Annotated in this window: 51 protein-coding genes (2 of these 51 only partly in view); 24 read left to right on the top strand and 27 right to left on the bottom strand. The window is 71.5% G+C overall.

Annotation, left to right across the window (positions count from 1 at the left end; genetic code table 11):
- Positions 1-1,716: the 5' portion of a beta-galactosidase gene (locus HTV45_RS10345; RefSeq protein ID WP_215205383.1), read on the bottom strand. The gene continues 1,047 nt to the left of window position 1, outside the view; only the first 1,716 of its 2,763 coding nucleotides appear in the window; it begins with the start codon at positions 1,714-1,716; its stop codon lies beyond the left edge, outside the window.
- 299 nt (positions 1,717-2,015) lie between these two features.
- Between HTV45_RS10345 and HTV45_RS10350 the strand changes: the two genes are divergently transcribed.
- Positions 2,016-2,666, top strand: a complete 651-nt coding sequence (locus tag HTV45_RS10350; RefSeq protein ID WP_215205384.1) for a DUF4360 domain-containing protein — start codon at positions 2,016-2,018, stop codon at positions 2,664-2,666.
- A 72-nt stretch (positions 2,667-2,738) separates the two neighbouring features.
- Here HTV45_RS10350 and HTV45_RS10355 read toward each other — a convergent pair whose 3' ends face one another.
- The 4 genes from HTV45_RS10355 to HTV45_RS10370 form a co-directional block, all read right to left on the bottom strand.
- Positions 2,739-3,950 carry a helix-turn-helix domain-containing protein gene (locus tag HTV45_RS10355; protein WP_215205385.1) on the bottom strand — a complete coding sequence of 404 codons (1,212 nt, stop codon included), beginning with the start codon at positions 3,948-3,950 and terminating at the stop codon, positions 2,739-2,741.
- Positions 3,951-4,188: 238 nt separating this feature from the next.
- Positions 4,189-5,130, bottom strand: coding sequence for a hypothetical protein (locus tag HTV45_RS10360; RefSeq protein WP_215205386.1), 942 nt, complete (start codon positions 5,128-5,130; stop codon positions 4,189-4,191).
- Positions 5,131-5,200: 70 nt separating this feature from the next.
- Positions 5,201-6,763, bottom strand: a complete 1,563-nt coding sequence (locus tag HTV45_RS10365; protein WP_368860816.1) for a DUF6801 domain-containing protein — start codon at positions 6,761-6,763, stop codon at positions 5,201-5,203.
- A 161-nt stretch (positions 6,764-6,924) separates the two neighbouring features.
- Entirely contained in the window at positions 6,925-7,557 is a 633-nt protein-coding gene (locus tag HTV45_RS10370; protein ID WP_215205388.1) for a hypothetical protein, read from the bottom strand.
- Between the two features lie 719 nt (positions 7,558-8,276).
- Here HTV45_RS10370 and HTV45_RS10375 point away from each other — a divergent pair.
- The 14 genes from HTV45_RS10375 (at position 8,277) to HTV45_RS10440 (ending at position 22,063) form a co-directional block, all read left to right on the top strand.
- Positions 8,277-9,281 carry an ABC transporter ATP-binding protein gene (locus HTV45_RS10375; protein ID WP_215205389.1) on the top strand — a complete coding sequence of 335 codons (1,005 nt, stop codon included), beginning with the start codon at positions 8,277-8,279 and terminating at the stop codon, positions 9,279-9,281.
- The gene (locus HTV45_RS10380; protein ID WP_215205390.1) at positions 9,278-10,042 is read left to right on the top strand and encodes an ABC transporter permease; all 765 of its coding nucleotides are present in this window, start codon (positions 9,278-9,280) and stop codon (positions 10,040-10,042) included. Before HTV45_RS10375 ends, HTV45_RS10380 begins: the two co-directional genes overlap by 4 nt.
- 6 nt (positions 10,043-10,048) lie before the next feature.
- Positions 10,049-10,855, top strand: coding sequence for an ABC transporter permease (locus tag HTV45_RS10385; protein ID WP_215205391.1), 807 nt, complete (start codon positions 10,049-10,051; stop codon positions 10,853-10,855).
- A gap of 1 nt (position 10,856) precedes the next feature.
- Positions 10,857-12,122 carry an MCE family protein gene (locus HTV45_RS10390; RefSeq protein ID WP_215205392.1) on the top strand — a complete coding sequence of 422 codons (1,266 nt, stop codon included), beginning with the start codon at positions 10,857-10,859 and terminating at the stop codon, positions 12,120-12,122.
- Positions 12,119-13,180: an MCE family protein gene (locus HTV45_RS10395; protein WP_215205393.1), complete on the top strand. Its 1,062-nt coding sequence runs from the start codon at positions 12,119-12,121 to the stop codon at positions 13,178-13,180. The genes HTV45_RS10390 and HTV45_RS10395 overlap by 4 nt, the downstream gene beginning before the upstream one ends.
- Positions 13,177-14,217, top strand: coding sequence for an MCE family protein (locus HTV45_RS10400; protein ID WP_215205394.1), 1,041 nt, complete (start codon positions 13,177-13,179; stop codon positions 14,215-14,217). Before HTV45_RS10395 ends, HTV45_RS10400 begins: the two co-directional genes overlap by 4 nt.
- Positions 14,217-15,242 (top strand): MCE family protein, encoded by a 1,026-nt coding sequence (locus HTV45_RS10405; protein ID WP_215205395.1) that lies wholly within the window; start codon positions 14,217-14,219, stop codon positions 15,240-15,242. Before HTV45_RS10400 ends, HTV45_RS10405 begins: the two co-directional genes overlap by 1 nt.
- The gene (locus HTV45_RS10410; protein WP_215205396.1) at positions 15,239-16,606 is read left to right on the top strand and encodes an MCE family protein; all 1,368 of its coding nucleotides are present in this window, start codon (positions 15,239-15,241) and stop codon (positions 16,604-16,606) included. The genes HTV45_RS10405 and HTV45_RS10410 overlap by 4 nt, the downstream gene beginning before the upstream one ends.
- Positions 16,603-17,880 (top strand): MCE family protein, encoded by a 1,278-nt coding sequence (locus HTV45_RS10415; protein WP_215205397.1) that lies wholly within the window; start codon positions 16,603-16,605, stop codon positions 17,878-17,880. Before HTV45_RS10410 ends, HTV45_RS10415 begins: the two co-directional genes overlap by 4 nt.
- Positions 17,877-18,392, top strand: coding sequence for a hypothetical protein (locus HTV45_RS10420; RefSeq protein WP_215205398.1), 516 nt, complete (start codon positions 17,877-17,879; stop codon positions 18,390-18,392). The genes HTV45_RS10415 and HTV45_RS10420 overlap by 4 nt, the downstream gene beginning before the upstream one ends.
- A complete protein-coding gene (locus tag HTV45_RS10425; protein WP_215205399.1) occupies positions 18,389-19,147 on the top strand; it encodes a nuclear transport factor 2 family protein in 759 nt (252 codons plus the stop codon). The genes HTV45_RS10420 and HTV45_RS10425 overlap by 4 nt, the downstream gene beginning before the upstream one ends.
- 26 nt (positions 19,148-19,173) lie before the next feature.
- The gene (locus tag HTV45_RS10430; RefSeq protein ID WP_215205400.1) at positions 19,174-19,722 is read left to right on the top strand and encodes a hypothetical protein; all 549 of its coding nucleotides are present in this window, start codon (positions 19,174-19,176) and stop codon (positions 19,720-19,722) included.
- A gap of 48 nt (positions 19,723-19,770) precedes the next feature.
- Positions 19,771-20,514 carry a hypothetical protein gene (locus HTV45_RS10435; protein WP_215205401.1) on the top strand — a complete coding sequence of 248 codons (744 nt, stop codon included), beginning with the start codon at positions 19,771-19,773 and terminating at the stop codon, positions 20,512-20,514.
- A gap of 277 nt (positions 20,515-20,791) precedes the next feature.
- Entirely contained in the window at positions 20,792-22,063 is a 1,272-nt protein-coding gene (locus HTV45_RS10440) for a lytic transglycosylase domain-containing protein (RefSeq protein WP_215205402.1), read from the top strand.
- Positions 22,064-22,142: 79 nt separating this feature from the next.
- Here HTV45_RS10440 and HTV45_RS10445 read toward each other — a convergent pair whose 3' ends face one another.
- From HTV45_RS10445 to HTV45_RS10480, 8 genes are all read right to left on the bottom strand, one after another.
- Positions 22,143-24,020 carry a histidinol-phosphate transaminase gene (locus tag HTV45_RS10445; RefSeq protein WP_215205403.1) on the bottom strand — a complete coding sequence of 626 codons (1,878 nt, stop codon included), beginning with the start codon at positions 24,018-24,020 and terminating at the stop codon, positions 22,143-22,145.
- A 155-nt stretch (positions 24,021-24,175) separates the two neighbouring features.
- Positions 24,176-25,336 carry an aldose epimerase family protein gene (locus HTV45_RS10450; protein ID WP_215205404.1) on the bottom strand — a complete coding sequence of 387 codons (1,161 nt, stop codon included), beginning with the start codon at positions 25,334-25,336 and terminating at the stop codon, positions 24,176-24,178.
- Positions 25,337-25,389: 53 nt separating this feature from the next.
- Entirely contained in the window at positions 25,390-26,631 is a 1,242-nt protein-coding gene (mmsB, locus tag HTV45_RS10455; RefSeq protein WP_215205405.1) for a multiple monosaccharide ABC transporter permease, read from the bottom strand.
- Positions 26,628-28,178 (bottom strand): multiple monosaccharide ABC transporter ATP-binding protein, encoded by a 1,551-nt coding sequence (gene mmsA / locus HTV45_RS10460; protein ID WP_215205406.1) that lies wholly within the window; start codon positions 28,176-28,178, stop codon positions 26,628-26,630. Before mmsA ends, mmsB begins: the two co-directional genes overlap by 4 nt.
- 32 nt (positions 28,179-28,210) lie before the next feature.
- Positions 28,211-29,323, bottom strand: a complete 1,113-nt coding sequence (gene chvE, locus HTV45_RS10465) for a multiple monosaccharide ABC transporter substrate-binding protein (RefSeq protein WP_215205407.1) — start codon at positions 29,321-29,323, stop codon at positions 28,211-28,213.
- 149 nt (positions 29,324-29,472) lie between these two features.
- Positions 29,473-30,441, bottom strand: a complete 969-nt coding sequence (locus HTV45_RS10470; protein WP_215205408.1) for a hypothetical protein — start codon at positions 30,439-30,441, stop codon at positions 29,473-29,475.
- A 177-nt stretch (positions 30,442-30,618) separates the two neighbouring features.
- Positions 30,619-31,665 (bottom strand): alcohol dehydrogenase catalytic domain-containing protein, encoded by a 1,047-nt coding sequence (locus HTV45_RS10475; protein WP_215205409.1) that lies wholly within the window; start codon positions 31,663-31,665, stop codon positions 30,619-30,621.
- Positions 31,662-32,825, bottom strand: coding sequence for a mandelate racemase/muconate lactonizing enzyme family protein (locus HTV45_RS10480; RefSeq protein ID WP_215205410.1), 1,164 nt, complete (start codon positions 32,823-32,825; stop codon positions 31,662-31,664). The genes HTV45_RS10475 and HTV45_RS10480 overlap by 4 nt, the downstream gene beginning before the upstream one ends.
- A gap of 241 nt (positions 32,826-33,066) precedes the next feature.
- On the opposite strand from HTV45_RS10480, the gene HTV45_RS10485 reads away from it, so the two are divergent.
- On the top strand, positions 33,067-33,960 hold the full coding sequence (locus HTV45_RS10485) for a hypothetical protein (RefSeq protein WP_215205411.1): 894 nt from the start codon (positions 33,067-33,069) through the stop codon (positions 33,958-33,960).
- Positions 33,961-34,177: 217 nt separating this feature from the next.
- Here the strand turns inward: HTV45_RS10485 and HTV45_RS10490 are convergent, their stop codons facing one another.
- Complete coding sequence (locus HTV45_RS10490) at positions 34,178-34,621, bottom strand: MarR family winged helix-turn-helix transcriptional regulator (protein ID WP_215205412.1); 444 nt, start codon at positions 34,619-34,621, stop codon at positions 34,178-34,180.
- Positions 34,622-34,713: 92 nt separating this feature from the next.
- On the opposite strand from HTV45_RS10490, the gene HTV45_RS10495 reads away from it, so the two are divergent.
- From HTV45_RS10495 to HTV45_RS10505, 3 genes are all read left to right on the top strand, one after another.
- Entirely contained in the window at positions 34,714-35,736 is a 1,023-nt protein-coding gene (locus HTV45_RS10495; RefSeq protein WP_215205413.1) for an NADP-dependent oxidoreductase, read from the top strand.
- A gap of 304 nt (positions 35,737-36,040) precedes the next feature.
- Positions 36,041-36,868, top strand: coding sequence for an EI24 domain-containing protein (locus HTV45_RS10500; protein WP_215205414.1), 828 nt, complete (start codon positions 36,041-36,043; stop codon positions 36,866-36,868).
- Positions 36,865-37,479, top strand: a complete 615-nt coding sequence (locus HTV45_RS10505) for a LysE family transporter (protein ID WP_215205415.1) — start codon at positions 36,865-36,867, stop codon at positions 37,477-37,479. The genes HTV45_RS10500 and HTV45_RS10505 overlap by 4 nt, the downstream gene beginning before the upstream one ends.
- Here HTV45_RS10505 and HTV45_RS10510 read toward each other — a convergent pair.
- The 3 genes from HTV45_RS10510 to HTV45_RS10520 all read right to left on the bottom strand — a co-directional run bounded on the left by HTV45_RS10510 (position 37,451) and on the right by HTV45_RS10520 (position 41,061).
- Positions 37,451-38,701: a pyroglutamyl peptidase gene (locus tag HTV45_RS10510; protein WP_215205416.1), complete on the bottom strand. Its 1,251-nt coding sequence runs from the start codon at positions 38,699-38,701 to the stop codon at positions 37,451-37,453. The genes HTV45_RS10505 and HTV45_RS10510 overlap by 29 nt on opposite strands.
- Before the next feature lie 455 nt (positions 38,702-39,156).
- Entirely contained in the window at positions 39,157-40,134 is a 978-nt protein-coding gene (locus HTV45_RS10515) for an aldose epimerase family protein (RefSeq protein WP_215205417.1), read from the bottom strand.
- Positions 40,135-40,149: 15 nt separating this feature from the next.
- A complete protein-coding gene (locus HTV45_RS10520) occupies positions 40,150-41,061 on the bottom strand; it encodes an SGNH/GDSL hydrolase family protein (RefSeq protein WP_215205418.1) in 912 nt (303 codons plus the stop codon).
- A gap of 281 nt (positions 41,062-41,342) precedes the next feature.
- On the opposite strand from HTV45_RS10520, the gene HTV45_RS10525 reads away from it, so the two are divergent.
- Positions 41,343-41,837 (top strand): DUF3145 domain-containing protein, encoded by a 495-nt coding sequence (locus HTV45_RS10525; RefSeq protein ID WP_215205419.1) that lies wholly within the window; start codon positions 41,343-41,345, stop codon positions 41,835-41,837.
- A 207-nt stretch (positions 41,838-42,044) separates the two neighbouring features.
- Here the strand turns inward: HTV45_RS10525 and fabF are convergent, their stop codons facing one another.
- From fabF to fasR, 5 genes are all read right to left on the bottom strand, one after another.
- A complete protein-coding gene (gene fabF, locus HTV45_RS10530) occupies positions 42,045-43,316 on the bottom strand; it encodes a beta-ketoacyl-ACP synthase II (RefSeq protein WP_215205420.1) in 1,272 nt (423 codons plus the stop codon).
- A gap of 123 nt (positions 43,317-43,439) precedes the next feature.
- Positions 43,440-43,688: an acyl carrier protein gene (locus HTV45_RS10535; protein WP_037937343.1), complete on the bottom strand. Its 249-nt coding sequence runs from the start codon at positions 43,686-43,688 to the stop codon at positions 43,440-43,442.
- Between the two features lie 79 nt (positions 43,689-43,767).
- Positions 43,768-44,799 carry a ketoacyl-ACP synthase III gene (locus HTV45_RS10540; RefSeq protein WP_215205421.1) on the bottom strand — a complete coding sequence of 344 codons (1,032 nt, stop codon included), beginning with the start codon at positions 44,797-44,799 and terminating at the stop codon, positions 43,768-43,770.
- Positions 44,800-44,821: 22 nt separating this feature from the next.
- The gene (locus tag HTV45_RS10545; protein ID WP_215205455.1) at positions 44,822-45,736 is read right to left on the bottom strand and encodes an ACP S-malonyltransferase; all 915 of its coding nucleotides are present in this window, start codon (positions 45,734-45,736) and stop codon (positions 44,822-44,824) included.
- A gap of 89 nt (positions 45,737-45,825) precedes the next feature.
- Entirely contained in the window at positions 45,826-47,031 is a 1,206-nt protein-coding gene (fasR, locus tag HTV45_RS10550; protein ID WP_215205422.1) for a fatty acid biosynthesis transcriptional regulator FasR, read from the bottom strand.
- A 62-nt stretch (positions 47,032-47,093) separates the two neighbouring features.
- Here fasR and HTV45_RS10555 point away from each other — a divergent pair, with 62 nt between their 5' ends.
- The gene (locus tag HTV45_RS10555) at positions 47,094-47,753 is read left to right on the top strand and encodes a pirin family protein (protein ID WP_215205423.1); all 660 of its coding nucleotides are present in this window, start codon (positions 47,094-47,096) and stop codon (positions 47,751-47,753) included.
- A gap of 70 nt (positions 47,754-47,823) precedes the next feature.
- Entirely contained in the window at positions 47,824-48,351 is a 528-nt protein-coding gene (locus HTV45_RS10560; protein WP_215205424.1) for a hypothetical protein, read from the top strand.
- Between the two features lie 166 nt (positions 48,352-48,517).
- Here HTV45_RS10560 and HTV45_RS10565 read toward each other — a convergent pair whose 3' ends face one another.
- Together HTV45_RS10565 and HTV45_RS10570 are read right to left on the bottom strand one after the other, a co-directional pair.
- Positions 48,518-48,715 carry a DUF397 domain-containing protein gene (locus tag HTV45_RS10565; protein WP_215205425.1) on the bottom strand — a complete coding sequence of 66 codons (198 nt, stop codon included), beginning with the start codon at positions 48,713-48,715 and terminating at the stop codon, positions 48,518-48,520.
- On the bottom strand, positions 48,690-49,523 hold the full coding sequence (locus HTV45_RS10570; RefSeq protein WP_215205426.1) for a helix-turn-helix transcriptional regulator: 834 nt from the start codon (positions 49,521-49,523) through the stop codon (positions 48,690-48,692). The genes HTV45_RS10565 and HTV45_RS10570 overlap by 26 nt, the downstream gene beginning before the upstream one ends.
- Before the next feature lie 80 nt (positions 49,524-49,603).
- Between HTV45_RS10570 and HTV45_RS10575 the strand changes: the two genes are divergently transcribed.
- Positions 49,604-50,023: an ATP-binding protein gene (locus tag HTV45_RS10575; RefSeq protein ID WP_308309407.1), complete on the top strand. Its 420-nt coding sequence runs from the start codon at positions 49,604-49,606 to the stop codon at positions 50,021-50,023.
- Between the two features lie 74 nt (positions 50,024-50,097).
- On the opposite strand, the gene HTV45_RS10580 is transcribed toward HTV45_RS10575, so the two are convergent.
- Positions 50,098-51,672, bottom strand: a complete 1,575-nt coding sequence (locus tag HTV45_RS10580) for a S8 family peptidase (RefSeq protein ID WP_215205427.1) — start codon at positions 51,670-51,672, stop codon at positions 50,098-50,100.
- A 488-nt stretch (positions 51,673-52,160) separates the two neighbouring features.
- Here HTV45_RS10580 and HTV45_RS10585 point away from each other — a divergent pair, with 488 nt between their 5' ends.
- Complete coding sequence (locus tag HTV45_RS10585; protein ID WP_215205428.1) at positions 52,161-52,403, top strand: hypothetical protein; 243 nt, start codon at positions 52,161-52,163, stop codon at positions 52,401-52,403.
- 218 nt (positions 52,404-52,621) lie between these two features.
- Here HTV45_RS10585 and HTV45_RS10590 read toward each other — a convergent pair whose 3' ends face one another.
- Both HTV45_RS10590 and HTV45_RS10595 read right to left on the bottom strand, forming a co-directional pair.
- Positions 52,622-55,627: a hypothetical protein gene (locus HTV45_RS10590; protein WP_215205429.1), complete on the bottom strand. Its 3,006-nt coding sequence runs from the start codon at positions 55,625-55,627 to the stop codon at positions 52,622-52,624.
- 2 nt (positions 55,628-55,629) lie between these two features.
- Positions 55,630-56,522, bottom strand: the 3' portion of a protein-coding gene (locus HTV45_RS10595) for an HSP90 family protein (RefSeq protein ID WP_308309408.1). The gene runs 904 nt beyond the window's last position; the window shows 893 of its 1,797 coding nt (coding positions 905-1,797); its start codon lies beyond the right edge, outside the window; its stop codon occupies positions 55,630-55,632.

The raw sequence follows: 56,522 nt of genomic DNA on the forward strand, positions 1-56,522 counted from the left end.
GCTCCGGGCCCGGCCGAGGTAGGTGCGCACCGGCTCCCCGTTCCAGGTCACCTCGGTGATCCCGCGCGGTCCCCAGACCTCCACCCCGGTGTCCTGTTCGACGTCACCGACGAGGTGGACGGTGGAGCCGCGCAGGGTCGCGGAGCGCAGCATCGCCGGGCCGAAGACCAGCAGGGAGCCGGACGGGGTCTCGTACGGCCACAGGCGCAGCGCGGTCGCGTCGTCGGCGAACAGCAGCACCATGGGTGTGTCGGAGTCCCCCTTCTTGACGAGGACCCGGCTCAGCCCGCCCACGCCCAGCGGCACGACGACGTTCAGCCTGCCCCGCCCGTAGGTCCAGGCGGGCTCGTCGTCGGCCCGGTCGACGTTCGGCTGGCGGTCACAGTCCAGCGCGACCTGGGCCGTCTCGCCCTCGCGGCCGACGAACACGGCGACGTCCACCCGCCCGGCGGCCATGCTCAGCATGGGCTGCGCGGTGGTGTACGCGAGTTTCCGCCGGCCCAGGTCCAGCCCGGAGACGAGCAGCTTGGCGTCGTTGGGTGCCACACTGACCGGCACCTCGATCCCGGTGTCCGGCAGCATCGAGTCGACCCGTTCGCCGGTGTCGTTGCGCAGGACGTACACCTGGGCGCCGGTGTCGGGGTTGGTCAGGTGGTCCACGGTCAGGCGCCGGTCGGCCGCCCGCACCGCCTCCGCCGGGACCAGCCGGGCGAGGTCGGGCACCGTCCGCACCAGGTGCCCGAACTGCTGGAGCGGGGCCAGCCGGGGTGTGGGCCGGCGTCCCTCGTCGATCGGTGTGCCCGGACCGGAGGAGACGTGGCCGTCCGAGCCGGGCAGCCAGCCCCACGAGGTGCCGCCGAACACCGGACGGACGTGCTGCGCGGTGATCCCCCGGGCCAGGTCGCCCAGGTGGCCGCTCCGCTCGTACCCGGCGCCGACACGGAACCCGGGCGTCGGCCTGCCGTTCCCGTGGGGCACGAACACCCCGTCGCCGTGGAACAGCGGTACGTCGATGCGGTCGGCGCGTGCCTTCGCGTACTGACGTGCCGTCAGGGCGTGTCCGGCCGGGTCGGCGGGCCCCCCGGCCGGGTCCTCGAGCCGGTACAGCAGTACGGTGCCGCCGCCCGCGGTGTACAGGTGCCGGACGGCGATGGAGTGGACGGCGCTCAGCCAGGCGTCGGCGTGCCGCAGATACTCCGGGTCGTCGCTCCGCGCGGTGGCCCCGACGGTGGTCAGCCATCCGGGGAGGCCCCCGGCGTCCACATCGGGGCCGAGGCGGGGACCCGGGCGCAGGACGACGTACAGCCGCTCCTCGGCGGCCGTGTCCAGGAACAGGTTCAGATCCCGGACCCCGGTGAAGTCGTGCTTCCCGGGCGCGGGGGAGTGGTAGTTCCACGGCACGGGGACCTGGACGGCGTTGTGCCCGTGGGCGCGCAGCTTCTGCAGCACGTCCCGCCACAGGGACGGGCTCGGCAGCCGGAAGGGGTGCAGCTCGGCCGACCACAGCATCAGGCGCCGGCCGTCGACCAGCAGGGAGTGCCGGTCGAAGCCGACCCGGTGCCGTCTGCCGTCGGCGCTCGGCAAGGGGGGCGGCGGTCCGGTCGGTACGACGCGCGGGCCCTGCGGTCCGCTCACCGCTCCGCCGCTGCCGGCCAGCGCGACGCCGAGCGCCGCCGTGCCGGCCAGGGCGGTGAAGGTTCGCCTGCTGAGCTCCAAGGGAGCGCCCTCCTGTGGTCCTGCCGCGCGTGGTGCTGGTGGGCCATTGTCCACGAACGGGAACGTTCTGTTCACACGCACCTCCCGGTACGCCCCTTGTGTCCTGACGGGTCATGGCAGAAGTGAATGGCCAAAGTTCGCGCTGTCCGGCGGCCGCGGGGTTCGTACGATGCGAGCACTCCCGGTCTTCACCGCACCTTCATGCCTCCTTCACGAAAGCCGGGAGCGCGTGCCGCTGTACTTGGCATGTGCATGACGCTTCAACCAAAACCGCACCCCCCACTCGAGGATGGAGAATCATGGCTGGTGGCATGCTCATGAGCGCGGCGGTGGCCGCGCTCCTCACCGCCGCGATACCCGCGCACAACCCGTCGACCGGTTTCGAGGACCCGCCGCCGGACAAGATCGTCATCAAGGTCGCCACAGTGAACGGATCGGGATGCCCCCAGGGCACGGCGGCCGTCGCCGTCTCGGCCGACAACACCGCCTTCACCGTGACCTACAGTGACTACCTCGCCCAGGCCGGCGGGAACTCCGACCCCACGGCGTCGCGCAAGAACTGCCAGCTCAGCCTGCTGGTCCACGTCCCCCAGGGCTTCACCTACGCCATCGCCAGCGCGGACTACCGGGGCTTCGCCTCGCTCCAGCCCGGCGCGAAGGGCACGCAGAGAGCGTCGTACTACTTCCAGGGCTCCCCGAACACGGAGTACCGCACCCACGCCTTCGCGGGCCCGCACGACGACAACTGGCAGGCCACGGACGAGACCGACTGGGCGCAGCTGGTCTACGCGCCCTGCGGAGTCCAGCGCAACTTCAACATCAACACGGAGCTGCGCGTGAGCGCCGGGACCTCGTCGCCCGACCGGGTCAGCTTCATGACCATGGACTCCACGGACGGCGACATCAGCACGACGTACCACATGGCGTGGATGGAGTGCCCGGACGACTGAACCGTCCCCGGGGGGCGGGCGGGCCGGCGCGCTCGCGCACGGTCCCGCCCGCTCCGCCGCCTGCCGCGGGGGTCATTCCGCGCTGTCGTGGCTCCGCAGGTGCAGCGCGCGCAGCGCGACCTCCAGGGCGAAGCGGTGGTCGGGGTCGGCGAGCCGGTCGCCCAGATAGGTGTCCAGGGTCCGCAGGCGGTAGCGGACCGTCTGGGCGTGCACGCCCAGCATTTCGCCCACCTGCTCCGCGGGCGCCCGGGTGGAGACGTGGACCCGGAGGGTCTCGACGAGCCGGTCGCGCCGCCTGGCGGTCAGCTTGTCGAGCGGGGCCAGCTCCCGTGCCGCGACCCGGTCGACGAGGGCGGAGTCGGAGAGCAGCCACAGGGTCGTCAGATGATCCTCGCAGCGGACGAGCGGGGCGTCGGGCACGGCCTCGTCGTCGACCAGCTGGAGCGTCCGGCGGGCCCAGCGGACGGAATCGGCGGCCTGCGCGACCGGCACGGTCAGACCCACCGCGGCGCGGGTGCCGGCCAGGGCGGTGCGGAGCATGTCGAGCCGTTCGGGGGTGAGGTCCCCGGGGACGAGCAGATGCGGCTGCGGTATGTCCAGGTCGGCCAGGACGTCCCGGTCGAGCCCCGCCTGGATGTGTTCCGGCACCGGAGGGCGCAGGGCGACCAGGAAACACGACGTGGGCAGCTCCCAGGCGGCGGCCTTGCACAGTTCCGAGACGGCCGGCCGGGGGAGGGGCGAGGAGGACAGGAGGACGTGCAGTAACTGTCTTCGTAACGCCGACTCCTCGGTGGCCGCTCTCTCCCGTACCTCCGCGAACCCCTCGCGGGTGACCGCCTCCAGTTCCTCGACATACGCGAACAGGGCGTCGGCGAAACCGAGGATGAGCGTGGGGGAGAGGCTGTACTGCCGCCCCAGCGTTCTCGCCCGGCGCAGCGCGATACGGGCGCCCAGCCGGTAGGCGCCCTGCAGGACCTCCAGGTCGCGGCCCTCGTAGGCCTCCACCCGGCCGAATCTGCGCAGCAGTTCGTCCCGCAGTTCGGAGCTGCTGGACGGATCGGCGACCCGGTCCACGAAGGCGGTCAGCGCCTGCTCGACGCCCTGGCGGATCGCGTCGCCGTCCGGGCCGTTGAGCAGCCTGCCGTACACCGGATAGGCACGGGTGACCTCGGTCCGTATCTCGTTCAGCAGTCCCGGGAGCTGCGGCCGCATGAAGGCCGCGAACTGCTTGGGGAGGGGGTCGAGTGGTTCACCGAGCACCGAAGGACGCGCACTTGAGGGCATGAGTGTTCCCTTGCTCTCCGACATGTCCGGTGGCGGGGGCGGCCGGGTCCCGCCCGCGTCGGGCAGTACCCGGACCGTTCCTCTGGGTGGTCACCGGTCTGGACAGCTGACGGTAAATCAACTTGGTTGGGTTGTACATGTCCTGGTGAGAAAGCGGTGTCGGTCGTGCGCGTCCGTGGGTGGTTGTGGACGGGCGGTGGCGGGGGCGGCCGTGGGGGAGCCGGCCCCGCGGGTCCTGTTATCCGACGGCGGAGTGCCAGTTCTCCGCCAGGATCCGGCCGGCGTCCGGGGCGGCGGTCCCGGGCGCGTTGAGGCCGGTGAGGTGGGTCTGGGTGTTCTCGAGGGTGAGACTGTTGTGCCCGGCGGCCGAGGGCAGGCCGGTCTTGGCGTTCACCGCGGCGTTGATCAGGCCGACGTTCAGGCCGCAGCCGGTGGCGGCGGGGACCGCGAAGGTGCTGTCGTTCTGCGGGGCGCCGGTGAGGTCGATCCGGCTCATCTCACCGGCCGGGTCCGGGGTGCCGTCGCCCTGGAAGAAGCTCATGCCGAACGCCGGGTAGTCGCGGTTCTCGGGGCGCAGCACGATCGGGTCGGCGGCCGTCCCGATGTAGCACTTGCTGCCGAGGAGCGGGTTCTCCAGGTGGATGCGGACCGGCAGGGCGACGATGGGCAGGTCCGTGAGGGCGCCCGCGGTCTGGTCGAAGGCGTAGGGTGCGCCGACGGACTCCATGGTCGCGGTGATCTTGTTGAGGCTGGAGTTCTCCAGTGACTTGCAGATGCCCGTGATCACGAAGATGTCGCTCGGGCACATCAGGCCGAGCAGCCCGCCGGGCACGGTGGCGGGCTCGGCGACCAGCGCGCCGGAGTCGGGTGCCACCACGGTGCTGGTGCCGTCACCGTTCTGCACGACGCCCATCTGGAGGCTGGTCCTCCCCGTGACCACGGTGGTGTCGCCCAGTTTGATGGAGCCTCTGGCCGAGGTGGAGACCACGCACTGGGGGGTCCTGTCGAAGCCGTCGGCGGTCAGCATCGCCGGGTGGTCCACGGGGCAGCGGGTGAAGGGGGCCCATTCGCCGTTCAGCGTGGGCTCGGCCGCGGTCGCGGTACCCAGGGAGGCGAGGGCGCCGAGCGCGGTCAGCGCGGAGACGGTGGCGAGTCGGGTGCGGGTGGAGAGCCGGGGCATGGGGATGACCTTTCGTGGGTCCGTGGGTCCGTGGATTCGTGGGTTCGTGAAGGTGGGAGGGCGGGACGGTTCAGCGTTCGGCGACCGGAATCTGGTAGGGCTGGAGGTCCTGCGTGCACTGGCCCCGGGTCTCCGGGGTCTCGAAGACCGGGACGAGGGGTGTGCACGTCTGGCCCTGGACCTGCTTGATGTAGTTGCCGGGACCGGAGACGGAGGCGGTGAGCAGACGGTCGAGGTCCTCGCCGTCGGTGCCGCAGCCGGTGAAGGCCGGGATGGTCACCTCGCCGGACAGCGGTCCGCCGGTGAGGATCGTGTAGCCGGTGGAGTCCTCGCCGAAGACCTGTTCGGCCTTGCCGTACAGCACCACATGGTCACCGGGATGCTTCGCCGGGTCCGGGTCGGCGGAGGTGAGGGACTTCTCGGTCCGGCAACCGGAACCGACGTCCAGGGGCACCCCGTTGACCTCGAGAGCGGTGACCTGGGCGATCAGGGGAACCCGTACGTGGCTCACCGTGGTGATGAAGAAGTCGGAGAAGCGCATCTTCATCCGCGCGTCGATCCGCAGGGGACCCGTCTGCTTCAGGACCATGGTGGCCTTCACCGGGGCGAAGTCGAAGGAGAGGAAGGTGCTGTCGTAGGGCGGCGTCTCCTTGCGTCCCTGGTAATCGAACTGGCCGTACGCCGTCATCTCCATGACCAGGTGTTCCGGGTCGAAGGGCTCGTCGGGCGGGGGCTGGAACTCTCCCCCTTCGACCAGCACGCAGGACGGCGGAAGGTACGAAGCGCCCTTCTGCTTCTTCACGTTGGCGTAGCCCGTGACGTAGGCGTTGAGTGACTGCGGCGTGGGCGGGTGCTGTTCGTCGTAGCGGCACGGCGGCACGTCACGGTCCGCGGCGGTGCCCGGTGAGTTCTCCAGCGCGCTCGGCGACCGGTCGCCCTGCTGGTCCTGGGGTTCGCTCCCCGGTGGCAGGGACGCGCCGTCGGACGCCGGTGCGGACGGTGAGCCGCCGGACCCCGGTGCGTGAGGACCGACCGGCACGACTGCCAGCAGCCCGTTGTCCGGCGCGTCCTCGGCGAGGGCGCAGTCGAGGGTGAGCGAGCCGGTTCCCGAGCTGCTTCCGGTGCCGTCCGCGGTGCTGTCCGCTGTGCCGTCCGCCGTGCCGAGCGTCAGGTCGAGCGTCAGGTCGAGCGCCAGGCCCCCGGCGGTGAAGGTCAGGTCGCCGTCGCTGCGGCCCGCCACCGAGGGGACGTCGCCCTTCATGGTCAGCGTCAGGGGCCCGGACGCCGGCAGGGCGACGGGCTCGGAGCTTCCCCGCCAGGTCGCCGCCGCCGAGGCCGAGTCCTGGGCCACACCGACGGCGAGCCGGGTCTCGGGGCGCACCTCGGCCGCGTCGCGCGCGGCGAGGTCCGCCACCGCCTGGGCCGGGAGCTCCACGGTGGTCGTGACGTCGGTGGGTGAGAACGCCTCGCCCGCCTTCACCCGTTGCGGGAAGTCCGCCGAGATCCGTACCGTCGCGGGCGACTCCCCCGAGGGGAGCGCGCAGACGTAGGGGAGTTCGGCGTCGACCTCCTGGGTGCCCGTGGCCGAGGCAGCGGTCGGGACCAGGGCGGCGAGCACGACGAACGCGGCCATCGAGGTGAGCTTGGCGCGCGCTCGGCGTGGCCGCGGGACGGCAGCACGTGGGGCTCTCATACAACTCCGCTCGGCGGAAGGGACGGTGTCGGCGGGATCCGGCGCGGAGCCCGCGAACGCCCGGCCGGGGTGCCGGCCGGGCGGGGTGAGCGGGTGGCGGCCTACGGGTTGGAACCGACGATGGTCGGGATGGTGTTCGTGCCGGCCACCTTGACGGCGTAGTTGCCCTTGAAGGTGGGCTTGGTGTTGACCGTGACGATGGCGCCGCAGTTGACGGGGTTGCTGACCGTCAGTTCACCGGCGACGCTGTTGACCGCCAGGATGCCGGTGCCGTTGGTGTAGGTGGCCGAGGCCTGGCCCGCCACCGTGAACTTGCAGATGCCGGCGCTCACGTTGGCCTTGACGTTGCCGACGTAGCCCTTGGTGACGCCGGTCGCGGCGTTGTAGTCCACCGCGACGACATCCCAGGGGGTGACGGCCACGGTGGTGACGTTGCCCAGGATGCTGGTGCACGGAGCGCCGGACGAACCGAAGTTCATGGTGCTGATGTCGGCGACGTCCCCCGGGTTGCCGGTGGTGCTCGCCATCGTCCCGCTCGCGTTCGACGCCGTGCAGGTCATCGGGATGGTGGCGGTCAGCACGATGTTGCCGACGTTCACGGCCTGGAAGGCGGCCGGCGAGGGGCTGACGGTCCACACCGTGGAGGGCACCGCGGAGGCGGTACCGGCGGTGAGGGCCAGTGCGGCCGCGGCCGCACCCGCCGCGACTGCTGATCTTTTCAGATAGGTCTTCATGGCTCGGTTGTCTCCTTGAGGGTTGACCGGCGAAGACGGGCCGTCACCGAAGTGGGAGAGGGAGCGGAAGTACGGCCCGCGGCTGGACGTCGACCGTCCATGAGCCATGACGTTACCGGCGGTAAACTTAGCCGAACAATGCGACGGTCCATGATTCTTTTGAAAAGGGAACAAGATGTTTCCCGGGTGAGTGGTCGGCCCCTCACCTTAGTCACCTGATGCCAAATCGGTAAAGAGCGGCCGGTGCGGTGTGAACGGCGCCGGGGCGCCGACCGCACCGGTCCCTCATGCTCACCGGACGACAAGTTACCGACGCGTTTTTGTGCCCGCGATGACAGGTTTCGCATGGCTGAAGTAGGTATCCCGGAAAACTCGGATTCCGGTGTTGCCCGGCGAGGTTACTCGGCCGTAACGTGCCGGTGCAGTGCTCGGTTCCAGGTCGGTGGCCCCCGCCGGCCGGAGCTCTGACGGACGGTTTCCGGCCCGCCCTCCCGCGGGTCCGGGCGTTCGTCGGCGGGGTCTCGCGCATCCACACCCCCCGGAGACGCGGGACCCCGCCCTGTCTCCCCGGAGACAAGTACGGGACCGGTGAGTTGTCTGCGCGGTGACAAGTTCGCACGAGCCGGAGGTGATCCGTGCCGCACCCGTTGTCGGCGTGCTCCGCGACGACCTAACGTGCGCCCGCAGCGCCTATTCGATGAACGTCCGCTGGAGGTGATATGGGAATCGAAGTAGTGGTCGAGGGTCTGACCAAGTCCTTCGGTAAGCAGAGCATCTGGCGGGACGTGTCACTCACTCTTCCGGCCGGAGAGGTCAGCGTGATGCTGGGCCCGTCCGGCACCGGGAAGACCGTGTTCCTGAAGTCGCTCATAGGTCTGCTGAAACCCGAGAAAGGCCGTGTCCTCATCGACGGAGTGGACATGGTGAACAGTCCCGAAAGGGATATCTACGAGACCCGTAAATTGTTCGGTCTCATGTTTCAGGACGGTGCCCTCTTCGGTTCCATGTCCCTTTTCGACAACATCGCCTTTCCGCTGCGCGAGCACACCCGCAAGAAGGAGTCCGAGATCCGCCGCACCGTCATGGAGCGGATCGAGGTCGTCGGGCTGCTGGGCGCGGAGGGCAAGCTCCCGGGCGAGATCAGCGGAGGCATGCGCAAGCGGGCCGGTCTGGCCCGCGCGCTCGTCCTGGACCCGCAGATCATCCTCTGCGACGAACCGGACTCCGGACTCGACCCGGTGCGCACCGCCTATCTCTCCCAGCTGCTCATCGACCTGAACGCGCAGATCGACGCGACGATGCTGATCGTCACCCACAACCTCGACATCGCCGCCACCGTGCCCGACAACATGGGGATGCTCTTCCGGCGCGAGCTGGTCACCTTCGGCCCGCGCGAGGTGCTGCTCACCAGCGAGGAGCCGGTCGTCTCCCAGTTCCTCGGCGGCCGGCGCGAGGGGCCCATCGGGATGTCCGAGGAGAAGGACGCGGCCACCCTCGCCGCGGAGGCCGGCGCCGCCCGCCCCGCCGGGCCCCGGGTGATCGTCCCGCAGCTCGAACCGTCGCCCGGCCTCCCGGCGCGACGGGCCGTCGCCCGCCGGCGCGAGCGAGTCATGGGCATGATCGATTCGTTGCCGCCCGCCGCACGCTCCGCCATCCGGGACACCTACGCGGCGAACGCCGGGGCGGCCACCCTGACGATGCCCGCCGCCGGGAGCGGCGCATGATCACCGGTGCGCTGCGGCAGACCGGCCGGCTCTTCGCGCTCGCCGCCGAGGTCAGCCGCGCCGTCTTCCGAAGACCCTTCCAGTTCCGCGAGTTCGTCGAGCAGTTCTGGTTCCTCGCGAGCGTGACCATCCTGCCCGCCGCCCTCGTCTCGATCCCCTTCGGCGCCGTCATCGCCCTCCAGGTCGGCTCCCTGACCCAGCAGCTGGGAGCCCAGTCGTTCACCGGCGGCGCCAGCGTCCTCGCCGTCGTCCAGCAGGCGAGCCCGCTCATCGTCGCCCTGCTGATCGCCGGCGCCGGCGGCTCGGCCATCTGCGCCGACCTCGGCTCACGCAAGATCCGCGAGGAACTCGACGCGATGGAGGTCATGGGCGTCTCGCCGGTGCAGCGGCTGGTCGTCCCCCGGGTCCTGGCCGCGATGGGCGTCGCCGTGCTGCTCAACGGACTGGTCTCCGTCGTCGGCATCCTCGGCGGCTACTTCTTCAACGTCGTCATGCAGGGCGGCACCCCCGGCGCCTACCTCTCCAGCTTCTCCGCCCTCGCCCAGCTGCCCGACCTGTACATCAGCGAACTCAAGGCGCTGATCTTCGGGTTCATCGCGGGCATCGTCGCCTCCTACCGGGGCCTCAACCCGCGCGGCGGCCCCAAGGGTGTCGGCGACGCCGTCAACCAGTCCGTCGTCATCACCTTCCTCCTGCTCTTCTTCGTCAACATGGTGATGACGGCCGTCTACCTCCAGATCGTCCCGCCGAAGGGAGGCTGAGGTCCGATGGCCTCCCCGCTCGCCCTGCTCGACCGCTCCGGCGACCAACTGCTCTTCTACGCGAAGGCACTGCTGTGGATCCCGCGGACCCTGCGCCGCTACCTCAAGGAGGTGCAGCGCCTCCTCGCCGAGGTGGCCTTCGGCTCCGGCGGCCTCGGCGTCATCGGCGGCACCATCGGCGTGATGATCGCGATGACGCTGTTCACCGGGACCGTCGTCGGACTCCAGGGCTACGCGGCCCTCGACCAGATCGGCACGGCCGCGTTCACCGGATTCGTCTCCGCCTACTTCAACACCCGCGAGATCGCCCCCCTCGTCGCCGGACTCGCCCTCTCCGCCACCGTCGGCGCCGGCTTCACCGCCCAGCTCGGCGCCATGCGCATCAACGAGGAGGTCGACGCACTCGAGGGCATGGGCATCCGCTCCATGCCCTACCTGGTCACCACCCGCATCATCGCCGGCGTCGTCGCCATCGTCCCGCTCTACGCGATCGGGCTGCTCTCCTCCTACCTCGCCTCCCGCTACGTGACCGTCCTGTTCAACGGGCAGTCCCGGGGGACGTACGACCACTACTTCAACCTCTTCCTCTCCCCGACGGACGTGCTGCTCTCCGTACTGAAGGTGCTGATCTTCAGCGTGATGGTGATCCTCGCCCACTGCTACTACGGATTCCGCGCCTCGGGCGGCCCGGCCGGTGTCGGTGTCGCCGTCGGCCGGTCGGTGCGCAACGCCATCGTGCTGATCAGCGTCACCGACTTCTTCCTGTCGCTGGCCCTGTGGGGCGCGACCACGACCGTGAAGGTGGCGGGGTGACATGAGCGGACCCCGCCGATCCCGAGGACAGACGCTGCGCCACCGGCTCGCCGGAGTGGTCTTCGTGCTGGTGCCCGCCCTGCTGATCTGGCTGGCCGTCGCCGTCTACGACAAGAGGTTCACCGACTCCGACCGGGTGGTCGTCGAGACCGGCAGCGCCGGCAACCAGATGCACCCGGGCGCCGAGGTGAAACTCCGCGGCGTCGTCGTCGGCGAGGTCCGCGCCATCGACGCCACCGGCGGCGGGGCCCGTCTCACCCTCGCCATGAAGCCCGGCACCCTGGACGACGTACCGTCCGACGTACGCGCGCAGATGCTGCCGACCACGCTGTTCGGCGAGCGGTTCGTGGCCCTCGTACCGCCCCGGAACCCCTCGTCCGAGCCGCTGGCAGCCGGAGCCGTCGTCCCCCAGGACCGCTCCGCGAACGCCATCGAACTCCAGCAGGTGCTCGACAACGTCCTGCCGATGCTCACCGCCGTCCAGCCGCAGAAGCTCTCAGCGACCCTGTCGGCCGTCTCACAGGCCCTGGAAGGACGCGGCGGCAGACTCGGCGAGACCCTGAGCCTGCTGGACGAGCACCTGGCGGAGTTCAACCCGCACCTGCCCGCCCTCAACCGTGACCTCAGGGAACTCGTGAAGGTCAGCCACGTCTACGCGGACGCCGCGCCCGACATCATCACGGCGCTCACCGACTTCACCACCACCAGCGGCACCCTCGCCGAGAAGGAGACCGAACTCGCCGCCACCCTCGGTGCCACGACCCGGACGGCCGAGGACGTGACGGACTTCCTGCGCAAGAACGAGCGCAACCTCATCCGGCTCGGCGCCGCGAGCCGGCCCACCCTGGAGCTGCTCGCCGAGTACTCCTCGTCCTTCCCCTGCACCCTGCGCACCCTCGCCGAGTTCGTGCCGGCCATGGACAGGGCGCTCGGCAAGGGCACCGACCGGCCCGGCATCCACGTCGACGTCACCCCGGTCACCGCCCGCGGCGCCTACCGGCCGGGCCGGGACACCCCGGTGTACGACGCGGGCGGCGGGCCCCGCTGCCCCTCCGTGCCCTACGCCGGCTCCCTGCCCCGGCCCACCGCGCGGACCGCCACCGCCGCGTCCGGCCAGGACCTCGGGCCGGCCAACTCCCCGGCGGAGAACGACCTCGTCAACGAACTGCTCGCCCCCGCCGCCGGTGAGAGCCCCGCCGACCTGCCCGACTGGAGCAGCCTGCTCGTCGGCCCCGTCTACCGCGGTGCGGAGGTGACCCTCGGATGACCGGAACCGACCACGCGCACACCCGGCGCCGCCCGCTGACCGGGCCGCTGCTCAAGTCACTCGTCTTCGTGGTGGTCACCGCCCTCGCCACCACCGTGCTCGGCCTCGGCGTCGCCGGCAGCGGTGCCGGCACCGGGGGCGGCCGCACCTACAAGGCCCTGTTCACCGACGTCACCGGCCTCATGGCCGGCGACAGCGTACGGATCTCCGGGGTGGCGGTGGGCGAGGTGACCGGCGTACGCGTCGTCCAACGGCGCATCGCGGAGGTCACCTTCACGGTGCGCGACGACCGCGGGCTGCCCCATTCGACCACCGCAGCCGTGAAGTACCTCAACATGGTCGGCCAGCGCTACGTCTCCCTCGGCCGCGGCAGCGGCGACCTCACCGGCACCCTCGAGGAGGGCGGCACCGTGCCGCTGGAGCGCACCACCCCCGCGCTCGACCTGACCCTGCTCTTCAACGGCTTCAAACCGCTGTTCGAAGGGCTCTCCCCGAAGGACGTCAACGCCCTCGCCGGCTCGATCGTGCAGGTCCTCCAGGGCGAGGGAGCCACCGTCGACAGCCTGATCCGCCACATCGGCTCGCTCAGCACGACCGTCGCCGCCAAGGACAAGGTCATCGGCCAGGTCGTCGAGAACCTCACCACCGTCCTGGACACCCTCAACGACCGTGAGGACAGCTTCGACGACCTCGTCGTCACCCTGCAGGAACTCGTCACCGGGTTCGACAAGGACCGCAAACCCCTCGGCAAGGCCGTCGCGGCCATGGGCGACCTGACCACCGTCACCGCCGATCTCCTCGAGGACGGACGCGCACCCCTCAAGCGGGACATCCGGGAACTGGGCCGGCTCTCCGAGAACCTCGGCGCACACACCCCGCAGATCGAGGACTTCCTGAGACGCACCCCCGCCAAGATGACCGCCCTGGCCCGCCTGTCCTCCTACGGATCGTGGTTCAACCTCTACCTCTGCGAGGCACGCGTGAGCGGAGTGACCACCTCCGACGACTCCGAACCGCCGACCGGCATCGCGATCACCGAATCGAGGTGCGGCGGATGACGCGCCCGCGCTTCACACCCGTCAGGGAACGCAACCCCGTCGCCGTCGGCGTCGCCGGCCTGCTCGCTCTCACCCTGCTGGGCGGCCTCGCCTACAGCGCGGACCGGCTCCCGTTCACCGGCGGCACCGCCTACAGCGCCGACTTCTCCGAGTCGGCGGGCCTGGACGAGGGCGACGAGGTGCGCATCGCCGGCGTCAAGGTCGGCAAGGTCACCGGCGTCGCGCTGGACGGTGCCAGGGTGAAGGTCTCCTTCGAGGTCGAGGAGGCCTGGCTCGGCAACCGCACGACCGCCGCCATCGCCATCAAGACCGTCCTCGGCGACAAGTACCTGGCGCTCGACCCGCTCGGCTCCGGCCGGCAGGACCCCGGCGACCGCATCCCGCTGGCCCGCACCACCTCCCCCTACGACGTGACGCAGGCCTTCCAGGACCTCAGCGGCACCGTCGACGACATCGACACCCGGCGGCTCGCGGAGAGCTTCGCGACCATCTCCGACACCTTCGAGGACTCCCCGCCCCATGTGAGCAAGGCCGCCACCGGACTGTCCGACCTGTCCCGGTCCGTCTCCGAGCGGGACGCCGAGCTCTCCCGGCTCCTCAAGGGCAGCGCCCGGTTCACCAAGACGCTGGAGAACAGGAAGTCCAGCTTCGAGACCCTCATCGAGGACGGCGGCTCCCTGCTCGGCGAGCTGCGCAACCGGCGCACCGCCATCCGCGCCCTGCTCAAGGGCAGCCGGGATCTGGGCACCGAACTGGGCGGCCTGGTCAAGGACAACGAGAAGCAGCTCGGTCCCACTCTGAAGGCCCTCGGCCGGGTGACCGGCGTCCTGGAGAAGAACAACACCCAGCTCGGCAAGACCCTCGCACTGGTCGGCCCGTACTACCGCCTGATGGGCAACACCCTCGGCAGCGGCCGCTGGTTCGACAACTATCTCTGCGGTGTCGTGCCCCGCGACTACCTGCCCGAGACCTCCCAGCCCGAGACCGGATGCCTGCCGCCGAAACAGCAGGCGGCGGCCGAGGGGAGCGGTGAGTGATGAGCCGACGCAGAAAGATCCTCACCGGTGCGCTCGCCCTCGTGGTGCTCGCCGCGGGCGGACTGGTCGCCGCATCGGCCCTCGCCTCCGACGGCGTCCGCGTCACCGCCTACTTCGACCGCGCCGTCGGCGTCTACGCCGGGTCCGACCTGCGCGTCCTCGGGGTACGGGTCGGCGAGGTCGAGTCGGTGCGGCCCGAGGGCACCACCGTCCGCGTGGAACTCCGCCTGGACGAGGGGGTGAAGGTCCCCGAGGACGCGCGGGCCGTCGTCGTCGCGCCCAGCGTCGTCGCCGACCGCTATGTGCAGCTCACCCCCGCCCACAGCACGGGCCCCGCCCTCGCCGACGGCGCCGTACTGCCCGCCTCGCGCAACCGCGTCCCCGTCGAGATCGACCAGATCTACGACTCGATCACCGACCTCGGCAAGGCGCTCGGCCCGGACGGCGCCAACGCCGAGGGCGCCCTGTCCGAACTCCTGCGCACCGGCGCCGCCAACCTCGACGGCAACGGCGAGGCCATCGGGGACAGCGTCGAGGAGTTCGGCAAGGCGGCGAAGACCCTCGACGGCGGCAGCGGCGACCTGTTCAAGGCGCTCGGCAGCCTCCAGACCTTCACCACCATGCTCAAGAACAAGGACGGCGACGTACGCACCGCGCAGGAACGCCTGGACGAGGTCGTCGGCTTCTTCGCCGACAACAAGGACGATCTCACCGGCGCGCTCGAGGAACTCGGCAAGGCCCTCGGCCAGGTCAAGACCTTCATCGAGGACAACCGGGGCGAGCTGAAGAAGAACGTCGACCGGCTCGTCCCCCTCACCCGGACCCTGGTCGAGCAACGCGCCTCGCTGGCCGAGGCGCTGGACGTGGCACCGCTGGCCGCGGGCAACGTCGTGAACGCCTACAACCCCGACACCCGCACCCTCGACGGCCGCGCCAACCTCAACGAGATCAGCATGGGCGGCCCGCTGCTGCCGCTGCCCGCCACGGGCGCCTCGCCGGCGGCCAGGGGCGAGGGGGAGAGATGAAGCGCGGCACACACGGCGCCGGCCGGTCCGCCACGACGTTCGGACGCGGCGTGTTCACCACGGGCCGGGCCGCCGGCCTCACCGCGGGAGCGCTGATCGCCCTCGGACTCGGCTTCACCCTGGCCGTCGGCGGGGTCGCCGCCGTACCGCGAGGCTTCGACGGCGTCGGGGACCTCCCACTGCCCGGCGGCGCCGACCTCGGCGACCGCCCCTACACCGTCACCGCGGAACTCGGCGACGTACTCAGTCTGGTCCCGCACTCCGCGGTACGGGTCAACGACGTGGCCGTCGGCCGGATCACCGGCATCGAACTCGGGGACGACGACGACTGGACGGCCCGCGTCACCATGGAGATCAACGGCGACGTCGCGCTGCCCGCCGACGCGAGTGCCCGGCTCGAACAGTCCAGTCTGCTGGGCGAGAAGTACATCCAGCTCATCGCGCCCGACGAGGACAGCGGCGGCGGCAGGCTGGCCGACGGAAGCGTCATCCCGCTCTCCCGCACCAGCCGCAACACCGAGGTGGAGGAGGTGTTCGGCGCGCTGTCCCTGCTCCTCAACGGCGGCGGCGTCAACCAGCTCAAGACCATCACCCGGGAACTCAACACGGCGCTCGGCGGACGGGAGCCCGAGGTCCGCTCCATGCTGAAGCGGGTCAACACCCTGGTGACCGACCTCGACGACCACCGGGGGGACATCACCGACGCCCTCGACGCCGTCAACCGTCTCTCCTCGACCCTCGCCCACCGCAAGGACGACGTCGGGACCGTCCTCACCGACCTCTCGCCCGGACTGAAGACGCTGGAGAGGCAGCGCGGCTCCCTGCTGACCATGCTGCGCTCCCTCGACACGCTCTCCGGCGTCGCCGTCGCCACCATCGACGCGAGCAAGGACGACATGATCGCCGACCTCAAGGCCATCGCGCCGACGCTGAAGGCGCTCGCCGACGCCGGCGCGGACCTGCCCGACTCGCTCCAGGTGCTGCTCACCTTCCCGTTCACCGACGAGGTGCTGAGCGGGGTGAAGGGCGACTACCTCAACGCGTATCTGAGCATGGTCGCCGTGCCCGGGACCGAGGTGATCCCGCCGATCGCGGACCCGGCCGTCCCCTCGCCCGAGCCCACCTTCACGGTGGGCGGCGAGGCGGGCGCGGCCGGGAAGAAGCGGTCTTCCACGGCGGACGACGGCGCGGCCACGGGCCGGGGCTCCGGGGCGCCGCCCGCCTCGTCACCCGCCCCCTCGTCGTCCGCCGCGCCGCCGTCACCGTCGCGCGCGTCCTCGCCGCTCCCGCTGCCTGCCGTGTCCGCTTCCACCGGAACCGCGGACCACGCGCCGGCGTCCCCGGAGGGCGGTGAGAACAGGTGATCACCCTCGCCGTCCGGCTGAAGAACCTCGCCTTCCTCGTCGTCGCCGTCCTCGCCCTCTCCTACCTCGGCATCCGCTACGCCGACCTCGGCCGTTTCGTCGGAGTCGCCGACTACTACACCGTGGACGTGCAACTCCCGCGCACAGGCGGACTGTTCACTCACTCGGACGTGACCTACCGAGGCGTCTCGGTGGGCCGCGTCGGCCCGATCGACCTGACCGCCGACGGCGTCGTCGCCGAACTGAGGATCAAGAAGTCCGCCCCCCGCATCCCCGCCGACACCAAGGCCGTGGTCGCCGGGCTCTCCGCCGTGGGCGAGCAGTACATCGACCTGCGGCCGGAGAGCGACGGTTCCCCCTACCTCACCGACGGCACCCGTGTCGAACAGGCCGACACACAGGTGCCCGCCCCGGTCACGGACGTCCTCACCAGCGTCGACGACCTCGCGAACTCCGTCCCGCTGGACGACCTGCGCACGGTCGTCGACGAGATGGGCAAGGCCTTCGAAGGGCACGGCGACGACCTCCAGGTGCTGCTCGACAGCGGCAGCGACTTCGTCGAGGCCGCCGACCGCGCCCTGCCGTCCACCACCCTGCTCATCAACGACGCCGAGACGGTCCTGCGCACCCAGGCAGAGGAGGCCGAGGCCATCCGGGGCTTCGCCGTGGGAGCGGAGGAACTGGCCCGTGCCCTCAAGGGCTCCGACGCCGATCTGCGCCGTCTCCTCGCGGTCACCCCCGAGGCCGCCACCCAGGTCAGCGGCGTACTGCGGGACCTCGACCCGAGCCTCGGCGTCGTGCTCGCGAATCTGCTCACCACCGCCGAGGTCGCCGTCACCCGGCAGCGCGGCATGGAGGAACTCCTCGTGACGTATCCGGCGGCCGTCGCCGTCGGCTCCACCGCCGTCGACGGAGGGAAGCTGAACGTCGGCCTGGCCGTCACCTTTTTCGACCCCCTGCCCTGCACCGCCGGATACGGCGCCACGCGCTACCGCAACGGCCTCGACCTCGGCACCGCACCCGCCCTGAACACCGGCGCGGCCTGCACCGCCCCGGCGGCGGAAGGATCGAACGTACGCGGCTCGGCGAACGCCCCGAAGGGCGGACCCGTGCCCGAGCCGGCCAGGCCGGGTTCCCTGCCCTCGGGCAGCGGCGCGCCGGCCGGGAACGGGGCCGCGGCCCTTCCCGGCGCACTCGCCCTGCCCGGACAGAGCGGCGAGGCACCGCGGGACCTGACGCGCATCCTCGCCCCGGCCGCCGGCGGTACGCGATGAGGCGGGCCCGGGTCCTCGCCGGAGCGGGACTCGCGCTGGCCCTCGCCTTCTGCGGCACCGGTGCGTGGACCTACGACCAGGCGCGCACCGACGACTCGCTCGCCTACGGCCGGGAGCGGGACGAGGCGCTCGCCGACGGACGCGCGGCCGTCTCCGTACTCACCACGCTCGACGCCTCCACCCGGCAGCGGGCGGAGCGGAGCATCCGGGACTGGCGCGACGCCTCCACCGGACCGCTGCGCAGGGAACTGGGCGCCACCGGGGCCGGGACGGGAACCTCGGCGCGCGGCACGGTCACCGACGCCGCCCTCACCGCGCTCGACACCCGGTCCGGCACGGCCAAGCTGATCGCCACCGTCCGCGTCGAGGTCACCCCGGCCGGCACGAAGAAGCCGGCCACCGACCGCAAACGCCTGGAGGCGGTCCTGGCCCGCACGGGCGAGGACGAGTGGAAGGTGAAGGCACTGAGTGCCGTACCGGTCGAGGGCGAGAGGGAGACCAGAGACCGATGACACCGACATGGCTGCCGCGCCGGGGCGGCTCACCGAAACCCGCCGGCCCGGGGAACGCCGCACCCGCGGCGCCGGACCTCGCGAGCACGCTCCCGGAGGGCGCCGCCACCGGGAACGAGGGCCCGGGGGGCGCGGGCCCGGAGGGTGAGGGCCCGGAGGCGGGGAGCCGCGAGGGCGGGAAGCGCGGGAGCGAGGACACCGAGGCCGGGCGGGCCGAGGGCGCACCCGGCGACGCCCCCGCCCGCCGCCTGCCGGAGGGCCGCCTGCGGCGGGCCGCCGCGGGCGGGGTCGCCGTGGCCCTCGTCCTCGGCGGCTGCGGCTTCTTCTACGCGGCGCACCAGCTGAGGTCGGCCGCGCCCGCACAGAACCGGGCGCTCACCGACACCGAGGCCACCACCCGCGTCGCGGGAGACGTCGGCAACGCCCTCGCCCGTGTCTTCTCCTACACGCCGGACGGCACCGCGGCCGCCGAACGCTCCGCGCGCACCGTCCTCGACGGCCGCGCCGCCCGCCAGTACGCGACTCTCTTCGACCGTGTCCGCGACGACCTCACCGAGCAGCGCCTCACCCTGAGCACCCGGGCCGTGCGCACCGGAGTGGTCGAACTCGACGGCGACAGGGCCCGCCTGCTGGTCTTCCTCGACCAGACCTCCCGCCGGGGCGCGGCCGGGGTCAGCACCGCGGCGGCCCAGCTCACGGTCACCGCACGGCTCGAGGGAGACCGGTGGCGGATCGTCGACATCAAGGCCCGCTGATGAAGCGCGGGAGACTGGAGCACCCCATGGAACGCGCGGTTCGCCCCCTTCTCACCAGCCGCCACCGGCCACTCGTGGTCCTGGCTCTCACCCTCGCCCTCGTCGCGGGCGGCTTCGCGGCGTGGGCGGGCCAGGACTGGTACCGGGCGGCCCACGACGACCGGGCAGCCTACGCCGCGCAGCGGGACGCGGCCCTCACCGCCGGGGAGCAGGCCGTGCAGAACCTCAACACGCTCGACCACCGCGACGTGAACCAGGGACTCGACCTCTGGGAGTCCTCGACCACCGGCGAACTGCACGAGCAACTGACGTCCGGCAGGTCCGAGTTCGCCGAGCAGGTGAAGGAGGCGGAGACGGTCAGCACCGCCCGGGTGCTGTCGGGCGCCGTCACCGAACTCGACGACCGGGCCGGCCGCGCCCGGGTGCTGGTCGCCCTGCGCGTCACCGTCGAGGCGTCCGACGGGGAGCGGAGCGACAAGGACAGCCGCATGCTCGGCGAACTCACCCGGACCGGGGGCCGGTGGAAGCTGAGCGCCCTGGGCCAGGCGCCCGTGGGCGGCACACCGGCCGGATGACCGGTCCCGTACCGCAGGAGCCGGCCGCAGCGAGGAGGACACCGCACCATGTCGACGACCCGTCACCACATCAACCGCCAGCGGCGCCGTCAGGCCCGCGAGCCCCAGCCCGCCGCCCCCGCCACCGGACGTCCGCAGAGCGGGGGAGGCCGGACCGGTACCCGAGGCACGGCCGTCCTGCCCCCCGCGGACACCCCGCCCTCGTCCCCGGACCCGGAGGCCGGGCCGGACGCCGCCGGAGGGGAGGAGACCGGCCGGCTCCGCCCGCGCCGCACCCTCGGTCCGGTGGCGCTCTGCGCGCTGACGCTGTTGCTCGGTGTCTTCGCGGGCTGGGCGCACGCGGAGGCCGAGGCGCTGCGCGCCGACCCCGCGCGGAGCAACACCGCGCTGACCGACCTCGCCCGCACCAGCGAGATCAAGGGACAGGCGGCCAAGGCCGTCGACCGGCTCTTCTCCTACGATCACGCCGACCCCGGCGCGCACCAGAAGGCCGCGCGGGACCTCCTGACAGGGAAGGCGGCCGACCAGCACCGGGACCTGCTCGCCGATGTCCGCGAGCGGGCCGACCGGCAGAAGGCGGTCATCACCACGACGGCCACCGAGACGGCGGTCGAGCGGATCGACGGCGACCGGGCCCGGGTTCTCGTCTACGCCGACCAGAGCAGCGTCGCCACCGCCGGGAACAAGGCCGCGCAGGACGAGGGCGTGTACGCGGCGGCGATGCTCGCCGTGGACGTCGTACACCGCGACGGACGCTGGCTGGTCTCCGCCATCGACACCTTCGGCCGCTGACCACCACGCGACCGGCTGCACCGACCGCTCCGCTGCTCCGACCGCTCCGACCGTACGACCGGACCCGCCGTGCAACCGCTCCGACCGGACCCGCCGTGCAACCGCTCCGACCGGACCCGCCGTGCAACCGCTCCGACCGCACCCGCCGTGCAACCGCTCCGACCGCACCCGCCGTGCGACCGCTCCGACCGCACCCGCCGTACAACCGCACCGGCCGACGACCGCATCCACCGCCACACATCCCGCACCTCCCACGGAACCGACAGGAGTGACGACCATGTCCGTACGCCGTGCCCGACGGCTGTATTCCGGCCGGGCCCGCAGGGGACTGCGCACGACCGTCCTCGCCGTGGCGGCCATGACCGCCCTCACCGCTTCCCAGGGGCCCGGCATCGTCCGGGACATGAAGGACGCCCAGGCCGGACCGGCGGCCGACGACGGGGAGCCGGTGGCCACGGCCCATCCGTACGCCGACCTCGCTCCACCCGGTGACGGCTCCTACCACATTGAACTCCCGCCCCTGTCGGCTCCGGAGGTCGCGTCGGCCTCCCCCGCGCTCGGGCGGGGCATCCGTGTCCAGTCGGGCATCCCGGCCACCGTGCTGCGCGCCTACCGTGCCGCCGAGACCTCGGTGGGCAGGACGGACCCCGGCTGCCGGCTGTCCTGGGAACTGCTCGCGGCGATCGGCAAGGTCGAGTCGGGCCAGGCGCGCGGCGGGGCCGTCGACCGGAACGGCACGACGCTGCGCCGTATCACCGGGCCGCCCCTGAACGGCCGGGGTTTCGCCCTGATCCGGGACTCGGACGGGGGTGCCCACGACGGTGACACGGTCTACGACCGGGCGGTGGGCCCGATGCAGTTCCTGCCGTCGACCTGGGCCCGCTGGGGCGCGGACGGCAACGGCGACCGCCGCGCCGACCCGAACAACATCTTCGACGCGGCGCTGGCGGCCGGGCGTTACCTGTGCGCCGGGGACCGGAATCTGGGCCGGCCCGCGGACCTGGACCAGGCGGTCCTCAGCTACAACCACTCCCGTTCCTACCTCGAACTGGTCCGGTACTGGCTGGAGTTCTACAGCCGGGGAGTGCACACCGTCCCGGACGGCAAGGGTGTCGTCCCCCGCAGTCCCGGCGCCGGCGGCGACACCCCGGCGACCGAACCGGTCGACGCCGTAAGCGGCGGCAAGGGCGGCGGCGGCGGTGGCGGCGGGATCGTCATCGGCCCGCAGCCGAGTGCTCCGGGCGGCTCCGGGTCACCCGGGCCGTCCCCGGCCCCCTCCTCGCCCTCACCGGGGCCCGTCTTCCCGTCCCCGAGACCCAGCGGCTCTCCGACGGTCCCACCGACGGGACAGGAGCCCTCACAGACGCCCGGAGAGTCCCCCACAGGGTCGCCCGAGCCGTCGCCGGACCCGACCGGTCCGAGCCCTTCGCCGACCGCCCCGGACGGCTGCCCCTCGGAGGAGCCCGCCCCGTCCCCCGACCCCACCGACTCACCGAGCGACCCCGGCTCGCCCTGCGCGACCCCGACAGCCGACTCCCCCGACGAGTAGGGGCCGGGGGGCGGGGGAGGCCGGCGGGGCGGCCCGCCGGCGCCCCGTGCCGGTGGCCCAGCCCCTGCTCAGCCCGTACTCAGCCCGTCTGGCTCATCCCCGCCGCGTTGGGCCAGGCGTCCTGGGCGCCCGGCCAGCCCGTCGCCGGGGCCATGGAGAGACCGTCGGTACCCCTGACCTGCGCGGCCGTCAGACCGCCGCGGGCCGGGACGCCGGGAGGCGTCGGGCCGGCGGGTGGTGGCGTCTGAGCGGGCGGTGCCGGTGCCGGTGCCGCATACGCCGCCGCGGCCGGCATCGGCGGCTGCGCCGCCGGCACGAGCGGCTGGGAGGGGACCGGCGCGGCCTGCGGGAACGACGGCTCCGGGTACGCATTCGGCAGCGATTCCGCGAACTGCTGGGGCACGGGCTGCGGCAGCTGCGGCACAGGCTGAGACATCTGCTGGGGCATCTGCGGTGGCATTTGCCGAGGCATCTGCTGCGGCATCTGCTGCGGCTCGGGCTGGGCAACAGGCGTGGGCATCGCCTGGGCACCCATCCCCATCCCCGTCTCCGGGCCCATCCCCATACCCATCCCCATCCCCATCCCGGCGCCCGTGGAAGCCGCGGCCGGTACCGGCATCCCGCCGCCCGGGTCCGCCGTCACGGTGGACGCGGCGGCGGGGAGCGGCATGCCGGTACCGGCGGCCGGAGCGGCGGCGATCCCCGGGGGACCGGCAGCGGCGGCCTGGGCGGCGAGCCCCCGCATGCCCGACCCGTTGGTCTCGCTCACCAGGCGGTCCACTGCCGCCGTGCCCGAGCTGTAGCTGGTCCCTGAAGCCTGCTCGGGCACGGCGGCTCCCCTCCTGGACGTCCCGTAGAGCACCTGTTCCAGGCCGGTCACCAGGCGACGCACATCCACCTGGGGGCGCACCACGAGACGCAGGAAGCGGCTGGAGGAGCCGATCTTGTTGCCGCACTCACGGACCAGGATCCGGTGCTCGGTGAGCATCCGGTCCCGGACGACGGTTCCCTCGGCGCCGACCGGGAGGCGTACGAAGAGGAAGTTGCCCTGGGAGGGATAGACCGTCAGTCCGGGCAGCGAGGAGAGCTGACCGGACATGTCCATCCGGTCGCGGCGCACCTGGTGGAGGCTCTGGGCGTACTCGGCACCGTGCTCCTTCAGCATGAACACCACGTGCTCGGCGAAGGAGTTGATGTTCCACTTGGGAAGCATGGCCCGCACCTTGCCGGCGAGCGCCGGGTTGGCGACCAGGTAGCCGAAGCGGATGCCGTGCAGACCGAAGTTCTTGCCCAGGCTGCGCAGCACGATGACGTTGGGCCGCAGCATCGCCTCCTGCACCACGCTCGGTTCGTTCTCCGCGTCGGCGAACTCCAGGAAGGACTCGTCGATCACCACCAGGTCGAGGTCGGCCATGGCGTCCATGAACTGCACGACCGCGTGCTTGTGCAGGAATCCGCCGTCGGGGTTGTTGGGGTTGCAGATCACCGCCACCCGGGTGCCCCTGGCCCGTATGAACTCCGCGTACTGCGCCAGGTCGAGGGCGAAGCCGCCGGATTCCTGGAGCGGGAACATGTCGACCCGCTTACCGGTCTCCATGGGCTGGTCGGTCCACCGGCCGAAGGTGGGGACGGGGACGGCGAGGGACTCGCGGACCAGGAGGTGGTCGATCCAGGTGATCAGCTCCGTCGACCCGTTGCCCATGGCGACGCACTGCGGCGGCAGCCGGAGCAGACTGCACAGCTCGGCGGTGATGGTGTCGGCGCTGCTCGGGTAGTAGGTGATGATCTCGCGCAGCCGGACCGCCATCTCCTCGAACATGGCGGGGGTGGGGAAGTACGGGTTGCAGGGAATGCAGAAGTCCACCGGGCCGGCCCCGTCGCTCTCCCGCGTCAGCGCCGCCATCGACGGACTGTGCGCCGCGGTGCTGCGGAACAACGAGGCGACGTTGTCGGCCATGGAACCTCCGTGTACGGCGGGCCCGCCGGGGACGTTGCGGGCCCGTCATGCCTGGGTGGCCCGCGCGGGGAGCACGGACCACCCAGGGGTACGGAGGAGGACATGCCGCCGTTCAGGTCATGTGTGGAAAATGTGAGGGCGGCTCATGACCTGGATCACACCCCGAACGAGTGCACCGTCGTCGTCCGGTAGGTGTCCCCCGGGCGCAGCACGGTCGGGGGGAACGACGGCTGGTTCGGCGAGTCCGGGAAGTGCTGGGTCTCCAGGCACAGTCCGTCGCCCTGCCGGTAGACCCGGCCGCCGCTGCCGACGAGGGTGCCGTCGAGGAAGTTGCCGGAGTAGAACTGCAGGCCCGGTTCGGTGGTCGCGATGCTCAGGGTCCGGCCGGAGCCCGGGTCACGCAGTACGGCGACCCGCTCCGGGCGGCGGGTGATGCCCTTGTCGAGCGCCCAGTTGTGGTCGAACCCCTGCCCGTACAGCACCTGCTGGTGCGCCGCGCGGATGTCCCGGCCGACCGGCTTGGTCCGCCGGAAGTCGAAGGGGGTGCCGGCGACCCGCGCCCGTTCACCGGTGGGGATCAGCCCGGAGTCGACGGGTGTGTAGCGGGCGGCGGCGATGGACAGCTCGTGGTCGTACACCGAGCCGCTGCTCTCGCCGGCGAGGTTCCAGTAGACGTGGCTGGTGAGGTTGACGACGGTGGCCCGGTCGGTGGTGGCCTCGTAGTCGACGCGCCAGTCGCCGTCCCGGGTGAGGGTGTAGGTCACCTTGGTGCGCAGGGTGCCCGGGTAGCCCATCTCGCCGTCCACGGCGGTGTAGTACAGGTGCAGTCCGACGTCCGAGCCGCGGGTGAAGGGCTCGACGTCCCAGACCCGCTTGTCGAAGCCCCGGTCGCCGCCGTGCAGGCTGTTCTCGCCGTCGTTGACGGAGAGCTGGTGGGGGGTGCCGTCGAGGGTGAAGCGGCCGGCGGCGATGCGGTTGCCGTAGCGGCCGATCAGGGCTCCGAAGTACGGGCTCGAGGCGACGTACTCCTCGAGGGTGCCGAAGCCGAGGGAGACGTTGGCGCGGCGGCCGTGGCGGTCCGGGATCTCCAGGGACTGGACGACGCCCCCGTAGGAGAGGACCTTCATCCGGGTCCCGCCGTTGGACAGGGACCAGCTGTGCACCAACGTGCCGTCGGCGAGCCGGCCGAAGAGGGTCCGCGCCGGCTTCCCCCTGCCCGGTGAGGCGTGGGCCGTGCCGCCGAGGGCGGTGGTGGCGGCCGCTCCGGCCGCGGCCGCTCCGGCTCCTGCGATGACCGTGCGTCTGCTCAGTTCCATGTACGGCTCCCGGAAGGGAAGGGGCCCCGCCGTCCGGCGGGCCCCGAGCTGACTTACGAACCGACCTTGCGCTTGTTCCACACGTCGAAGCCGACGGCGGCCAGCAGGGCGAGTCCCTTGATGACCTGCTGCCAGTCGGATCCGACGCTGAGGAGGTTCATGCCGTTGTTCAGCACGCCGAGGACGGTGGCGCCGATGATCGCGCCGAGCACGGTGCCGACACCGCCGCTCATTGACGCGCCGCCGATGAACGCCGAGGCGATCGCCTCGAGTTCGTAGTTCAGGCCCGCCTTCGGAGAGGCCGCGTTCAGGCGGGCGGCGATCGCCAGACCCGCCAGGGCCGCGAGCACGCCCATGTTCAGGAAGACCAGGAAGGTGACCTTCCTGTCCTTCACGCCGGACAGCTTCGCCGCCGGCAGATTGCCGCCGATCGCGTAGATGTGCCGTCCGAAGACCGCGTTCCGCATGAGGTAGCCGTAGCCGACCACCAGCGTGCCCAGGATCAGCAGGATGATCGGGGCGCCCTTGTAGCTGGCGAGGAGCAGGGTCACCGTGAGGAGCGCGGCGGCGATGGCGACGAGCTTGAGCAGGAAGAGATTGAACGGCACCACATCCAGCGCGAACTCCCGCTGGCGCTTGCGGTCGCGGAGCTCCTGGAGAATCACGAAGGCGACCATCGCCATGCCCAGCAGCAGGGTGATGTTGTGGTAGTTGGTCTCCGGACCGGCCTCGGGGAGGAAGCCGTTGCCCATCTTCTGCAGACCGCCCGGGAACGGGCCGAGGGTCCGGCCCTCCAGGAGGATCTCCGTCACACCGCGGAAGACCAGCATGCCGGCGAGGGTGACGATGAACGACGGTATGCCGAGATAGGCGATGAAGAAGCCCTGCGCCGCGCCCGCGACGCCGCCGGCCATCAGACACAGCACCACGGCGAGCGGCCAGGAGATGTCGTGCTGCACCGTCAGTACGGCCGCGAACGCGCCCACGAACGCCGTGAGCGAGCCGACCGACAGGTCGATGTGGCCCGCGATGATCACCAGCATCATGCCGATCGCGAGGATCAGGATGTAGCTGTTCTGCAGGACCAGGTTGGAGACGTTGCGCGGCAGCAGCAGGTCCCCGTCGGTCCATACGGCGAACAGCGCCACGATCAGACCGAGGGCGAGCAGCATGCCGTACTGCCGCATGTTGCGGCGCAGGCCGTCCAGCACCAGGTGGAGCAGACCCCCGCCCGATTTCGATCCGGTGCCGCCCGGCGCCGGGGCCGGGCTCTTGGCGGTCACATCCGTGCTCATCGGGTTACCTCTTTGTCCTTCGTCATCTGGCGCATCAGCGATTCCTGCGAGGCCTCGGCCCGCGAGAACTCACCCGTGAGCCGCCCGGCGGCCATGGTGTAGATGCGGTCGCACATGCCGAGCAGCTCCGGCAGCTCGGAGGAGATGAAGACGACCGCCTTGCCCTCGGCGGCCAGTTGGTCAATGACCGTGTAGATCTCGTACTTGGCGCCGACGTCGATGCCGCGCGTCGGCTCGTCGAGGATCAGCACGTCCGGACCGGCGAAGATCCACTTGCTGAGGACGACCTTCTGCTGGTTGCCGCCGGAGAGCTTGCCCACCGACTCGAACACCGTCGGGGCCTTGATGTTCATCGACTTCCGGAAACGCTCGGAGACCCGCCGCTCCTCGTGCTCGTCGACGACGCCCCGCTTGGCGACCTTGTCGAGGGCGGTCAGCGAGATGTTCCGGTTGATGGTGTCGATCAGGTTCAGGCCGTAGTGCTTGCGGTCCTCGGTGACGTACGCGATGCCGTTGTCGACGGCCTGGGCGACCGTCTTCGTACGGATCTCTCGGCCGTCCTTCAGAACGGTGCCGCCCGCGTGGCGCCCGTAGGCCCGGCCGAAGACGCTCATCGCCAGCTCGGTGCGGCCGGCGCCCATCAGGCCCGCGATACCGACGATCTCACCGCGCCGGACGCTGATCGACACGTCGTCGACGACCTTGCGCTGCTGGTCGATCGGGTGGTGCACGGTCCAGTTGCGGATCTCCAGTGCGGGGGCCGTGCCCTCCTCCGGATGGTGCGGGGTGCGTTCGGGGAAACGGTGGTCGAGGTCGCGGCCGACCATGCCGCTGATGATCCGCTCCTCGGTGGTCTCCGGGGCCTTCACGTCGAGCGTCTCGATCGACTGGCCGTCCCGGATGATCGTCACCGAGTCGGCGACCTTGCGGATCTCGTTCAGTTTGTGGGAGATGATGATCGCGGTGATGCCCTGCTTCTTCAACTCCAGGATGAGATCCAGGAGCTTGCCGCTGTCCTCGTCGTTCAGGGCCGCGGTCGGCTCGTCGAGGATGAGCAGCTTCACCTTCTTGGAGAGGGCCTTGGCGATCTCCACGAGCTGCTGCTTTCCCACCCCGATGTCCGCGACGCGGGTCTCCGGGTGGTCGGTGAGGCCGACCCGTCGCAGCAGCTCGGTGGCGTGCCGCAGGGTCTCGCGCCAGTTGATGAGCCCGCGCCTGGCGTGCTCGTTGCCGAGGAAGATGTTCTCCGCGATGGACAGGAACGGCACCAGTGCCAGCTCCTGGTGAATGATCACGATGCCGTGCTGCTCGCTCGCCCGGATGTCCCTGAACCGGCAGGGCTTCCCCTCGAAGAGGATGTCGCCCTGGTAACTGCCGTGCGGATGGACGCCGGAGAGCACCTTCATCAGGGTGGACTTCCCGGCGCCGTTCTCGCCGCAGATGGCGTGGACCTCGCCCTGCCGGACGGTCAGTGTGACGTCCGACAGCGCCTTGACGCCGGGAAAGGTCTTGACGATCGAGCGCATTTCCAGGACGGGTCCCGCCATGGTCGTGCCTTCCAATCAGTGGGGAGCGGCGGTTACTTGAGGTCGCTTTCCTTGATGTATCCGGAGTCGACGACGGCCTTCTGGTAGTTGGCCTTGTCGACGGCGACCGGCTCCAGCAGGTAGGCCGGCACGACCTTCGCCCCGTTGTCGTAGGTCTTGGTGTCGTTGGTCTCGGGCTTCTTGTCGTTGAGCAGCGCGTCGACCATGTTGGTGGCCACCTTGGCGAGCTCGCGGGTGTCCTTGTAGACGGTCATCGACTGCTCGCCGGCGATGATCGACTTCACCGAGGCGACCTCGGCGTCCTGGCCGGTGACGACCGGCAGCGGCTTGTCCCCGGAGCCGTAGCTGTCGGACTTCAGCGCCGAGAGGATGCCGATGGAGATGCCGTCGTACGGTGAGAGCACCGCGTCGACCTTGTCGCTCTTGTAGGACTTGGTGAGGATGTCGTCCATGCGGCGCTGCGCGGTGGCACCGTCCCAGCGGAGCGTGGTGACCTGGGTCAGCTCCGTCTGGCCGGACTTGACGACGAGCTGCTTCTTGTCGATGTAGGGCTGCAGGACGTTCATGGCGCCCTGGAAGAAGTAGCGGGTGTTGTTGTCGTCGTTGGAGCCGGCGAACAGCTCGAGGTTGAAGGGGCCCTTCGCGCTGCCGTCCTTCAGGCCGAGCTTCTCGACGATGTAGGTGCCCTGGAGTTCGCCGACCTTCTCGTTGTCGAACGAGGCGTAGTAGTCGACGTTCTCCGTGCCGAGGATGAGCCGGTCGTAGGAGATCACCGGGATGTCCGCGTCGGCGGCCTGCTGGAGCACGTTGTTCAGCGACTTGTTGTCGATGGCCGCCACGATCAGCGCGTCCACGCCTTGCGTGATCATGTTCTCGATCTGCGAGACCTGCTGGTCGGGCTCGTCCTCAGCGAAGACCAGCTTGGTCTTCAAGCCCTTGGACTCCAGGTTCTTCACGACGTTGTCGCCGTCGGCTATCCAGCGCTCGGAGGACTTCGTCGGCATCGCGATGCCGACGGTGGCTCCCTCGGAGCTTCCCTTGTCCTCCTCGCTGCCACCCTCACCGCTCTGCCCGCAGGCGGACAGGGTGAGGGCGAGTGAGGCGGCGGTGGCCACGGCGGCGAAGGCGGCTCTGCGGTTACGCATGGTCATCATCCTTGGTCTGAGCGGGCTGGTGTGCGGGCTGGTGTGCGGTCGGGGTCGGTGCGGGAGGGGGCCTAGTCAGGGAGCCGAGAACGGTTGTGTGGGATTGTGCGCGGCTGTGTCCACTTCTGTGAAGTCGAGTTTCCGAAGCGTTATGACGGGATGTCGAAGCGGTTCAGATCCCCCGGGAGCCGTGAGCCGAGCGGCGCCATGTCGGCGTCCGCGCCGTGGCGCGCCAGCAGATCCAGGGCCAGCCGTCCGCGCCGCACGCGCTCCTTCGCGGTCGCCAGGGTGACGTCCCGCAACTGGTGCCCGTACGGATAGATCGCCGGAGCCTTCGCCAGGCCGAACTTCAGGTACAGCGGGGCGCCGCGCCGGATCAGCTCGGCGACTTCGTACATCCGCACATAACCGCCCAGGTCGTCCGGGGCCTCGATGTACATGTCCATCGGGGCCGCCGAGACCCGGCGTATCTCGGTGAGATGGGCGAGGGTCAGATCGCTGGGCACGTTGACCGAGTCCGCGCCGAGCCGTTCGTAGACCGCGTACGAGGCCGGGTTGACCGGCCCGACGAGCGCCGACACCTTCAGCGTGGTATCGGCGGGCAGCAGCCCGGCCGCCCTCGCCCGGTGCAGCGTCCACAGCACGCCCTCGTCGGCGACGAGCAGGCACCTGACGCCCAGTTCCGTGGCCCGCACGGCGTCCTCGACGCATCCGGCGACCGCGTCGTGGCCCCGGGCGCGCAGTCCGGCGCCGCGGGAGTCGGTATGCGTGGAGCCCCCGATGTCCCAGGTGCCGCGGGGGCCGGTGAACAGGCAGAGCTCGATGTCCCGCTCCGCGGTGGCCTCGACCATCTCGGTGACCTCGGCGTCGGACAGCATCCAGACACCGCTGCCCTGGCTGATCCGGTGGATCGGCACATCGAGGCGCGAGGCCTCCTTCAGTACCACCGCCAGTGCCTCGGGTCCCTCGCACGAGGGGATCTCGGTGCGCCAGCGGCCGCCGCCGGGGAAGACGTGCGGCGAGGCGTCGGCGGGGTCGAGGGCGGGTGCGCCCAGTCCGAGCGCGGTGAGTGCCTGCTCACCGGGCCGGCGGGGCGCCTGGGCGGAAGCGTCGGTCACGGGATGTCCTTTGTGTTCGATATTTCGGACGAGATTCGGGGCTGCGGGTACGGGCCGGGTGAACGCCGCCGCGAGGGCGGGGCAGGGGCGGAGCGGGGGCGGGGGCCCGGGGTGGAGACGTGGAGAGGGTGTACGCCGGTACGACGGCCGTCAGGTCGCCCTCGTACCGGCGTACGGTCAGGGACGCAGCAGGACCTTGCCCACCTTCGGGTCACCGGACCCCACCAGTTCGATGGCCTCCGGGAACTCGGCGAGTGGCAGCTCGTGGGTCACCAGCGGCAGCGGGTCGAGCAGCCCGGCGGCGAACACCCGCACGGTGTGCGCCCAGGCGTCCGGCGGCGCGCCGAAGACGGTGTGCACCTCCAGCTGCCGCACGACCAGGTCGGTCGGGTCGAGCCCGCCGGCCCCCGGCGCCGGAATCCCGGTGAGGACCAGCCGCCCGCCGCGCCGCAGCAGCGAGGCCGCGGTGCGGGCCGCGTCCGCGGACCCGGCGGTCTCGATCACCACGTCGAAGTCGTCCGGGAGTGGGCGGTCCTTGGTACGGAAGTCGCTCGCCCCGAACTGCCGCGACAGTGACTCCCGGTCGTCCCGGGTGCCGACGACCAGCAACTCGGAGGGCGAGTTCGCCCGGAGGAACTGCACGGCGAACATACCGAGCGTGCCGGTGCCGACCACTGCCACCCGCTCACCGGGCACGGCGTTCGCCTTGAGCGCGGCGGCGGCGATACAGGCGGCGGGCTCCAGCAGCGCGGCCGCGCTCAGATCGGCGTCGTCCGGCAGGACGTGCAGCAGCCGGGCGGGCAGGGTCAGCGTCGCGGCCATGGCACCCGGCTGGGTGAACCCGGTCTCCTCGTAGCCCGCCGAGCACAGGGTCGTCTCACCGGCGTGACAGCGGTCGCACACCTGGCAGTTGCGGAACCCCTCGCCGACGACCTTGCGTCCGACGAGCGCCCGGGGCACCCCCGCGCCCACCCGCCGCACGGTCCCGGACCACTCGTGACCCGGCGTCAGCGGGTAACGCACGTACCCTTCCGGCCGGTTGCCCTGGTACACCTCTCGGTCACTGCCGCAGATCCCAGCGGCGTGCACCTCGACCAGCGCCTCGCCGGGAGCGGGATCGCGCGGCTCGTGGGGGACGAGGCGGTGCTCCCCGGGCGCCTCGACGACGACGGCGGTGCCGCCCGCCCCCGCCCCCGCCGCGGCCGGCCGGCCGGCGGCCGTCACTTCGTGTCCTTGGGCTTGCGCGTCTCCCAGCCCTCGGCCCACAGGTCGAACCGGGCCTGCTGCTGCGGGAACTCGGCCGCCGCGTCGACGTCCAGCTCGACCCCGAGACCGGGGGCGTCGGAGAGGTGGAAGCAGCCGTCCTCCGCGTTCACCTGAGGTGCGCCCTTGACGACCTTCTTGATCTCCGCGTCCGCGAAGTCGTTGAAGTGTTCCAGGATCTTGAAGTTCGGGGAGGTGAATCCGACCTGGAGGGACGCGGCGGTGAGCACCGGGCCGCCGACGTTGTGCGGGGCGACAAGCATGTAGTGGGTCTCGGCGGTCGCGGCGAGCTTGCGGGTCTCCCAGATGCCCCCGATGTGGCCGACGTCCGGCTGGAGGATGTCGACCGCCTGGCTCTCGAACAGCTCGCGGAACTCGATGCGGTCGTGGATACGTTCACCGGTGGCGACCGGCATGTCGACCCTGGCGGCCACCTTCTCCAGCGCCTTGAGGTTCTCCGGCGGGACCGGCTCCTCCAGCCAGGCCGGCTTGAACGGCGCGAGCTCCCTGGCCATGCGGATGGCGGTGGCGGGGGAGAAGCGGCCGTGCATCTCCAGCATCAGCTCGGCGTCCGGACCGATGGCGTCGCGCACCGCCTCGATCAGGGAGACGGCGTACAGGCTCTGCTGGTGGTCGAGCTCGTAGTGGCCGGTGCCGAAGGGGTCGATCTTCAGCGCCCGGTAGCCGCGCTCCATCACCGCCTGCGCGGCCTTGTGGTACGCCTCAGGGGTGCGCTCCGTGGTGTACCAGCCGTTGGCGTACGCCTTCACCCTGTCGGTGACCTTGCCGCCGAGCAGCTGCCAGACGGGGACGCCGAGCGCCTTGCCCTTGATGTCCCAGCACGCCATCTCGACGACGGCGATTCCGGACATCACGATCTCGCCGGCGCGGCCGTAGTCGCCGTACTTCATCCGGCGGACGAGGTCCTCGACAGCGAAGGGGTCGGAGCCGAGAATGTGGTTGACCTCGGTTTCCTTCAGGTAACCCAGGAGGGCGTCGGTGTGGCCCAGCATCCTGGTCTCGCCGACTCCGGTGATCCCCTCGTCGGTGTGCACCTGGACGTAGGTCAGGTTGCGCCACGGCGTCCCGACCACGTGTGTGCTGATTCCGGTGATGCGCACGGCAGTTCGCCCCTCGCTGCGGTTGTGGACCCTGTCATCGGAGCCTGTGGTTCGACGTGTTCGATATTTCGTCACGCGTTCGAAATGCTGGCGTGACAGTAAGGACGGGGTGGTGGGGGTGTCAATGGGTCACGCGCATAACGGTTTCGACAGATTCGAAACCTATGGGTGATGGTCCGCACCAAACCTTCACAGCAGGCCCTATGAACCGGACCCGACCGGAATCTAACCTTCCCGCGTCATGGACTTTTGCGACTCGTGCCGACGGCACCTCAACGGCGCACTGGCTTGCCCCGGGTGCGGCACGCCCGCCGAGGCGATCCGGGCCCGCCGGCAGCGGGAGACGGCCGGGCCACCGGAGTCCGAGGGCGGTCCGGACGGAGCCGCGGAGCCCGCCGGGGACGACGGGCCGGACGAGCACCACGACGAGCACGGACACGAGCGCCACGAGCGCCACGAGCGCCACGAGCATCACGAGCATCACGAGCACGGACACGAGCACGGACACGAGCACGGGCACGAGCAAGGTGACGGGGAGCCGTCCGAAGAGGGGCCGCGTGGCCGGCAGGAGACCCGGCGCCGGGGACGTGAGCCCGAGGCCGAGGACTCCTCGGCGGGGCAGAGCCGCCGGGACCGCAAAGCCGCCGCGCACCGCCGTCGCCGCAACCGCACCCTGCTGATCGTCGCGGGCTTCGTCCTCGCGGCGGGCGGACTGAGCCTCGCCGAACTCGGCCTGGACGCGCCCGGATCGAAGCCGGAGCCCGCGGTGGGCGGAGAGTCGCCCGACGGCGGTTCGGCGGAGGTGGAGCCGACGGAGTCGGCGAGCGGGGTCGCGAACGCGGGGACGCCCGTGAAGTCCCCCAGTCCTTCGGCGTCCGACTCCTCCTCGTCCTCGGCTTCCGCGTCCCCGGACGACGAGGAGTCGGAGGACGCGCAGGAGGAACAGGACGCGGGGGAGGGCTCCTCGTCCGCACCCGCCGTCGCCCCGTCGGCCGATCCCGCGACGCCTCCCCCGTCCGGGCCGTCCGGGAAACCGGAAAGCCCCGACCCGGACCCGACCCCGGAGAACCCCGAGCCGCAACCGGAACCGGAGCCGTCGGAGACCTGCGACCGATTCCTCTGGTGGTGCACCTGAGCACCCCCGCCCCCGTTCCCGCGGGCACCCGCCCCCCAGTGCCGTGAAAGCCTGGCAGCCACCCCGCCCCCAGGGCGGCACCGGCGGGGGTCCCCCGCTCACGGGGGAGGAGCCGGGAGCGGGGGAGGCACCCTGCAATCGTCGGGCCGCGCACCCCCGGCCCCGGCCTTCAGCGTGACCCCCACGCCACGTCCGCCCGCTTCGCGTGGCCCCCGCGTCAGCCCCCGTTCAGCATGGTCCGCAGCGCATCCCGCAGCGCCACCCGCTCCCCCTCCGAAAGCCCCGCAAGAGGCTCACGCGCGAACCGCAGGGACTCCCTCAGGCTGCGCGCCACCTGCCGCCCCTCGGCCGTCGCCGCCGCCAGCTTCACCCGCCGGTCCGCCGGATCCGGGCGGCGCTCCACCAGGCCGCGTGTCTCCAGGCGGTCGACGATCCCCGTCACGTTCGACGGCTCGCACTTGAGCCGCTGCGCCAGCTTCCGCATCGGAAGCGGCTCCAGTGACAGCAGGCTCAGCAGCCTCGCCTGAGCGCCCGTCAGCGAGTGACCGGCGGCGGCCTCCTCGTACTCCTCGTGGTAGCGGGCCACCACCGAGCCGATGAGCTCGACGACCTCCAGAGTGAGGGCGTCGGGGAGGTTGGGCGTGTTGCGAGGTGTGGCCATGCTCTCCAGGGTACCCATGTGCTTGACATCCTGAAATATTCAGCCGCATGGTTGTTTCAGGTAATGAAGTATTTCGAGGAAGGTGCCCGAGCATGTCCGACGCCCCCGCAGTCCCCACCACCGGCCGCGAGTGGCGGCTGCTGAGCCGGCCCGTCGGCCGGCCGAAGCCCGAGGACTTCGCCCTCGCCGAGGCGGAGGTACCCGCCCCGGCCGAGGGCCAGGTGCTGGTACGGAACCTTCACCTCTCCGTCGATCCGTACATGCGTGGCCGGATGAGTGACGCCAAGTCCTACGTCGCCCCGTACGAGCTGGGCAAGGCCATGCAGGGCGGTGCCGTCGGCGAGGTCGTCGCCTCGAACGCCGAGGGGATCGCGGCCGGCGACCACGTCCTGCACTTCCTCGGCTGGCGCGAGTACGCCGTCGTGGACGCGAAGAACGCCGTCAAGGTGGACCCCGAGGCCGCGCCCCTCTCGGCGTACCTGGGCGTGCTGGGCATGACCGGGCTCACCGCCTACGCGGGCCTGCTGCGCACCGCCTCCTTCAAGGAGGGCGACTCCGTCTTCGTGTCCGGTGCCGCGGGCGCCGTCGGCAGCCAGGTCGGGCAGCTCGCGAAGCTCAAGGGAGCCTCCCGGGTGATCGGCTCCGCCGGCTCCGACGAGAAGGTCAAGCTGCTCGTCGAGGAGTACGGCTTCGACGCCGCGTTCAACTACAAGAACGGCCCGGTGAGCCGGCAACTGCGCGACGCCGCCCCGGACGGGGTCGACGTCTACTTCGACAACGTGGGCGGCGACCACCTGGAGGCGGCGATCGGCTCCCTCAACCGCGACGGCCGGATCGCGATCTGCGGAGCGATCTCCGTCTACAACAACACCGAGCCTGCCCCCGGCCCGCGCAACCTCGCCCGGCTGATCCAGACCCGGGGCCGGATCGAGGGCTTCCTCGTCGGCGACCACTACGACCTCCAGCCCCGGTTCGTCCAGGAGGTCGGTCCCTGGATCCGCTCGGGCGAGCTCAAGTACCGCGAGACGGTGGTCGAGGGTATCGAGAACAACCTGGAGGCCTTCCTCGGCGTCCTGCGCGGCGACAACACCGGAAAGATGATCGTCACACTCTGACCCACCCCACCCCACCCCACCCCACCCCACCCCGCCCGTTCCGGCCCCGCGCTCCGGCCCCGCGCTCCGGCCCCGCTCCTGAGGGCAGTCGTGCCTTCCCCAGTGCCCTGAAGGCCTGGGAGGTGCCCTCAGGGCGGCACGGGTGGGTGCGACGGCCCCCGCGAGCGCCGGGCTGCGCACCCGCCCGCCCAGCACCCACCCCGGGGCACACCCCACTGACGCCGAGTGGTGCAAGCCTTCCCTCCCACCCCATCGCCCCCGGGCCGCACACCCCACCCCCGCCCACCCCCGATAGGGTGCACCCATGCGCGATCTGAGGGTGGGCTTCCGGTACCTGCTGAAGGGCCAGAAGTGGGTGGGCCGGCACGGCAAACAGTTCGGCTTCGGCCTGCTTCCCGGCCTGATCACCCTCGTCCTCTACACGGCTGCGCTGATCGCCCTCGCCCTCTGGGGCGCCGACTTCGTCACCTGGGCCACCCCCTTCGCGAACGACTGGGACACCCCCTGGCCGGGACTGTTCCGCGGCTTCCTCACCGCCGTGCTCTTCGCCCTGGCCCTGCTGCTGTCCGTGATCACCTTCACCGCGATGACCCTGCTCATCGGCCAGCCGTTCTACGAGAGCCTCTCCGAGAAGGTCGACCGGGACGTCTCACCCGACGGCACCGCCCCCGAGTCCGCCCTGCCGCTGCTGCGGGAGCTGTGGATCTCGGCCCGCGACAGCCTCCGGATCGTCGCCCGCGCCCTCGTCTGGGCCGTGCTGCTGTTCGCGCTCGGATTCATTCCGGTGGCCGGCCAGACCGTCGTACCGGTGATCGGTTTCCTCGTCACCGGGTTCTTCCTCACCGAGGAGCTCGCAGCCGTCGCCCTCCAGCGGCGCGGGGTCGAACTGCGTGAGCGGCTTGCCCTCCTGAGGTCCCGCAGGACCCTCGTCTGGGGCTTCGGGACCCCCCTGGCGGTCGCGTTCCTCATCCCCTTCGTCGCCGTGTTCCTGATGCCGGGCGCGGTCGCCGGAGCCACCCTGATGGCACGCGACCTGCTCGGTGAGGAGACCACCGGGAAGGAGTCCGGCGACTCCGGCGACTCCGGCGAGTCGGGCCGTACCGACGAGGAGCGGGGCGTCACCCCGCGATGACGGAGGTCCTGGCCGTCGCCGTCATCACGGTCCTGGCCGTGATCGCCCCCGGTGCCGACTTCGCCATGGTGGTGCGGGCCAGCTATCTCCACGGCCGCCGCACCGGACTCCTCGCCGCCCTCGGGGTCGCCGCCGGCGTGCTGGTGCACGTCACCTATACGATGCTCGGGGTGGGGCTGCTGATCGCCTCCTCCACCTTCCTGTTCACGGTCGTCAAACTGGCCGGCGCCGCCTACCTGGTGTACATCGGCGTCCGAACCTTCCGCACCCGCGGCGAGCTCACCGTCGACCTGGCGAACAGGACCGGACTCACCCCGTTCGCGGCCCTGCGCACCGGTTTCCTGACCAACGTCCTCAACCCGAAGACGACCCTGTTCGTCGTCTCGACCTTCGCCCAGGTCGTCAGCCCCGGCACCCCCGCGCTCCAGCAGGTGGGCTACGGACTGTTCATGTCGGTGGCCCACCTGCTGTGGTTCGGCATCGTCGCGCTGTTCTTCTCCCACGACCGGATGCGCGGCCTGATGCTGCGCGGCCAGAAGGTCCTCAACAAGGTGATCGGAACCGCTCTGGCCGGCCTCGGCGTCAGTCTCGCGTTCGCTCCGTCGCACTGATCGCCACGGTCACGATCGCCCGCGTCTGGCCGATGATGTCCAGCCGGTTCCGCACGAACTCGGGGTCGGTGATCTCGTTCGTGTTCCCGGCGCCGAACTGCAGCACGGGCGTGTGCACATGACCGCCCGGCAGCTTCCCGTGCAGACCGAGCCGGTCACGCAGCAGCGTCGCCCGGTAGGCGATCTCGTTGGAGAGATAGTCCCCGCCGCCGCCCGCGCGGGCCGTCGACCCGGGCGTCGGCCCCTCCGGCCTGACGACCGCCTCGGTCCCTCCCGCCGGGATCTCCGTGACGCTCGTGTTGTCGTACACCGGGAACCGCCCGGTCTCCGCGTCGACGATCTCCGCGTACGGCAGTGTGGTGGACGTCCACTGCGGCTGCGAGGCCGGGTCGGTGACCGGGACCGTCTCGGGGCGGCCGGTGTTCTCGTTGTCCCCGAAGCCGCCCCGCCAGGCCCCGTTGGTGCGCTCGATGTCGAAGCGGCCGACCCGGCCCTGGCTCACCGTGGTGAACAGGTCGACCTTCGGCAGATGCGGTCGCAGCGCCCGCTCCACGGTGCCTGCCGTGAAGTCCCGCCAGCGCACGGGGAACACGGCCGTCTCGATCCGCGCGGGACCGTCCGCCGTCTCGATCACGGTGCCGTCCAGGGCGAGCGCCACGGCGCCGGACGGATTGGAGATACGGATGTCCCGGTCCAGGGTGAACGGGTCGAAGCCGGTCACCAGGACGCGCTTCATTCCTCCGCCGTGCGGATACCGGATGCCGCTCTGCCCCCGCGAGGTCCGCTCCAACTCGTCCAGCAGCCGCGCCCGCTGCCCGTCGCCCAGCCGGAACCCCGCGTCCCAGGTCCGCAGCTCACGGGTCATACCGAGCCGCGCCCAGTACAGCGGCCGGTCGTCGTCCCGGCTCAGGTCACCGGCCGCGGGACCGCGCCCCTGCGCCCGGTCGACGGCTCTGCGCCACAGCTCCGTCCCCTGGCGTACGACGGCACGCCGGGCCTGGGCGTAGGAGTGGGCGCGGTCGAGGGCACGGGCGAGGTCCGGTGCCACGGTGTCGAATCCGGAGCGGCGGAGTATCTCCCGCGGGGCGGCTCCGTCGAGACGGTGTTCCTCGACGGTGGGGCCCGCCGCCGGGTCGGCGGCGGTCGCGGTGGTCGTGGGGGCGGTGAGACCGGTCAGCAGGGCCAGACCGAGGACACCTATGCGCACGCGTAGCGAGTTCACGTGAGTTCGAGGCCTTCCGTCGTCATGGGGGTACGGGGATGCCGGAGGCCGCAGTATCGCCCGGCCGATGTCGATCAGGCCATGGGGCGCGGCCGCCCGGCGCCCGGACCCCCGCCTTCTCGCACCGGGAGCGCCGCACCCGAGCCGTCCCCCACCGCGTCGCGCGTGGCCGGTGACGAGGCCGGTGACGAGGTGAGGGACGTGGTCAGGGACGTGGTCGGGTACGTGGTCGCGGTGAGGCCGGGCCCGCCGTCGCGGCGGGGCCGTGCGGGGAGACAGATGTGAAAGGTTCGTACGGGATTGAAGCGGGCAGTGTTATCGAGGGCCACCGGGCCGCGGCAGGGATTACCGTCGGGTCCGGGACGCAGGTGAGGTGCCCACATGAGCAGCCCCGGCCCGGGACCCTGACCCCGGACCGGGGCTCATGTGCGCCGGGGCCGCCCCCGGCCGGAGGCTCAGCGCGCGGAGAAGCCGTACACCGTCTCCGAGTGGAAGACCTCGCCCGGCCTGAGGACCGTGCCGGGGAACTCCGGACGGTTCGGTGAGTCGGGGAAGTGCTGGGTCTCCAGCGCGATGCCGTCCCCGGGCGAGAAGGGCCCGGTGATGTGGTCCGCGGTGTAGAGCTGCATCCCGGGCTCGGTCGTCGCCACCGTCAGCACCCGGCCGGACGCCGGGTCGTACAGCTCGGCCACCTCCACGGGCGTCCGGGTGACCCCCTTGTCGAGCACGAAGTTGTCGTCGTACCCCGTTCCGGCCCTGCGGGCCTCGCGGAAGTCGAAGCGGGTGCCGGAGACATCGGCGAGTTCACCGGTCGGGATCATGTCCGGGCCGGAGGGCGTGTAGCGGGAGGCGGCGAGCCGCAGCTCGTGCCCGGCCGTGCGTCCGGAACCGGGGCCGCCCAGGTTCCAGTACGAGTGGTTCGTCAGGTTCACATGGGTCGGGGCGTCCGTCACCGCCTCGTACGCGATGCCCAGCGCCCCCCGCTCGTCCAGCGTGTACGTCACCGAGACGTCCAGCCGCCCCGGGAAACCCTCCTCGCCGTGCTCGGCGACCAGGGAGAGGCGCAGACCGTTCTCGACCGGTGCGACGTCCCACACGCGCTTGTCGAAGCCCCGCTCACCGCCGTGCAGCGAGTTCGGCCCGTCGTTCGGCTTCAGGGTGTACGTGACCCCGTCCAAAGGGAAGCGCGCGCCCGCGATCCGGTTGGCGTACCGGCCGATGAGAGCGCCCAGGAAGGGCTCCGGATGCCGGAGGTAGCCCTCCAGACCGGGGAAGCCCAGCACCACGTTCCCGGCCCGCCCGTCCCGGTCCGGCACCTCGACGCTCTGCACGATCCCGCCGTACGACAGGATCCGTACCCGTACGCCCGCCCGCCGCAGGGTCCAACGGTGCACCGGGGTGCCGTCGGAAAGTGTGCCGAAGAGTTCGTTCATGCGCGAAACAATAGGTCACGGCTTCGTCGCCGTGACCGTCCGGTATGCGATCTCGGCCAGCTCCGCCTGCCCGTCGATGCTGGGATGGAACCAGTCCCAGCGGCTCAGCTGCCCGGTGCCGAAGCGGTACGCGTGCACCGCCCCGCCGTCGAAGCGGCAGCGGCTGTCCCCGGCGCAGACCTCCCGCAGTGCCTCGTTGTAATCCTGCACCCGCTGGTGCACGGTCTCCCGCCGCTGTGTCGCCGCCGCGTCCAGCGCGTCGGGGTCGCCCAGCATCGACGGGCAGATGCCCAGCTTCCACACCTGCTTGCCCAGGGCGCTGGTCCGCCCCTGCGACCACAGCCGCTTCAGGTCCGGCACACTCGCCACATACACCTGCGTCTTCGGCAGTGCCTCGCGCAGGGTGCGCAGCGCCTCCTCGAAGTCGGCGCGGAAGTCCGCCACCGGGGTCATCGCCGCCGTGGTCTCCCGGCAGGCGTCGTTCGCCCCCGTCATCACCGCCACCAGCTCCGGGGAGCGCCGCGCCGCCCGCGCCATCTGACCCGGCAGGTCCGCCATCCGGGACCCGGTCACCGCGTGGTTCCAGCTCCGCCCGGCCGCCTCCGTCCGCCCCAGCAGCCGTACGGCGAGACTGTCGACCTGCTCGCTGCCGCCCGTCGCCCACGACACCTCGGGGCAGTCCGACAGCACCGCGCAGGCGTCGAACCCGGTGGTGATCGAGTCACCCACGGCGGCGACCGAGTCCGGGGAGGTGTCCCACACGGGTGTGGGCCTCGCGGACGGCCGCCCCTGCTTAGCCGCCGTACCGGACGGTGCGGGGGAGTCGCCGCCCACGGCGTCGCATCCCGCCACGCCGAGCGCGGCGGCCGTCACCAGAACGAGCACGGCCCGCGCAGGGCGCGTCCCCCTCCGCGTCGTCTGTCCCATCCGTCGCCTCCCCGCGCCGTACCGGTGAATCCGTTCCCCCACCCTTACAACGCACGGGAGTTCCCGCCCGTCCGAGGCGCCCGTCCGAAGCGCCCGTGCCACGCGGCGCCCTCCGCCCGCACAGGCGTCCTGCCGGGTGAATGGCGGGGGTTTCCCAGCACCATGACGGACGGTACGTCACACTCCCTGCCCCGGCGCACGGTAGCCTCGCCATCAACGCGGCCCGCACGCCGCGGCCGTTACGCCCGATCCAAGACGAACCGCTCAGCCCGGAGGTTCCGGTGACGACTCGTGGAGTCCTGTACGTGCACTCCGCGCCCCGCGCGCTGTGCCCGCACGTCGAGTGGGCCGTCGCCGGGGTGCTCGGCACGCGCGTCAGCCTGGACTGGATCCGCCAGCCCGCGGCCCCCGGCACCTGGCGCTCGGAGTTCTCCTGGCAGGGCCGGCCCGCCACCGCCTCCCAGCTCGCCTCCGCACTGCGCGGCTGGCAGATGCTGCGTTTCGAGGCCACCGCCGAGCCCAGCGCCACCGCCGAGGGCGAGCGCTACAGCTGCACCCCCGACCTCGGCATCTTCCACGCCGTCACCGGCATCCACGGCGACATCCTCATCCCCGAGGACCGTCTGCGCGCCGCCCTGGTCCGCTCCCAGGCCGAAGAGACCGACCTGGAGTCGGAGATCGCCAAACTCCTCGGCAAACCCTGGGACGACGAACTCGAACCCTTCCGCCACGCAGGAGAAGGCGCCCCGGTCCGCTGGCTCCACCAGGTGGTCTAGGGACACGGGGAACTGCGCAGAGGGTCTGGGGGCGCGGGGAACTGCGCAAAGGGGGTCTGGGGGCGAAGCCCCCAGGGACGGGAAGGGAAGGGGCGGCGGGGGCGAAGTAATCCCACCCTCACGGCGCTGCACCCACCCCGCCCGCGCCGCACGGCAAAGGGCCCCCACCACGAAGGCGGGAGCCCTTCGAAGCGCCGACACCGGCGGTCACACCGACCGGAACGCCAGCACCACGTTGTGCCCACCGAAGCCGAACGAGTCGTTCAACGCGGCGATCCGCCCGTCCACGGGCAGCTTCCGCGCCTCCCCCCGCACGACATCCGCCGCCGCCTCGGCCTCGGGGTCGAGGTTCTCGACGTTGATCGTCGGCGGAGCCACGCGGTGGTACAGCGCCAGCACGGTCGCCACCGACTCCACGCCACCGGCGCCGCCGAGCAGATGACCGGTCATCGACTTCGTCGCGGAGACCGCGAAGTGGTCCGCGTCGTCCCCGAACACCTTCCGCAGCGCCTTCAGCTCCGCGATGTCGCCCGCCGGCGTCGACGTGGCGTGCGCGTTGACGTGCACGATCTCCGCCGGATCCAGATCCGTCCGGTCCAGCAGGTTCCTCAGCGCCGCCGAGATGCCCCGCCCCTCCGGCTCCGGCTGCACGATGTCGTGCGCGTCGGCCGAGATGCCCTGGCCGACCGCCTCCGCGTAGACGCGGGCGCCGCGCGCGGCGGCGTGCTCGGCGGACTCCAGGACGACGACACCCGCGCCCTCGCCCAGAACGAAGCCGTCCCGGCCGACGTCGTACGGACGCGACGCGCCCTCGGGGTCGTCGTTGTTCTTCGACATCGCCATCATGTTGCCGAACGCGGCGATCGGCAGCGGGTGGATCGCCGCCTCCGTGCCGCCCGCGACGACCACGTCGGCGCGGCCGCTGCGGATCATCTCGATGGCGTAGCCGATCGCCTCGGCACCCGACGCGCACGCGGAGACCGGGGTGTGCACGCCCGCACGGGCGCCCACCGCGAGGCCCACGTTCGCGGACGGGCCGTTCGGCATCAGCATGGGGACGGTGTGCGGGGAGACGCGGCGGACGCCCTTCTCCTTCAGCACGTCGTACTGGTCCAGCAGGGTCGTCACACCGCCGATGCCGGAGGCGATGACCGCGCCCAGCCGGTCCGGGTCGACGTTCGGGTCCTCGCCGGCCTTGGCTTCGAAACCGGCGTCGGCCCACGCCTCCTTGGCCGCGACCAGCGCGAACTGCGCCGAGCGGTCCAGTCGGCGGGCCTGCGGCCGGGGGATGACCTCGGTGGGCTCGACGGCCACGGGTGCCGCGATACGGACCGCCTGGTCGGCGGCCCACTCCTGCTCCAGGGGCTTGACGCCGGAACGTCCGGCGACCAGGCCCTCCCAGGTAGAGGCTGCGTCGCCACCCAGCGGTGTGGTTGCGCCGATACCGGTGACGACCACGGTGCGATTGGTCGGGCTCATCGGGATGCTTTCTCCAACGGATCTACGAGGATTCGTACGGCGCCACCGCCGGGTGGCGGGGCCGGGCTCCCGGCCCCCGGGCCTCCCGTTCCGATGGAAGACGGACGGAAGGCCCGGCAGGGCTCAGGCCTGGTGCTTGAGGATGTAGTCGGCGGCGTCGCCGACCGTCTTGAGGTTCTTGACGTCGTCGTCCGGGATCTTGACGTCGAAGCGCTCTTCGGCGGCGACGACGACCTCGACCATGGACAGCGAGTCGACGTCCAGGTCGTCGGTGAAGGACTTGTCCAGCTGGACGTCCTCAACCGGGATGCCGGCGATCTCGTTCACGATCTCCGCGAGACCGGCGACGATCTCTTCCTGAGTGGCGGCCATGATGGCGCTCCTTCTTTGTGATTCCAGCGGATGAAACGGTGTGTCCTCCGTGCCGGACCGATGATCCGGCACGGAGTGCCTAGGGGAGGGTAACGACCGTTGCGGCGTAGACGAGACCCGCCCCGAAGCCGATGACGAGCGCGGTGTCGCCGCTCTTCGCCTCGCCGGTCGCCAGGAGCCGCTCCATCGCGAGCGGGATCGAGGCGGCCGAGGTGTTGCCGGTGGTGCGGATGTCACGGGCGACCGTGACGTGCTCCGGCAGTTTCAGGGTCTTCACCATCGAGTCGATGATCCGCACATTGGCCTGGTGCGGGATGAAGACGTCCAGGTCGTCCGGGCTGATCCCGGCCGCGTCCAGCGCCTGCTGCGCGACCTTCGCCATCTCGAACACGGCCCAGCGGAACACCGCCTGGCCCTCCTGCGTGATCGCGGGGAACTTCACGTTGCCCGCGCTGTCGAGCGGCAGCGAGGAGGAATCGCCGGCGTGGAGCCTGTCCCACGGCACGGTCTGCTTGATGGTCTCGGACTTGTCGCCCTCCGAGCCCCACACGGTCGGGCCGATCGCCGGTTCCTGCGACGGGCCGACGACCACGGCGCCCGCGCCGTCACCGAACAGGAAGGCGGTGGCCCGGTCCTCGAGGTCGGTCAGGTCACTCAGCCGCTCCACGCCGATGACGAGCACGTACTCGGCGGAACCCTCGACGACCATGCCCTTGGCCAGCGTCAGCCCGTAGCCGAAGCCCGCGCAGCCGGCCGAGATGTCGAAGGCCGCGGCCTTGTCCGTGCCCAGCCTGTGGGCGATCTCGGTCGCGACGGCCGGGGTCTGGCTGAAGTGCGACACGGTCGACACGACGACGGCACCGATCCGCGCGGAGTCGATCCCGGCGTCGGCGATCGCCTTGCCGGAGGCCTCGACGGACATCGCCGCGACGGTCTCCTCGGGGGAGGCCCAGTGCCGGGTCTCGATGCCGGAGCGCGACCGGATCCACTCGTCGGACGAGTCGATCGTCTCCAGGATCACCTCGTTCGGCACGACCCGGGTCGGGCGGTAGCCGCCCACGCCGAGGATGCGCGCGTACGGGGCGCCCTTGCTGGGCTTGATCTTCGCCATGCGGGTCGGCTCCTTAAGGCGATCAGGCGGTGTGCTCGGCGATGAGCTCGCGGGCCGCGTCGAGGTCTGCGGGCGTCTTCAGGGCCAGCGTCTTCACGCCGGGCAGGGCGCGCTTGGCGAGGCCGGCCAGGGTGCCGCCGGGGCAGACCTCCAGGAGGGCGGTGACGCCCAGCTCCTTGAAGGTCTCCATGCACAGGTCCCAGCGGACCGGGTTGGCGACCTGGCCGACCAGACGCTCCAGCACCTCGCCGCCGGAGGCGACCGCCTTGCCGTCCCTGTTCGACACGTAGGTGAGCTTCGGGTCGCCGGGAGCCAGGTCCTCGGCGGCCTTCGCCAACGCGTCGACCGCGGGGCCCATGTGGTGCGTGTGGAAGGCACCGGCCACCTTCAGGGCGACGACCTTGCGCACACCCTCGGGCTTGTCCGCCTCCAGCGCGGCGATCTGCTCCGTGGTCCCGGCCGCGACGATCTGGCCCGCGCCGTTGATGTTCGCCGGGGTCAGGCCCAGCTTCTCCAGGTGCGCCAGGGTCACCTCGGGGTCGCCCCCGAGCAGCGCCGCCATGCCGGTCCGGGTGACGGCGGCGGCCTCGGCCATGGCCAGGCCCCGCTCGCGCACGAGGGAGAGCGCGGCGGTGTCGTCGAGGACACCCGCGAAGGCGGCGGCGGTGATCTCACCGACACTGTGACCGGCCACGGCACCGGGTGCCACATCTCCGAGCGCGGCGGCGGACAGCAGTCCGGCCGCGACCAGCAGCGGCTGGGCGACGGCCGTGTCGCGGATCGCGTCCGCGTCGGCCTTCGTGCCGTAGTGGGCGAGGTCGAGTCCGATGGCGTCGGACCAGCCGGCGACGCGGTCCGCGGCACCGGGGAGTTCGAGCCATTCAGTCAGGAAGCCGGGCGTCTGGGCGCCTTGGCCGGGAGCGACGAGTACGAGCACTCTCACACTCTCTCTTGGGTACGGGCACGGCCGCCCGTGGGGACAAGGACGAAGAACAGCAGGGGGTTTTGTGGAGCCTCCACAAAAGACTAGGACTGAAGATCGCCATCGGCCAGACGCCCCAGGATCAGCGCGATTCGCAGGGTGAACGCAGAGCGTACATCGGAGGGTGACCATCCGGTGACGTCTGTCACACGTCGGAGCCGGTAACGAACGGTGTTGGGGTGAACGAACAGCATCCGCGCGGCACCTTCGAGACTGCTCGCCTGCTCCAGATAGACACTGAGCGTCTCCAGCAGCGCGGCCCCGGCCTCCTCCAGTGGTCTGTAGATCTCCTCCACCAACTGCTCGCGGGCGGACGGGTCTCCGGCCATCGCCCGCTCCGGAAGCAGATCGTCCGCCAGCACCGGACGCGGGGCGTCCTGCCAGGCCGAACACGCCTTGAGCCCCGCGGCGGCGGCCTGCGCGGACCGGGTCGCGGCCTGCAGGTCCGGCACCACGGGACCGGCCACCACCGGCCCCGCCGCGTACGGCCCGATCAGCGACTTCGCGACGGCGATCGGATCGTCGCTGCCACCGGCGATCACCACCAGCCGCTCCCCGAGCACCCCGGTCAGCACCTGGAGCTTGGCGTGCCGGGCGGCCCGCCGGATCGCCTCCACGGTCAGCTCGGAGTCACCGTCCGGCGCGGGCCCGAGGACCACACACACGTGCTCGGGCGAGTTCCACCCCAGCGCGGCGGCCCGCGACACGGCCCCCTCGTCGGCCTCACCGCTCAGCACCGCGTTCACCACCAGCGACTCCAGCCGCGCGTCCCAGGCACCCCGTGCCTCGGCGGCCTGCGCGTACACCTGGGCGGTGGCGAAGGCGATCTCCCGCGCGTACACCAGCAGCGCCTCACGCAGCACGCTCTCGTCCCCGGGCGCCGCCACCTCGTCGATCGCCGACTCCATCACCTCGATGGTGGTGCGCACCATCTCCACGGTCTGGCGCAGCGTGATCGCCCGGGTCAGCTCACGCGGCGCGGTGCCGAACACGTCGGTGGAGATGGCCTGCGGTGCGTCGGGACGCCGGAACCACTCGGTGAACGCGGCGATGCCCGCCTGCGCGACCAGACCGATCCAGGAACGGTTCTCCGGTGGCATGGCCCGGTACCAGGACAGCGTCTCGTCCATCCGCGCGATCGCCTGCGCGGCGAGCGTGCCGGACGACTGCTCCAGCCGCTTCAGCGTCGCGGGATGCGGATGGGCGGGGCCGGCGGCGGCTTCTGGGGTACTGGTTTCGGGTTCGGGCACGGGGACAAGACTGCCTTATCGGGACGGCCGCGCGTGTCGCAGGGCCTACGGTGGATCCTGTGATGGACGTACGGCGCGCGCACGAGCGCTACCTGGGCGGCGACCCGGCGGCCGGGATCGAGTCCCGCCACGCCTTCTCCTTCGGCCCCCACTACGACCCCGGCAACCTCCGCTTCGGCGCGGTGATCGCCTGCAACGAGGAGCACCTGGGCCCCGGCGCCGGTTTCGGCGAGCACCCGCACAGCCACACCGAGATCGTGACCTGGGTGGTAGCGGGCGAACTCACCCACCGCGACTCCACGGGCGAGGAGACGGTGATCCGCCCCGGCGACGTCCAGCGTCTGAGCGCCGCGTCCGGCGTCCGCCACGTGGAACGCAACGCGGGCTCCGCCCCCCTCACCTTCCTCCAGATGTGGCTCGCCCCCCTCACCCCCGGCGGCGACCCCTTCTACGAGGTCGTCCGCGGCATAGCCGACTCCACCCCGTACGCCCTCCCGGAGGCCGGCGCGATGCTCCACGTCCGCCGCCTCTCGGCGGGGGAGCGGACGGCGGTACCGGACGCGCCCTACGTCTACCTCCACGTCGTCCGCGGCGACGTCCACCTGGACGGGGAGCACCTGCACCCGGGCGACGCGGCCCGCCTCACGGACACCAAGGACACCGAGGCGGTCGCCGCGAACGCCTCGGCGGAGCTGTTGCTGTGGGAGATGCGGGGAGCGTGACGCGGGCCGCCACGGGCGCCTGTCACGCCCGGGATACACTGCTCCGCTCCCCTGACTGGAGGTCACCCGAGTGTTCCCCGCACGGCTGTGTGCCGGCGTTCCGCTGGTTCTGGTGCTTCTCGCCCTGTCCGGCTGCTCCCATCCGTGGGGCTGCACCGACACGACCGCGGAGCGCGGTGAGGCCGGCGTCCGGGTGCAGGTGGAGGACTTGTACGGGCAGCCTCTCGGCGTCACCGCCGAGGTCGTCGGCTGGCGCATCGAGCCCCACCCCCAGGTGCCCGACGAAGGCGACAAGGTCCACGTCCACTACCGCTTCGACGGGGCCGACGGGAGCCGCGGCCCCGCAGTGGACGCCTGCGCGGTCGACAAGGAGCGCGTGGCGCTGAACTGCCAGACGGTCCACTCGTCCCAGGGCTTCCCCTCGGACGGCGACCTCACGGCCGACAACTGGTTCGACGTCGAGCACCCCGAGCAGGTCACCGAAGTGCTGCTGATCCCCAATGACCAGTCCTACGACCGACGCACCTGCGACCAGGACATGAAGGACGGCGGCGGACCGCACCCGCCGGAACCGGCCTTCGCGGGGGACCAGCTGTAAGCCGTCGTTCGGTGGGTGAGCGGGTGGCGGCAGGGGTGGATCCGGGAGCCTGCCCGCATTCGCCGTGGCCTGGTGCAACTCAGTCGTGACGGCACCTCGGAGCGACCCCTCGGAAGCTGATCAGGGGACGGACAGGTCTGCACCGAGGTTGCGGGGCCTGCTCGCTCTAGCTCAGGCCGGCGATGAACGCCCGCCAGGCTCCGGCCCCGATGGTGACGACCGGGCCCGACGGCTTCTTGCTGTCGCGGACGGGGACGGCGGAGGTGGAGGAGGTGGGGGCTGCCTCGACGCAGTCGCCACCCGTGTTTCCGCTGTAACTGGACTTACGCCATAGGTTGCTACGCGAATGGGGGGCGGTCTCCATAGCGGTCCTCCATCAGGCGGGCGATCAGTTCCGCCGAGTCCTCCACGGAGAGGGCAGCGGCCTGCACGCGAGCGTAACGGAGTGCGGCCTCTTTGATGGTTTCGGAGTTGGCCGTCATGTGGCCGGAGATGAGGTCCTCTGTGTAGACCACGTCCAGGTCGTCCTCGAAGCGGAGAAGGTTGAACGAGCCGGCCAGGCTGGCGTGTTCGCCGGCCTGGTTCGGCAACACCTGGACGTGGGTCCACCGATGGCCGGCGAACGTCAACAAGTGCGCCAGTTGGCGACGCATGACACGGGTCCCGCCGATCGGTCGGTGCAGCACCGCTTCGTCCAGGACGACCCAGACCAGTGGCGGCTGTTCTCGTTCCAGGACGCGCTGGCGCTCCATTCGGGCGGTCACCAGTCCTTCCACGTCTTCCGGGCTTCCGGTGGCCAGGACCGCTCGTGCGTATTCCTCTGTCTGCAACAGGCCGTACACCACCTGTGCCTGATACGTGGAGATGTACGCCGCCTTCGCCTCCATCTCCGCGTACGGCTGGAACCAGGTGGGGAGTTGGCTGCGCAGGACCAGGCCGATCAGGCGGGAGAACAGGCCGTCCGTGCCGAGGGCCGCGTCGACGCGTTCGGAGAAGTCGCGGGTGGGGACCTTCTTCGTGGTCTCGATCTGGCCGATCAGTGACCCCGTGCAGAAGATGATGTCGCCGAGCTGGCCCTGTTTGAGGCCGTGGGCCTCGCGCTGGCGGCGCAGTTCCCAGCCGTAGTAGTCGAGGGGGGACGCGGTGGGGTCGAGCGTCTGGATGTTGACCACGGGGGCACCTCACTTCAACGCCTCGCGGCGTTCGTTCCGTTCCGTGGTCGAGCGTATGCGGAGCGTCGTTGCATGGTGATGTGAATCGAGTAACTGGTCCGCGGGCTGCGGACATTCTCAGTGAGTACCGCGCCGAGTTCGCCGTGGGGGAGCACTCGGTCCGGCATCTGCGGCGCATCCTGCGGCTGTATCTCGCCGGGGTGGGCCTGGCCGGTGTGAGTGATGCGGCCGAGCTGGCGCTGACCGAGGTGGTGGCGAATGTGGTGCGGCATGTGCCCGGCCGGCGGTGTCGGATCTGCTTTCTGCTGCGGCCGGGTGGGGTGCGGGTGGAGGTCGCCGATGGGTGTCCGCGGCTGCCGGTGCGGGGTGGGGGTGAAGGGCTCGAGGAAGGCGGGCGCGGGATGGTGATCGTGGACGCGGTCACCGAGCGGTGGGGTGTCGACGTGTGTCCCGGTGGGCTGGGCAAGACCGTGTGGTTCGAGTGCGGGGAGGGTGGGTGACTGACGGGGCTCCGCCCCCGCGCGGTGAGCCGTGCCGGGGCGGAGGGGGAGCGGGGGGCGCTGCGGTCAGGACCTCAGAAGGTCAGGCCCCAGCTGTTGATGTAGCCGGTGTCGGCGGAGTAGCTGTCGGTGACGCGGAGCTTCCACGTGCCGTTGGCCGTCTCCGAGGAGGCGTTCACGGTGTAGGTGGTGTTGATGTTGTCCGCGGAGCCGCCGGTGCCGGAGGACTTGAGGGTGTAGAGCGAGCCGTCGGGGGCGACCAGCTGGACGGTCAGGTCACCTATGTAGGTGTGGACGATGTTCACCGGGACCTGGAGGGCCGAGGGGGCGTTGCCGGAGACGCCGGTGACGGTGACCGGGGACTCGACGGTGGACCGGTCGTTGATCCGGTAGTCCGTGGAGTTGGTGAAGGTCTTGCCGGGCGGCGGGGTGGTGCCGCCGCTGCCGCCGACCTTCAGCAGGCGGTTGGGGGAGCCGCTGCCCGGGTTGGTGACGGCGCCGGAGACGGAGCCGGCGATCAGCGCGGAGGCGACCTGGGACGGGGTGGCGGAGCGGTTGTCCGCGAGGTACAGCGCGGCGGCGCCCGCGACGTGCGGGCTGGCCATCGAGGTGCCGGAGATGGAGTTGGTGGCGCTGTCGCCGGTGTGCCAGGCGGAGGTGATGGACGAGCCGGGAGCGAAGATGTCCAGGTTCGAGCCGTAGTTGGAGTAGCTGGCGCGGGCGTCCGTGCTGGTGGTGGCGCCGACGGTGATCGCCTCGGACACGCGGGCGGGTGAGCCGGTGGCCGGGGTGGACTCGTTGCCGGCGGCGACGGCGAAGGTGACGCCGGCGGCGATGGCGTTGCGTACCGCGTTGTCGAGGGTGGTGCTGGCTCCGCCGCCGAGGGACATGTTGGCGACGGCCGGGAGGACCGCGTTGTCGGCGACCCAGTCGACGCCCTCGATGACGCCGGCGGTGGTGCCGGAGCCGTTGTTGTCGAGGACGCGGACGCCGACGATCGAGGCCTTCTTGGCGACGCCGTAGGCGTTGCCCGCCACCGTGCCGGCCACGTGGGTGCCGTGGCCGTTGCCGTCCTGGGCGACGTTGTCGCCGTCGACGGCGTCGTAGCCGTTGCGGGCGCGGCCGCCGAAGTCGCTGTGGGAGATCCGCACACCGGTGTCGATGATGTAGGCGGTGACGCCCTGCCCGGCCGTGTCGTCGTACGTGTAGGAGCGGCTCAGCGGCAGCGCGGTCTGGTCGATGCGGTCCAGGCCCCAGGACGGCGGGTTGGTCTGCGTGGCCTGTGTGGTGAAGGTGCGGTTCTGCTCGACCAGCGCGACCGAGGGGTCGCCGGCCAGCCTGGCGGCCTCCGCCTCGGTGGCCTCTACGGTGTACCCGTTGAGGGCCTCGCGGAAGGTGTGCTCGACCTCGGCGCCGTGCTTCCTGGCGACGCCCTTGCCCTTGGCGGAGGCGGCCTCGGTGCCGGACTTCAGGGTGACGATGTAGCTGTCGGCGACCGCGTTCGGCGCGTCCGCGTAGGCGATCGTCCCGGTGGCGGGGTCGGCGGCGTGCGCGGGGAGTGCGGTGAAGAGACCGCCGGCGAGAGCGGCCGCGGCGACGGAGCAGACTCCGGCGACCGATCTGCGCTTGGTGCCTCGTGTCACTGCCATCTGAGGGTTCCTCCTCGACAGGTGGGGATGTGGGGGATGCGCGTCCGCGAGAGACGCACGCGGCGTATGCCTGTGCCGGGTCACCGGACGGGCATTAGTCAGGTACATGCCAAACGCGGACACTGTGGCCGCGTTCACGTTTCCCTGCCGCCAGCCGAAAGATTGAACGGTCTACGCGGATTGCACAAGAGGTCCCGCCGGGCCTTGACACCGAGGTCACACAGCGGAAATGGCACAAGGTCATCAATCGGTACAGATGCGCCGGGTAAACGAGATCACTGTCACAGTGATCTCGTGCGCGCAGGCGCCCGACGTCTCGTCATGCGGCGTGCCGGCGGTCGACCGGCCTGCCGCGGCACGGCGTCCGCCCGCCTTCCCCGTGCCCTGAACCGTCGCCGGGGCGCAGCCGTTGTGCTTGCCGCACACGCACGTCGCACAGAGCCGACGGCCGGTACGGCACGGCCCGGCTCCGTCTTGAGGAGATCTGTATGAAGTCCTGGCGCAACCGCATCGCCGCCGCCTTCGTGGTCGGTGCCGCCGCGGTCACCATTCCGCTCTCCGCGGGCTCCGCGTCCGCCTGGGACACCGACCCTGACGGGTTCATCCTGGCCGGTGGGAGCCGGTCGCACGAGGTCTGCCAGGAAGACGGGTGGTACGACATCCATGTGAACGGATACAGCGAGTTCCAGTGCCGCTGGAACGCCCCGTACTGGGAGGAGTGGGTCCGCTGAGCGGACCTCGCACCCTGAACGCACCGCCCGGCCGGGGCGCGCCGTGCGCCGGCCGGGAGACCGACGGCGGTCGGTGACCGGCCGGGCGTGGCGGGGACACGGGCCGGTGACCGTTGACTCGGTCACCGGCCCGCACGTGTGCTCGGCCACCGCGGAGCGGTGCCCGCCGCCCGGTGCCGGGGCGGGCTGTCCCCTCGCCCCGGTACCGGGTCCACCGGTCATTCCTCGTCGCGCAGCCTCGTCGCCAGGGCGGTCAGTGAGGCGGCCTCGTCGGTGCGGCCCAGGGCGGTCAGGCGGGTGATCGCCGCGTCGAGGCGGGTGAGGGCGGGGGCGGGGCGTTCCAGGTAGATGCCCTCCACGACGCCCGCCAGACGTACGGACTCCGCCCACTCGCCCGCCCGGTCCGGCTCCGGACCCGGCTCACCGAGCAGTCCGAGAGCCTTGTCCAGCGCGATCAGGGACTCCTCGTACGCACCCGCGTAGGCGTTGACCCGCCCGTGCTCGAAGGCCAGGGCGGCGTCCAGCGGGCGGCCGTGGGCCTCGTAGCCGGCGGTGCGGGCCTCCTCGGCGACGCGGCCGGCGTCGGTGAGGAAGGCGCGGGCGTCGGAGAGGCCCTCGGGGCCCTGCCGCTCGGCCTGGAGACGGGCGAGTTCGCGCAGGGCGTTGCTGAGGTGCTCGTAGCGCGGCTCGCGGGCGTGGGCGGCGAGCGCCTGGTCCACGGCCTTGCGCGCGCGGTCGAACTCACCGGACTCGCCGAGGAGTACGGCCGTCTCCGCGGCGATCATCGCATGGCTGCCGGGGTCGTCGTCCCAGCCGGCCGACTCGGCGGCGAGGGAGACGAACTCGGCCGTGGCGGCCTTCAGGTCCTCGCCCGTGTGCAGTGCGCGGGCGCGGGTCAGCCGGAGCTGGGCGACGAGACGGTCGTCCAGCTCCCCGGAGGCGACGTCCGGTTCGGCGAGCAGGGAGTCGAGGAGCGCGATGCAGTCCTCGACGCGGCCGAGGTCGAGGCTGAGCTGGGCCGCGTTGCTGTAGGTGCAGAACGCGTCGATGCGGTCGCCGCCCCGGATCTTCAGCTCCGCGGAGCGCGTCAGGTGCCGCAGTGCCTCGTCGGGGCGGCCCAGGCGGGCACAGGCTTCCGCCAGGTCGGCGTGGAGGGAGGCGTCGACGGTGTCGTCCGGCCAGTCGGCGGCCCGTCGCAGACCCTCGGTCAGATCCGCGTGGGCGGCCTGCGCGTCCCCGAGACCGAGGTGGAGGCGGCCGCGCAGGGCGTGTGTGCGGGGCAGGTGCCAGGCGGGGCCGTGCGACGTCAGCCGGTCGAGGAGGCTGCCGGTCCCGGCGAGCGCGGCGGGCAGCTGGCCGGTCATGGCGTGCGTGGTGGCCTTCAGCAGCATGGCCCCCGCGATCTGCGCGGTGACGTCGTGCCGGGTGGCGAACGCGTGCAGCTGGTCGATCTCGGCGAGCACCGGTGCGACGTGCTCCTCGCTTCCCGACGCCTGCAGACGCAGGCCGAGCGCGGTGGACCGCAGGCGCAGCAGCCGGGCCTCCTGGTGCGGGGCCAGACCGGACGTCTCCTCGTGCAGACGGACGAGGGACGCGTGGGCGCTGGTCAGGGCGGTGACCCGGGACGCGGCCTCGCCCGCCTCCGGCGCGTCGGTGTCGGTGTCCTCCGGCCCCGTGCCGGTGCGGGCGTCGGTGCCGTCCCCCGTCGCGACCTGTGCCGCGGCGAGCAGGGCACAGGCGCGGGCGAGGGCCGCGTGGCCCGGCAGGCCGGCGTCCTCGTAGAGGCCCGCGGCCTCCTCGTGGAGGGCGGCGGCGTCGGCGTCCGCGTTCCTCCGGCTCGCCAGGGTCGCCTCGTCGTCCAGCAGGTCGGCGCGCAACTGGAGCCGGCTGCCCACGGCCGGGTCGTCGGGGTGGGTGTGGCCGCGGGTGGCGGCGAGGGTGCGCAGGCGGGCCCAGCAGGCGTCCGCGTCCGGGTGGCCCTGATCGTCCAGCTCCCGCGCTTTGAGGATCAGTTCCGGCAGTGACTCGGGGACGTCGGCAGCGGGACGGGCGGTGACGGGAGCGGCGGCCGGGGTGGCCGGGACGGACGGCGTCACGTCGTCCAGGCCCCGCGTGCGCAGGGTCAGCTCCAGCGTGTCCAGGAGCGGGGCCCGGTCGAGGCGGGCCCGGCGGCGGTCGGTGTGCGCCGTGGTGCCGTTGCGGGTGTCGAAGCGGGAGGCGAGGTCGCCGGCACGGTCCCGCACCTCGGCGCGCAGGCCGGACACCGTCCAGGCGCGGCCCGTGAAGCCGGCGGCGGGCAGCTCGCCGTGGCCGAGGACTTCGACGCGCTGAAGGAGGACTTCCACGCCGGTGAGGAAGTCGAACAGCTCCCGCGGCGAGTCCACCTCGTCGAACAGGGTGCGGTTCTCGGCGAGCAGTTCCAGCCCCCGTGCCTCGTTGCCGGTGAGGGCGCAGAACTCCAGGTGCCGGCCGATCTCCCCGGCCATCGACGCCTTGCGGCGGCAGCCGCGGTAGCCGGCGAGATGCAGCGCGCGGGCCTCGTCGGTGCGGCCGGTGCGCAGCAGCGGCAGCAGCGCGTACGAGATGGAGCGGGCCGGTTCCTCCTGGCAGGACTCCTTCCCGGCCAGGACCGGCTCCCAGGCGCGCAGCGCCCGCTCGTCGTCGCCCGCCGTGAGGTGGTACAGGGCGCGCTCGCAGATCTCGCAGGCCTCGCAGTCGCTGAGCCGGGAGCGGGAACGGGCCGCCCACAGCTCGTAGGCGAGGGCGGTGTCCTCGCCGGTGTGGGCGGCGAGCTGGTAGGCCTGTCCGTAGTAGGGCTGGAGGTCCAGCTCCGCCTTCGTGTACCGGTCGCGCATCTCCGTCAGCCACTGGCGCAGGCTGGCCAGCGGTATCTCGGGCAGCGCCCGCAGCGCGTTCGCGACCCACTTGAAACGCCAGAACAGCAGGTGGCGCAGGCGTTCGTCGAAGACGTCGGGCTGCTCGTCGAAGAGGGTGAGCAGCCGGGCGAAGACGACGGGCGACTTCCGCGGCTCGGAGCCGTAGGTGTACGCCTCCTGGAGTTCGAGCAGCGCGTGGATCAGCGGGACCGGCTCGGCGAACTGCTCGGCCGCGTCGACCAGTTCCTCGGCGGTGACGGTGCGGGTGCGGCCGTAGGGGCGTTCGCCGTTCTCCTGGAGCGCCTGGAACAGCTCGTCCGTGGTCTGGGGGTGGGGTGCGGTGGGCATCGTCAGCTGTCCTTGCGCAGGGCGTGGGCGAGAAGGTCGAGGAAGGAGCGGTTGATCAGGCTCGACTCGGCGGGACGCAGCGGGCGCCGGGACAGCAGCGCGGCCTGTCCGTAGAGGGCTTCGGCGCTGGTGCGGGCCAGCTCCGGTTCGTCGATGGCGACGGCGGTGCGTACCAGCGGGTTGAGCTGGTTGAGGATCAGCTGCGCACGGGGCGCCTCCTGGCGCAGGGCCCCCAGGATGTCGCCCCAGACGCCGCCCTCCTGCTCACGGGCGAGCTGGGAGCGGGTGCGCTCGTGCCGGGCCTCGCGGCTGTCGACGAGGAGGGCCGGGGCGGAGGCGGGCTGGAAGGTGCGCAGCGCCACGTCGCAGTCGAAGACGGCGAGGGCGTCGCGGGCCTGCGCGAGGTAGGCGGCGGCGGCCAGCTCGGTCTCCCGGTCGACGGGGTCGAGATGGGCGGTGAGGGTCGCCGGGTCGAGGTCGGAGACAGCGGCCCCGGGCCTGATCTCGGGGAGCCGGTGGACCAGTTCACGGTCGTAGGTGTAACCGCCGTTGACGACGCCGAGCCCGGCGGCCGAGGCGATCGCCGCGACCTGCCGGAACTCCTCCACACTGGACGTCACCAGCACGGTGGGATGGGTGCGCGCGAACTCGTCGAGGGTGCAGTGCCCGTCGGTGGTCTCGAACGGCAGCCACGGCAGCAGCATCCGCAGGATCTCGTCGTCGTGCACCGCGAGGGACTTCACCGCCAGGTGGTGGGCCCGCAGGAAACGGCCGAGCAGGTCGGGGTCGCTGGCGGCGGCACGGGCGATCCACGCGCGCAGCCGCTCCGCGAGGGCGTCACGGACGGCGGCGAGGGTGTCGTCCTCGTACAGGGACTCACGGGACGCCGTGGGGC

The organism is Streptomyces sp. CHD11, from assembly GCF_018638295.1.
In the GTDB taxonomy this organism is placed as follows: domain Bacteria; phylum Actinomycetota; class Actinomycetes; order Streptomycetales; family Streptomycetaceae; genus Streptomyces.

What these genes read in the sequence shown, in the direction of transcription:
- HTV45_RS10350 (WP_215205384.1), top strand. Translation starts at nt 2,016, where the DNA reads ATGGCTGGTGGCATGCTCATGAGCGCGGCGGTGGCCGCGCTCCTCACC.
- HTV45_RS10355 (WP_215205385.1), bottom strand. Translation starts at nt 3,950, where the DNA reads ATGCCCTCAAGTGCGCGTCCTTCGGTGCTCGGTGAACCACTCGACCCC.
- HTV45_RS10360 (WP_215205386.1), bottom strand. Translation starts at nt 5,130, where the DNA reads ATGCCCCGGCTCTCCACCCGCACCCGACTCGCCACCGTCTCCGCGCTG.
- HTV45_RS10365 (WP_368860816.1), bottom strand. Translation starts at nt 6,763, where the DNA reads ATGGCCGCGTTCGTCGTGCTCGCCGCCCTGGTCCCGACCGCTGCCTCG.
- HTV45_RS10370 (WP_215205388.1), bottom strand. Translation starts at nt 7,557, where the DNA reads ATGAAGACCTATCTGAAAAGATCAGCAGTCGCGGCGGGTGCGGCCGCG.
- HTV45_RS10375 (WP_215205389.1), top strand. Translation starts at nt 8,277, where the DNA reads ATGGGAATCGAAGTAGTGGTCGAGGGTCTGACCAAGTCCTTCGGTAAG.
- HTV45_RS10380 (WP_215205390.1), top strand. Translation starts at nt 9,278, where the DNA reads ATGATCACCGGTGCGCTGCGGCAGACCGGCCGGCTCTTCGCGCTCGCC.
- HTV45_RS10385 (WP_215205391.1), top strand. Translation starts at nt 10,049, where the DNA reads ATGGCCTCCCCGCTCGCCCTGCTCGACCGCTCCGGCGACCAACTGCTC.
- HTV45_RS10390 (WP_215205392.1), top strand. Translation starts at nt 10,857, where the DNA reads ATGAGCGGACCCCGCCGATCCCGAGGACAGACGCTGCGCCACCGGCTC.
- HTV45_RS10395 (WP_215205393.1), top strand. Translation starts at nt 12,119, where the DNA reads ATGACCGGAACCGACCACGCGCACACCCGGCGCCGCCCGCTGACCGGG.
- HTV45_RS10400 (WP_215205394.1), top strand. Translation starts at nt 13,177, where the DNA reads ATGACGCGCCCGCGCTTCACACCCGTCAGGGAACGCAACCCCGTCGCC.
- HTV45_RS10405 (WP_215205395.1), top strand. Translation starts at nt 14,217, where the DNA reads ATGAGCCGACGCAGAAAGATCCTCACCGGTGCGCTCGCCCTCGTGGTG.
- HTV45_RS10410 (WP_215205396.1), top strand. Translation starts at nt 15,239, where the DNA reads ATGAAGCGCGGCACACACGGCGCCGGCCGGTCCGCCACGACGTTCGGA.
- HTV45_RS10420 (WP_215205398.1), top strand. Translation starts at nt 17,877, where the DNA reads ATGAGGCGGGCCCGGGTCCTCGCCGGAGCGGGACTCGCGCTGGCCCTC.
- HTV45_RS10425 (WP_215205399.1), top strand. Translation starts at nt 18,389, where the DNA reads ATGACACCGACATGGCTGCCGCGCCGGGGCGGCTCACCGAAACCCGCC.
- HTV45_RS10430 (WP_215205400.1), top strand. Translation starts at nt 19,174, where the DNA reads ATGGAACGCGCGGTTCGCCCCCTTCTCACCAGCCGCCACCGGCCACTC.
- HTV45_RS10435 (WP_215205401.1), top strand. Translation starts at nt 19,771, where the DNA reads ATGTCGACGACCCGTCACCACATCAACCGCCAGCGGCGCCGTCAGGCC.
- HTV45_RS10440 (WP_215205402.1), top strand. Translation starts at nt 20,792, where the DNA reads ATGTCCGTACGCCGTGCCCGACGGCTGTATTCCGGCCGGGCCCGCAGG.
- HTV45_RS10445 (WP_215205403.1), bottom strand. Translation starts at nt 24,020, where the DNA reads ATGGCCGACAACGTCGCCTCGTTGTTCCGCAGCACCGCGGCGCACAGT.
- HTV45_RS10450 (WP_215205404.1), bottom strand. Translation starts at nt 25,336, where the DNA reads ATGGAACTGAGCAGACGCACGGTCATCGCAGGAGCCGGAGCGGCCGCG.
- mmsB (WP_215205405.1), bottom strand. Translation starts at nt 26,631, where the DNA reads ATGAGCACGGATGTGACCGCCAAGAGCCCGGCCCCGGCGCCGGGCGGC.
- mmsA (WP_215205406.1), bottom strand. Translation starts at nt 28,178, where the DNA reads ATGGCGGGACCCGTCCTGGAAATGCGCTCGATCGTCAAGACCTTTCCC.
- chvE (WP_215205407.1), bottom strand. Translation starts at nt 29,323, where the DNA reads ATGCGTAACCGCAGAGCCGCCTTCGCCGCCGTGGCCACCGCCGCCTCA.
- HTV45_RS10485 (WP_215205411.1), top strand. Translation starts at nt 33,067, where the DNA reads ATGGACTTTTGCGACTCGTGCCGACGGCACCTCAACGGCGCACTGGCT.
- HTV45_RS10490 (WP_215205412.1), bottom strand. Translation starts at nt 34,621, where the DNA reads ATGGCCACACCTCGCAACACGCCCAACCTCCCCGACGCCCTCACTCTG.
- HTV45_RS10495 (WP_215205413.1), top strand. Translation starts at nt 34,714, where the DNA reads ATGTCCGACGCCCCCGCAGTCCCCACCACCGGCCGCGAGTGGCGGCTG.
- HTV45_RS10500 (WP_215205414.1), top strand. Translation starts at nt 36,041, where the DNA reads ATGCGCGATCTGAGGGTGGGCTTCCGGTACCTGCTGAAGGGCCAGAAG.
- HTV45_RS10505 (WP_215205415.1), top strand. Translation starts at nt 36,865, where the DNA reads ATGACGGAGGTCCTGGCCGTCGCCGTCATCACGGTCCTGGCCGTGATC.
- HTV45_RS10515 (WP_215205417.1), bottom strand. Translation starts at nt 40,134, where the DNA reads ATGAACGAACTCTTCGGCACACTTTCCGACGGCACCCCGGTGCACCGT.
- HTV45_RS10520 (WP_215205418.1), bottom strand. Translation starts at nt 41,061, where the DNA reads ATGGGACAGACGACGCGGAGGGGGACGCGCCCTGCGCGGGCCGTGCTC.
- fabF (WP_215205420.1), bottom strand. Translation starts at nt 43,316, where the DNA reads ATGAGCCCGACCAATCGCACCGTGGTCGTCACCGGTATCGGCGCAACC.
- HTV45_RS10535 (WP_037937343.1), bottom strand. Translation starts at nt 43,688, where the DNA reads ATGGCCGCCACTCAGGAAGAGATCGTCGCCGGTCTCGCGGAGATCGTG.
- HTV45_RS10540 (WP_215205421.1), bottom strand. Translation starts at nt 44,799, where the DNA reads ATGGCGAAGATCAAGCCCAGCAAGGGCGCCCCGTACGCGCGCATCCTC.
- HTV45_RS10555 (WP_215205423.1), top strand. Translation starts at nt 47,094, where the DNA reads ATGGACGTACGGCGCGCGCACGAGCGCTACCTGGGCGGCGACCCGGCG.
- HTV45_RS10565 (WP_215205425.1), bottom strand. Translation starts at nt 48,715, where the DNA reads ATGGAGACCGCCCCCCATTCGCGTAGCAACCTATGGCGTAAGTCCAGT.
- HTV45_RS10580 (WP_215205427.1), bottom strand. Translation starts at nt 51,672, where the DNA reads ATGGCAGTGACACGAGGCACCAAGCGCAGATCGGTCGCCGGAGTCTGC.
- HTV45_RS10585 (WP_215205428.1), top strand. Translation starts at nt 52,161, where the DNA reads ATGAAGTCCTGGCGCAACCGCATCGCCGCCGCCTTCGTGGTCGGTGCC.
- HTV45_RS10590 (WP_215205429.1), bottom strand. Translation starts at nt 55,627, where the DNA reads ATGCCCACCGCACCCCACCCCCAGACCACGGACGAGCTGTTCCAGGCG.